Origin of the sequence: Kineobactrum sediminis, from assembly GCF_002868715.1 — a bacterium.
GTDB classification, from domain to species: domain Bacteria; phylum Pseudomonadota; class Gammaproteobacteria; order Pseudomonadales; family Halieaceae; genus Kineobactrum; species Kineobactrum sediminis.
In genome coordinates this window covers 115,344-171,464 of sequence record NZ_PKLZ01000007.1, presented here as the reverse complement: position 1 = coordinate 171,464, position 56,121 = coordinate 115,344, and the positions used below count along the sequence as shown (strand labels likewise).

Below are 56,121 nucleotides of genomic sequence, written 5' to 3'. Positions count from 1 at the left end.
CAACCGTCTGCGCTATTGCCTCGCGCAGTGCCTGCATGCGCTCTTCGCGAGTGTCCGTAACACCCTCCAGGGGATCGTGTACTTCCACATACAATACGCCACCGGAAAAACCTGCCTTAACCGGCTGGTGTACGATTTGTACTTTAGTGCCAACCGGTACCCGAGCGAAAATATAGTCGATGTCTTCCGGGTACATGCGGACGCAGCCGGCCGTCACCTGCATCCCGATACCCATTGGGCGATTGGTGCCGTGAATAAGATAGCTGGGCAAATTCAGGTAGAGTGCTCTTGTGCCCAGCGGATTGTCGGGCCCTGGAGGCACGACCTGCGGTAGCACCTGGCCTTGTTGGGACCGTTCACGGCGAATTGATTCCGGCGGGTACCAGGTGGGATCTCTGGCCTTACGCGTGACCTCGGCAGTGGCGAGCGGCGTTTCACGGCCATCGCGACCAATACTGATCGCATAGACGCCGACCGTGGCCACCCTATCGGCGGACGCCGGTTCAAAATGGTACAAACGCAATTCCGCGGTGTTAATCACGATCCCTTCGCGATTCGCCTGCGGCAGGATATGCCAGGTGGGCAACACGACGCTCGTCCCCTCCCCCGGCAGCCAGGAGTCAACGGCAGGATTGGCTTCGCGGATCACCCCGTAGCCCGTTCGGTGGCGGCGCGCGATCCGCACCAGGGTATCCTCCTCAGCCGCGACAACCACTCGCGGACGGCCTACCAGGTCATCACCCTCAACCGGCATTTGATACAAGGCCACGGGATTTTCCAGGGCATCCGCCTGAACTGCTATTGGCGCCAATGCCAATAGCAGATAACACCACAACACCTTCCCGCCAACCGGAAAGCTGCTGGATATCATTGTGCGGACATACGAATACAACATACGAAAACCATTCAGCAACAACCAACGCCGTGACATATCATGCAGGCGCAGCCGGACTGCGCCTGTCCCACAATTACTCGAACAGTTCGCCGGCGGCCAGCTTTTCCCGGGCAATTGCCGGTGGCGCGAAACGCTCACCATAAGTGGCGGCCAGTGCCTCGCAACGCCTGACAAACCGTTCCACACCATAGGTATTGACGAACTGTATCAGGCCACCTGTCCATACTGGTGCCCCAATGCCCATGATTGAGCCGATATTGCCGTCATCCACGGTCCGCAGAACGCCGGTTTCCAGGCAGCGCAAAGCCTCGATCACCTGCCGGAACAGCAGCCTGTCGCGCATATCGCCTTCACTGACTGTGACATCCGCATTGTAGTAAAGATCCATCAGGCCCGGCCAGATGTGTTTGCTGCCATCCTCTGCATATTCATAAAAACCGCCACCATGGTAGCGACCGCCGCGACCGTGCTGCTCGACCATAGTATTGATGACCTCGCGCGTCACAGTGGAGTCACTGAACTTGTCCAGCACCCCCATTTCGCGCCAGGTCTCCTGGGCCTTGCGGGTAAGCTCAAGGCTGACCTCGTCATATACCGCGAGTGGGCCGACCGGCATGCCGACCGCTCTGCCCATGGCCTCAATTTGCACCGGGTGCAGACCTTCCCTCAGCATACGTACGCCCTCATCGAGATAGGTACCGAAGGTGCGGGAAGTGAAGAACCCGAGCGAGTCATTGACGACAATAGGCGTCTTGCGGATCTGCCGCGCGTAGTCGTAGGCCCTGGCCAGGGTTTCCTCGCTGGTTTTGTCACCGCAGATGATTTCCACCAGTGGCATTTTGTCTACCGGTGAGAAAAAATGAATACCAATGAACTTTTCCGGCGCCGCGCTGGCAGTCGCCAGTTCGCTGATCGGTAGTGTTGACGTATTTGACCCCCAGATACCGTCAGCTGCCAACTGTGGCTCTGTCTCTCGGGTAATACTCTGCTTGAGCGCGAGGTTTTCAAATACGGCCTCCACAATCAGGTCACAGCCGGCGAGGTCGTCATTACTGTCGGTCGGGAGAATCAGCTCCAGTATTTGCTGCTTCTTTTCTTCCGTCATCTTGCCGCGCTGGACACGCTTGGCCAGCAGCTGTTCACTGTACGCCTTGCCCCTCGCAGCGGCCTCAACCGACATATCCTTCAATACCACCTTGATACCCGCCAGGGCAGAGACATAAGCGATGCCCTGGCCCATCATGCCGGCGCCCAGGATCCCGACTTTTTCAACGCTCCGGGAAGGCACGTCCGCGGGACGACTGCCGCCACGATTGATCCGGTTCATGGCAAAAAAGAAGGTGGAAATCATGTTCTTGGCCTGGGGCGTCATCGCCAGCCAGGTCAGGCCACGGGATTCAATCCGCAGCGCCGTATCCAGGTCAAGACGCGCCGCCTCCACCGCACAATCGAGGATAACTTCGGGGGCCGGCAACAAACCGCGGGTTTTCTTGCGCAGCAACGCCGGTGCAACCGTAATCAACTGGGCAATATGCGGGCTTGAAGCATTGCCGCCGGGCAGCCGGAAGCCCTTGCGATCCCAGGGCTGCAATGCCGCTTCGGAAACACCCTGCTGGGCCAGAATCCAGGCTTTCGCCGCGGGCAACAGCTGGTCCCGGGTTTCAACCACCTCATGTACAAGCCCCGCTGCCAACGCGTGAGCCGCATCAACCCGAGTACCTTCCAGCAAATACGGCAGGGCCTTTTCCAGACCCAGCAGATTGACCATGCGCACCACGCCACCGCCGCCCGGCAACAGGCCCAGGGATACCTCAGGCAGGCCCAGCTGCACCGCCGGGTCATTGACCGCAACGCGATAGTTACAGGACAGGCAGATCTCAAAGCCACCACCCAGGGCCGCGCCATTAATCGCAGCCACCACCGGCACCGGCAATTTTTCCAATCGCCGCAGGCCCGCCTTAACCCGTTCACCCTCGGCCATAAAGGTCGCTTCCGCGCCAGGTGCGGCGGCCAGCAGGTCGTTCAGGTCGCCTCCCGCGAAAAAGACTTTCTTGGCCGAGGCCAGTATCACCCCGGTAAGCCCCTGCTCCTGCTCCAGCTTCTCCAGCGTCGCGTCCATGGCGACCCTGTATTCATCATTCATGGCATTGACCGGCCCGGTCATATCCATGGTCACGGTCACAATGCCGTCGGAATCTTTGTCATAGTCGAATACATTCATTTTTTTACCGTGTCCTTAAATCAGCTTCGCAAACGCGTCAGATACGCTCGATAATCGTTGAAATACCCATACCACCGCCCACGCACAGGGATAGCATTGCGCGCTTCAGCCCCCGGCGTTCCAGCTCGTCCAGCATGGTGCTGACCAGCATCGCCCCGGTCGCACCCAGCGGATGCCCCATGGCAATGGCACCGCCGTTGACGTTGGTCACCGCATGGTCGATACCCAGATCCTTCATGTAACGCAGGGCGACGGAGGCAAAGGCCTCGTTGATTTCCCACAGGTCGATATCGGCAACCGTCAGGCCAGCGCGCTGCAGGCACTTTTTGGCGGCGGGACCCGGCCCCGTGAGCATGATGATGGGGTCTGTAGAAAGCACAGCGGTCGCTACAATCCGACCGCGGGGGGTAAGGCCGAGGTCCTTGCCGGCGCGCTCGCTGCCGATCAGGACGGCACTGCTGCCATCGACGATACCCGAGGAATTGCCCGGCGTATGCACATGGTCGATACGTTCAAGCGTGGTGTATTTGGCCAGGATAACGTCATCGAAACCCATTTGCCCGGGCATCACGAACGAGGCCTTGAGCCCGGCGAGACCCTCCATTGTGGTATTGGGTTTGATGAAATCATCCCGCTCCAGAATCAACAGGCCATTGCGGTCACGCACGGGCACAACCGACTTGTCGAAGTAACCATTGTCACGTGCATGAGTGGCGCGACGCTGTGACTCCAGTGCAAAGGCGTCCACGTCTGTGCGACTCCAGCCTTCCAGCGTGGCAATGGTATCGGCGCCGATACCCTGGGGCACAAATCCACTTTTCATGCTGAAGGCGGGGTCTCCGCCCATGGGGCCGCCATTGGAACCCATTGGCACCCGGGACATGCACTCGACACCCCCCGCCACCACCAGATCTTCCCAACCGGAGGCGATCTTCTGCGCCGCAATATTGACGGCTTCCAGTCCGGAAGCACAAAAACGGTCGAGCTGGACACCGGCAACGGATTCGTCCCAGTCCGCGTTCTGTACGATCATTTTCGCAATGTCAGAGCCCTGCTCTCCCACAGGTGTGACGCAGCCCATGACCACGTCATCCACATAGGCCGTATCGAGGTCATGGCGGGACTGCAGCTCCCGTAACAGGCCAGCGCCGAGGTCGACCGGCTTCACTTCGTGCAGGCTACCATCGGCCTTGCCCTTACTGCGCGGCGTGCGCACCGCATCAAATATGTAGGCAGCGTTTGTCATGCGAATCCTCTTTTACAGGTGATATAAAATAACAGCGCACATAGTGGGAGCAGCAGGCGGCGCTGGCAATGATGTCAGAGTTGAAAAAAATTGACTTGAAATGACATTGCCCCGCGCCGAACGGACGGGGCACGCGATGAAATCAACGCTACCCGGAGCGACCGATAAACCCGAAAAGATGCCCGGCTATCTTGCGCAGCTGGATTTCATCCGAGCCTTCGGTAATCCGGTAGCGGCGATGATGACGATAGTGGTGTTCAAACTGCTTGTAACGCGAATAACCCATGGCACCGTGAACCTGGATAGCGGCATCCGCCGCTTCGCAAGCCAACCGATTGGCGCGGTAATTACAGATCGCCACCTTGTCCGAGAGCTTGAGTGCCACTTCGCGTTTGGACATCTGGTCCATTTCCGCGGCCACCTGGAAGGTCAGCGCCTTAACCAACTCATAATCGGCGTGCAATTCCGCCAGCCGGAACTGGATGGCCTGGTTCGTCGCCAGGGGTTTACCAAAGGTATGGCGCTCCAGCGCATAGGCAACCGATTCGGTGATGCAATAACGCGCCGTACCCAGGCTCGAAGCCGCCTGCCGGATCCGGTTTTCGTGCACAAAATGCTGCGCTACCGCCAGTCCGAGACCGTGCTCGCCAAGAATGGCGGAGTCCGGCACCCATACCTGATTAACACTCACTCGTGGGTGGTCGGTGGGCATATTGAAGGTCCACAGCCATTCCTCAATGACCAGGCCAGCGCTGGGGTTGGGCACTACAAAGCAGGTAATCCCCCGCGCGCTGCCCGCTTCGCCTTCGGTACGGGCGAACACAAGTACGTGGGTGGCAAGGTGCATGCCTGTGGTCCACATTTTGCTGCCATTAATTTCCCAGCCGCTCACCCCATCACGCACCGATGGCACCGCGGTGGTCTCGAGCCAGGTGGCGTCGGAGCCATGATCCGGTTCGGTGAGACCGAAAGCCACCCCGATGCTGCCGTTGATACTGCCGGGGATGAAGGCATCGCGCTGCTCGGCGCTGCCGAAGTCGCGAAACGCCAGAGTGGTGGGAAAATTACCGACGATGCTGTGCTCATTCTGCAGGTCACAGTGTAAGCCGATACCCCTGGCCGCAAGATGCTCGCGCACTACCGCCATTTCCAGATTACTGGCGTCGCCGCCGCCATACTCACCCGGCAGGGCAAAGCCCAGAAAACCGGCTTCCCGCGCCATCCCCCGGGCCTGGGCCAACAGCGCTTCCCACTCGGCCGTTGGCAGGCCGTGATTTTCCCAGTCGGTGCGGGCGTACTCCCGCCGGTGATCAAAAAAGCGATTGTTATCATCCTCGGCCTGCAGAGGCTCCAGACGTTGTTCGATAAAGGTGTCCAGCTCGGCCAGGAAAGCGGGCAAGTGCTCGGGAATCAGGGCGTCCACAGTGAGGGTAACTCCTTGGATATCATATTATATTTTAAGGGGCCAGACCGGGCCAGCGCTCACAACCCTGCTGGAAACCCGAGTAACGGGGGTTGTCGATGGCGAGCTGGTGCAAACTGCGTGCGCGCAGATAATCCAGTAGCGGCTGGTCGACTGCAATGCTGCGGTTCTTCAGCGCAAGGCTCAGGTTTTTAGTCGCGGCGGCAGTCTCCCCCAGGTCCCATCGTTTGGCTGCGGCCTGATCAAGCCGGTTCAATTCGTCCCGACCGGCATAGTCACGTGCAACAATCGCCAGGCTATTGGCGGCAACGCGCGTAGTATAAGCGTCAAAACCCTCAAGCTGCGGCAGCACCTGTTGCCGTAAAAAAGATTGCACCGCCTGCAGCAGTTCCGTCGCCTCAGTCTGGCTCATGGTTTTTTTCTCCTTGCGGCCGCTGCACCTGCGTCATTCACAGCCTGCCATCCAGCAGCAACAGTAAATCCATTTCCGATTCAGAGTTGCGTCGCCCTACGGCGGCGCGCTCCAGGGTTGTGTCCGCGCCACTCCGGTAAAGGTCCACCATGGTCAGGCATACCAGCCCCCAGCCGAGGGCACAATAGACTTCCCAGTAATGGATCTCATCGAGATCAGGCGCCCACCCCGCTACTGCCCGGTAACCCGCCAACAGCGATGCATAATCGCCGAAACCGCCTACCGGCTTGTCACTGCGACCGAAGCGCCACACATTACCACACAGGTAGCCGAGATCCTCCGCCGGATCACCGCAGTGGGCCAGCTCCCAGTCCAGTACGGCGACCAGGCCATTTTCATCCACCAGCAGGTTACCATTGCGAAAATCACCGTGAAGCAGGCAGTGCCGGCTCGCCTCCGGAGCGTTATCCAGCAGCCAGTTAAGCGCCAGCTGGTGAACCGGGGAGGCGTTACCGTAACGATCCAGCAGCGCCTGTTGCGCTGCCAGCCGCTCCGGCAATGGCTGGTTCGGCACCGCCGCCGGTACCGTATCGGCGGCCACCCGGTGAATACGGGCCAGGGTTTCCCCGCACTGGTATGCCAGCTGCTCACGCGCCCCGGCATAGCGCTCATCGGCCAGGATACGGCCCGGCAAGGCTTCGCCGGGCTCCCGGCTCATGATATAGCCCGGCCCGAGATCGGTGTCCTCCCCCAGCACCCGCAGCACTGTGGGCACGGGTACGCCCTGGGCCGCGGCCAGTGGTAACAGGGCCGCTTCACTGGTGAGCGGCAACTGGGCAAGCGGCGAATCGGAATCGACAGCATCAATCGGCGAACGGCGCAGAATCAGCGGCCGGGTCTCACCATCGACCTCCCAGTCAAAGGCCCAGGTCTCCATATTGGCGCCGCCGGAGAGGCGCTTTAAGGTATGAATAACACCCTTACCCGAGTCGTCATTGTCGGTGAGGGCCGCGGCGAGAGCCGCGGCGGTCACTACTGTTCGCGATGGTTCACAGCTCAAAAGAATTTACCTTGTCACCTGCCGTAACGCGCCCCTGTAAACCCACGGGATCCATCTCCACCAGCCTGGCCAGAAGATCCGGGTCACCGGGTGTATTGGCGACAAAACGGCGACCGTCTTCCATGCGGCCGAGCACGATGCCGCGCTTGGGTCCCTCTTTGCCAAACACCACGGCACAGGCATCCAGGGTGCCACTGCCACTGGCTGTGGGATCCACCACCAGCCGCGGCCCGGCATCCAGCAGGATCTGGAGATCCGGTCGCGCCAGCGGCCAGGGCGCGCTGCCCGGATCCACCGAGTAGACGCCCACCGCATGTTTGGTCAGGTAGTTGCCATTTGCCGTCACCAGGCCGTGGCGGCCCTGGCCATTTTGTAACCGGGATACCATCTCTGCAATCGCGTGCAGGGAGTAATTGTTACCCGGGCCACCGAACAGGGTCAGGCCGCCGGTGACCGTCACACCGCGCGGATCATCGGGGTCAAGGCCGATAGCATTGCAGGCGACCTGCACCGCCGAGGGGAAACAGCTGTACAGGTCAAACAGGTCCAGCTCCGCCAGCTCGAGTCCCGCCATGTCCAGTGCCGAGCGCGAACAGGCCGCCAGTGCCGGTGACTCGTGCAGATGTTCGCGCTCGCTGACATTCCAGATATCGTGTGCCTCCGCACCACCGCGCAAATAGACCCAGCGAGAGGGGTCTATACCGAGTTCACGCGCAGTACCCACCGTCGTCATTACCACGGCAGCGGCCATGTCGACCGCAAGGATCGCGTTCATGACCTTGGTATAAGGCCAGGTGATCATCCGATTGCCCTGGGCCGGGTCCAGCACCTGCGCCGGGGTCAGCGATTCCTGGCGCCATGCGTAGGGGTTGGCTGCCGCCACGTCGCTCATCCTGCTGACCAGGCGACCCAGGCGGGCCAGATGGGTTTGCTGATCCCAGCCGGCTGCGTGGCGCAGGGCACTCTCGAACAGGGGGTAGGTATGAATAGGCTCAAACATACCGTGGGCACGCTCCAGTTCAGTACAGGGCGGCTTCGGTTCATCCAGCTGGATGGGAGAACGGGCACCGGTTTGTTGCCAGTGGCTGAGATCCTGGCCCGAGGACAGGGCCGAAAACAGCGTGGCGAACAATTCCGCACCCGTCACCAGAACCGCCCGGGATTCGCCTGCAGCCAGTCGATCGGCAAAATAGTTGACCATTAGTTGTGGGGTATTCCCCCCGACGTCAGAGGTAAACGTCGCGGCCCGCAGGCCCAGGCGCTGGCACAGGGCATCACCGGAATTCTTCGGCATCATACCGGCCAGGTCCGGCACCTGGCTGGCCAGAAAAGGGACCGTCGCCACGGTATCGACAGCGGCTGTCAGCCGTGCACTGCCGATATCCTGCAGCGCCGCAAGCGACACTTCCTCCAGCGCATCCAGCAGGCTGCGGTCGGGGTTGCGGTCGCGCCAGGTTTGTTGTGCCTGGGAAATAATAATGGGCTGGCTATCGAGCATACTGCCTCACTTCTACAATGTCCGGCGGCCCGTTGGCTGCCGGGGGCTATGAAACTCAAGGGGTGCTTCAGGCCGGCGCAACTGCAGCCGGTGCGGCATTGGTAAAGGCCGGCTGTTGCTCCAGCGCGGCGCTTATGGCCTGTAACCGCGGATACGGCTGCATATCAACGGCGAAACGCCGGGCATTGTAAACCTGGGGCACCAGACACACATCCGCAAGACTTACGGTGTTACCGAAACAGAACTCCGGGCCCTCTACCTGCTGTTCCAGCGCCGCAAAACCGAGCGCAATCCAGTGCCGGTACCAGGACAGCTTGTTTTCCTCATCCACCCCCAGCGGACCTGTCAGGTAGTTTAGTACCCGCAGGTTATTGAGCGGATGAATGTCACAGGCAACGGTCTGCACCATTGCCCGTACGCGCGCCCGGGCAAGCGCCTCGCGAGGCAGCAACGGTACCTCAGGATGCGCCTCTTCAAGCCATTCCAGAATGGCGATCGACTGAGTCAGCACCGAGCCTTCTTCCGTGACAATCGCCGGCACCAGGCCCTGCGGATTAAGCGCCAGGTAATCCTCGTCACGCTGCTGCGCGGCGACCAGGTTAACCGGTACGCGATCGTATTCCAGCTCTTTCAGGTTAAGCGCAATGCGCACCCGGAACGCCGCCGACGAGCGAAAATAATCATAGAGCTGCATGGTTTTCCACCTCCGCTGGCGGGCAACAGGCCGGCCTGTGGATCAGGCCAGGGTTTCCTCGAGAAAATTGAGCAGTGACCGCCATGAGCGTCGATCCGCATCGGCGTTGTAAACCGCGCCGAAGTCCGGGTCGTTCGCATCCGGGTTAGTGAAAGCGTGGAGGGTATTGCCATAGGCGTGTACCTGCCAGTCAGCCCCGGCCGCAGTGAGCTCATCGGCGAGCGCCAGCAAGCTGTCAGGCTGGGCCATCGGGTCATCGTAGCCATGCAGGCACAAGACCTTCGCTTTGATGGCGGTGCCCGCGGTATTGTCCGGGGCATTGAATAAGCCGTGGAAGCTCACGACGCCGCTGACGGAACTGCCCGAGCGCGCCAGGTCCAGCACGGTGAGACCGCCAAAACAATAACCTATTGCCGCCACTCGACCGGCATCCACTTCCGCTTGCTCGCTCATCACCGACACCGCAAGGCCTACCAGCGCCTGCAATTTCTCCCGGTCTTCAAGCAGCGGTGCAATCAGGGCATTGCATTCCTCCTTACCCTCGCCGTGTACGCCCTGGCCAAACACATCCAGAGCGAAACCAACATAACCCTGTCGGGCCAGCTCCATTGCCTTGTTTTCTTCAAACTCCGAACGTCCCGACCAGGTATGTGCAATCGCCACCCCCGGCCTGGGTGAGGCGTGGGCATCATCCCATGCCAGCTGCCCTTCATAGGTCGTGCCTGCGTGCTCGTAGGTGATCAAGCGTGTCTGGATAGCCATAGTCATGTCCTCCTGTCTGTGTTGCCAGTGATTCAGGCGAGCGCATCAACCCGTTCGATGATCGTACCATTGGCTGTGCCGCCACCCTCACAAATGGCCAGCAAACCGTAGCGCTGGCCGGTTCGGTGCAGTTCGTGTATCAAAGTTGTCATGAGCTTGGCACCGGTGCCACCCAGGGGATGACCCAGGGCCTGGGCGCCGCCGTTAACATTCAGTTTGTCGATGTCGGCGCCCAGCGCTCTCACCCATGCCAGCGGTACCGACCCAAAAGCTTCGTTAACCTCGAACAGATCTATATCATCAAGGGTCATACCCGCGCGCTCGAGTACCTTGCGAGTGGCGGGAATAGGCCCCTCAAGCATGATCACCGGATCGGAACCAATCACACTCATTGCCACAATGCGGGCCAGGGGTTGCAGGCCCAAACGCTCACAGGCCTCGCGACTGGCGACCATCACCGCCGAAGCGCCATCGCAGATCTGCGACGCGTTGGCGGCTGTCAGTACGCCGCCTTCGCGCATGGGTTGAAGGCCGGAGATCGCGTCCAGGGTCGCGTCCTGGCGGATACCCTCATCCTGCACATGCTGAACCCTGCTGCCATCTTCAAGTTCGATATCAATGGGTATGATTTCCCGATCAAAACGACCTTCCGCGACCGCACGGGTCGCTTTCTGGTGACTGGACAAGGCAAACCGATTGAGTTCGTCGCTGCTCAGGTCATACTTCTGCACCAGCATCTCGGCACCGTCAAACTGGCTGAACTGTACCCCGGGGTAACGCTCACCGATACGCTCACCATAAGGCGTACCGTGACCCGCCTTGAAACCGTCGACAATGCTGGCGCCGATCGGCACCTGGCTCATGCTTTCAACACCGCCGGCGATAACCAGATCCTGGGTGCCGGACATTACGCCCTGCGCCGCGAAATGAATGGCCTGCTGGCCCGAACCACACTGGCGATCAACCGTGGTTCCCGGAACGGCTTCGCCCAGTACCGAGGACAGGCATACATTGCGGCCAAGATTGCCTGACTGTGCCCCCACCTGGGATACGCAGCCAAAAATGAGATCGTCGATTTCAGTCACCGGCACACCGGTACGTGCGACCAGGGCATCCACTACCGCCGCGCCCAGATCAATGGGGTGCACCTTTGACAGGCGCCCGTTCTTGCGGCCACCGGCGCTGCGCACGGCGCCTACGATATATGCTTCAGTCATGGTCACTTGTTCCTTTTAGTGTGGCGGGCCAATAGCAGCCTGTGCGAAAAAGCCCATAGCCTAGTACATGAAGGCCTCACAGGCCAGCCCCGCCGGGTTACTCCTCGAGAAGCCGGAGGCAGGCCTGGTCGCTGTCATTAACCAGGCCATGGATTTCAATGCCGGTATTACTGTGATAGAGATCGAACAGAAAATCCGCAATCTCGGCGGTAACAATCTGCCCCGGGATCAACACCGGGATCCCGGGTGGGTACGGTACGATCTGGTCGGCACTGATGGCGCCGATCAGGTCGCTGTTGACACCGCGACCACCGGATGCGAGTGGTACTACCCGGCAGTTGCCAAAGTAGGCATCGCGCGGGAGACAGGCAAACTCGCTCAGTGCAGGCAACGGTGTGACACTGCGCCGGGGGGGAGTCGCACTCCGGTTGGCGGGCGCCTTCAGGGCCAGCTTGCTGAGCGCATTGAGCAGCCGCAACACCTTGCTGTCAGTGGCACCCAGGGTGACCAGGATACTGAGCGTGTTGTGGGTCACCTTTTCCACCTGGATACCGTAATCCTCGAACAGCGCCAGTTGAATCTGCCGTGCGGAAAAGCCCGACCCGGACACATCCACACTGAGCTTGCAGGGATCCAGCAGGACATCGTCATCAACGAGCTCCGCGGGCAGCATGTCGGCAAGCGTCAACACGCGGAATACACCCGTGCGGTTGATGCCTTCGCGAAGCTGTGTGGCGATATCGAAGCAGGCCTGCAGGCGCTGAAAGCCCTCCATGCTCATTTGTTTGCGGGCTACATCCAGGCTCGCGATCATCGCGTACTGGGGGCTGGTGGACGTATGCATGTTGAGATTTTCGCGAAACCTGTGCTCGTCAAAATCCGGGTCGGCTACGTGAATCATGCTGGCCTGGGAAAAGGCGGAGAGCATCTTGTGGGTGCTCTGGGTCACGTAATCGGCACCGCTTTCCAGCGCACAGGGACGCAGCTGCGGATGAAACCGGCCATGGGCATACCAGGCCTCATCGATCAGCACCTTGATGCCGGCGGCGTGGGCATGGGCGATGATCGGCGCCAGGTCGTAGCGAAAGCCGTCATAGGTGCAACTGGTCAATACCAGCAGGCGAGAATCGGGGTGCGCATCAATCGCGGCCAGTACCCGCTGCCGGGGCACCGGGCCGTAGAATCCGAAATGGGGATTCAGCGAGGCCTGGAGATACACCGGCTCGGCGCCAAATAACACCACTGCATGATGCACCGACTTGTGGCACGCCTGATCGAGGATTACCTTGCCACCGGCACCCAGCAGTTGCTGCATGATCACCTTGTTGGCGGTTGAGGTGCCATTGGTGACAAAAAACGTATGGTCGGCGCCAAAGGCCACGGCTGCCAGCTCCTGTGCCTCCTGGATCACACTGTGCGGCTCCAGCAGGGAGTCCAGCGACTGTACCGATACCGACAGATCGGTATTGAAAACATGCTCTCCCATCATCTGGTAAAAATCGCTCACCCAGGGGCTGTCGCGGAGACTGTCACCGCCAGAGTGACCCGGGGTATGCCAGGGATCCTTGGCGCTGTAAACATAGTCGCGCAGGGTATCGGCAAATGGCGTGCGGGCGCGACGCTGGATCGCCGTGCGCACCTGGCGGTACAAGTGCGCCGGCTTGCCGTCCTGGCGATCCAGCAACTCTATCGGCAGCGGACCGTAATCAACCTCCGCAACCGGCATCAAAAACAGGTCCAGTTCCGGCCGCAGGCGGTTCAGTTCGGCGATCACCGCGGCGGCGTCCGGGAGTGCTGCAGCGTCGATGAGCACCGCCTGCAGCAGTCCGTCTTCCGCGGCCAGCCGACGCGCCTGTTCCGCGCTCCCGGCATAGACAAACTGCAATGCGCAATGGTGTTGCGGCCGCTGTTCCACGGCGGCGCAACGGTTGAGCTCAGCCACCAGCCCGGTGGCAAAACCCTCGTCGCCACTGACCATGACCACACGACCTTGCTGTTCACGCATGAGTTGCGACACCTCGGTTATTCATTGGGCAACGCACTATCGCGCTTGATCGCATAGGCCTCGGGATCCAGACGCTTCATTTCAGACTCGATCCAGCGTTCGACCTCATCCATCAGTTCGCCGGGTTTGCGGCCCAGCGCCGACACCGGTGTACCGATGGATACATCAATGACACCGGGAATAAACGTGAAAGTACGCCGTGGCCAGCAACGCCCGGAGGTGACCGCTATCGGGATCACACTGGCGCCCGTCGCTACCGCCAGGCGCGTGGCACCGGACTTGTAGTCACCCTTTTTGCCACGCTCCGTGCGCGTCCCTTCGGGAAACATGATCACCCACTTGCCACGATCCATGAGCTCGCGGCCCTGGGCAGCGACTTTGGTCCAGGCCTGGGAGCGCTTCCTGCGGTCAATATTGACCATTTTCAGGCGTGCCAGGCACCAGCCAAAAATGGGGATATAGAGCAATTCACGCTTGAATACGTAGGCCAGCGGATGTGGTGTCATGCTCGGGAAAAAAAACGTTTCCCAGGTCGACTGGTGCTTCGGGCACAGCACCACCCGCCGCATATCCTCGGCATCGGGCAGGTTCTCCATACCGTGAACCCGGTACTTTACCCCACCGACCAGATGCGCGGCGATGATGACACCGCGCAGCCAGGGTACGGCGAAGGTCCACCACAGGCGCGTATCACTCAAAAACAGGGAGCACACAACCAGGCCAAGACCGAACGGAATGACCGAGACGACCATCCACATAAATACCAGCGCTGAACGAACTGCATTCACGCTTGGGTCCCCCCTGGCAAGGGCAGTCCGGACTTGGCCAGGAACTCCGCTATGCCGGCATAGGCCTCCTCGGCCTCGGGCAACTCGGGTGTAAAAATCTGCCAGACATGCACCATGTGCGGCCAGGTCTGGAGCTCCACCGGCGAGCCCGCCAGTTGTGCCTTGATCACGTAACGGCGAGCATCATCCAACAGCATTTCCTGCTCGCTGGCCTGCACCAGCACCGGCGGCAACCCCGCCAGTTCACCGCGCAGAGGCGACACATCGGGGTGCGAAGGGCGAATCCGGTTGTTGAACCAGGTCAACCACAGCAGCACCAGCGATGGGATTTTCGCCAGTTTACCGAACATGGGCCCCAGCATGGGGTCTGTAGCCAGGTTACTGCGCATGCTCGGCGCATTCATGGTGATGTCCGTGGATGGCGAAAACACTACTGCGGCATCGGCCTGACGCACGCCTTCATCCCGCGCCCACGCCAGCAGGGCCAGGGAGAGGCTGCCGCCGGCTGAGTCTCCGGCCACCATCAGGTAATCGAGCGGCTCAGGGCCGTGTGGCCCGTTTTTCACAATCCACCGCCAGGCATTGCGGCAATCTTCTATACCATCAGCGCGCCGGTATTCGGGCATCAACCGATAGTCCAGGGAAAATACCGCTGCGCCGGTCAGGCGGGCCAGCCGATCAGTAATCGCCCGGTGACTTTTGGGACTGCCCGCAATCCAGGCGCCGCCATGAATATACAGCAGACGCCGGCGGCAATCAGCGCCGGGCGCCAGCACCCACTCGCCTCGAAGCTGGCCCTCCGCTACGGGCTGAAAGCTGCTGCTGAAGTCGCGGCCATCACTCATTGAATCCATATAATCGCGAATTGCCCGCAACTGTGCCTTGCCCCGCAGGGCTCGACCGGCGCCAGCAAACTCGCCGAGTTTCGCCACCACCGCATAATGCGACTCGCTTGGCGTGTCCTGGGGGGCCGCCAATGGCGGCTCATCAAGCCAGCTGAGGTTCTCGCCACGCAGGTATAACAGGCTGAATGCAAACAGCACCAGTAAAGCGAGGATGAACCAGACCATAAAGTAACTCCGGAGGAAATACGGGGTTGCATTAAACCAGAATGCCAATGCACAGCACAACGCGGACACTTCCCACCTGGGCGGCCCGACCTGGGCGGCCCCACCTACGCGGCCCGACCTGCGCGGCCCGACCTGGGCGGCCCCACCTACGCGGCCCGACCTATGAATATCCGTCGGGAGCGCTATACTGGTGGGTTAAGTAAGTAGACAAGGGGCCCTCGGGCGGACCAGACAGTGAAAAAGCCGGTAACCAAAGCAGATCTCAGAGCAGCGCTGGAGCAGGAAACGAAACAGTTCCTCAACACCGGCGGCACTGTAGACGCGGTTCCCCTGGGCACCAGTGGCAAAGACCCACTGGCAGCACCACTGCATCTTACCCAGCGACTTTTCCTGGAGCCCCGGGCCGAGCGTACCCCGGTACCCGAAGTGGTGGCCACCATTGAGGCGCGTCGCCGAGCGCTGCGCAAACGCAGCGCCCGCCAGACACGAACGGTCCGCTCACAGCCAAAGCGTAAAACGATCTACGACGACTTCGGTGAACCCCTGCGGAAAATATGGGTAGAGGATTAACCCTCTTTTATTGTTCGACTGCCGACTGCTCCGCGGCGTCACCACCAGCATTTTTTCCGGCAACACCTTCCCGGGCAAAAACAAAGCGATCTTCGGGCACATAAACTGTAAGAATCTGGCCGCCCACCAGCTCCCCAACCGGGTACTGCCTGCCTTCAATAGTGACTCGCCAGTTGCTGCTGGTACGAACACTGGCCTGGTGGCCGGTGCTGCCATCACGGTGCACCGTGCGAATGGTCAGGCGATTACCGACCACCCGGATAACTTCCACCTGAACCTGCGCATAGAGCACCCCGTCTTTCTCATAAACCCCCTGGCATACTTCGTCGATATCGGGGTAGCTTTGGTGTACCGCATCGGACCAGTCAAGGGTTGCGCAGGTGGCAAGCCGGGTCTCGATATCATATTGGGCCCCGGCGTTGGTGGTGGCACCCAGCACAAAGAGCAGTAACGCATTTCCCAGTCGCTTTCCCATCGGCTTGCTCTCCCAGACCATTTTTCCACCTCTAGCCTACTTTGAAACCTGACCGCGCACCGAACCCGCAGGACATCCACTGCTGGCAACCCTCTGCCAGAATACGGCCTGGTTACCCGGGTGGAAGCGCCTGTTTTAATCCTTAGCACCTGTTTCAGCGTATTACCTGATACTACTTTATACTACTGTACAGAGGTTAACTGCACATGATTGTCCTGCATGAAAAAATAGACGTACCACGCCCCGTCCACGAGGCCTTCGCCTATGTGCAGGATTTTTGCACCACGACGGAATGGGATGCGACAGCGATAACAGCCACCCGACTAACTCCCGGGCCAATAGCCGTTGGAACGCGCTTCGAGGTGGTCTGCGACATGCCTGTCGGCAGTGTCACCCTGTGCTACACCATTACCCGTCTCGAACCAGACAAAGTACTGGAATTGCACGGCACCTGTCGGCTCTTTGAGGTAACTGATGTTATCCATTTCAGCGAGACCGCATCCGGCACTCATATCGACTATCGGGCCAGCTTTGAGTTGAAGGTTCCCCTCGGCCCCGCGCACGGGCCAGTGAAACGCGGCATGCAGCGCATGGGCCGTAAGTCAGTGGAGGGTCTGAGGCTTGCGCTCGAAGATGATTTTCCGGTACCGGAAATCTCCCCGGCAAATGCCCGGGCAGATCATTGGGTGCTGCCCGGCCTGGCCCTGTTCAGTCGCCTCGGCTACAAAAAGGGTCGAAAGCACTGGTATCCCATGTCGGCCTGGATGGGCGACAAGCATGTGGTAATCACCGGTGCCAGCTCGGGCCTGGGTCTTGCTACCGCCACCGCACTGGCAGAGCGCGGTGCCACCCTGACGCTGGTGCTACGCAACCCGGACAAGGCCAAGAAGCTACTTGACCAGCTGCGCCGCGACACCGGTAACCATAATATTTCAATAGAACTGGCGGACCTGAGCCTGATGGCCGAGGTAGAGGCGCTGGTCAAGCGACTCCAGGCAAAGGCCAGGCCGATCGATGTGCTGATAAACAATGCCGGCGCCCTGTTTAACTCCAGAACCGAAACTGCAGAGGGTATAGAGAAGTCTTTTGCACTGCTGCTGCTCAGCCCCTATCGACTCACCGAGGGGCTCAGGCCACTGCTGGCAGCGGCACCCCGGGCACGGGTAATCAACGTGGTTTCCGGTGGTATGTATTCGCAACCGCTGGCGATCGACAAACTCGTTGCAAAGGAATCCGATTATTCGGGCAGCGTGGCCTACGCACGTGCCAAGCGCGGGCTTATGGTTCTCACCGAGCAATGGGCGGATGATTGGGCCGCGGACGGTATCGTTGTCAATGCCATGCACCCGGGCTGGGCCGATACCCCGGGGGTGGAGTCCGCTCTACCCGGTTTTCATAAACTGACCCGAAGGATCCTGCGCAGCCCGGAAGAAGGGGCCGATACCATTATCTGGCTGGCCGTAGCCACTGAGGCAGGCAAGGTCAGCGGCAAACTGTTTCTTGACCGCGAGCCACGCACCACTCATCTTCTTGGCAAAACCGCCGACAGGCCCGAAGAGCGGAAACGCCTGCAGCCTTTCCTGGACTCTTTCCCGGCGCCTGCAGGGTAGTTTTCGTTCAATCACTCCCTGTGCCGGCGGGCTGAGCAGCTGAACCAGCGCCATACAGCGCACGCATCAACTTGCATCTGTAACCGGCTATGGCTAGGGTTGGCTTCCGCAATAAGGAAAGCAGCCATGAGCACAGCGGTCACACCCTTTACTATCGAGATTCCGGAAGCCAGCCTCACTGACCTTCAGCAGCGCCTTGCCATGACCCGATGGCCCGATGCGCAAACCTGTGGTGACTGGAGCCAGGGGATTCCCCTGGACTACACCCGGGAACTCGCGCATTACTGGCAGCAGCGCTATGACTGGCGGCGCTGTGAACGGGCACTGAACCAGCGCCCCCAGTTCACAACCCGGATCAACGACATTGATATTCACTTTATTCACTGTCGCTCGCCTCACCCTGGTGCCCTGCCCATGGTGATGTCACACGGCTGGCCGGGATCGATCCTGGAATTTTCTAAGGTCATTGATGCCCTCACCGACCCGGTCGCTCACGGCGGTGCCGCCGCAGACGCATTTGATGTCGTTATCCCGTCCCTCCCCGGCTATGGTTTTTCAGGCAAACCCACTTCCAGCGGCACGTCGGTGGAAGTGATAGGACGCATGTGGGGCGAGCTGATGGGCCGTCTTGGCTACGATCGCTATGTTGCCCAGGGCGGAGACTGGGGCAGCGTTATCACCCAGAGCATGGGCCAGACTGAAACCGACCATTGCGCCGGGATCCATATCACCATGCCTATCGTCGCTCCGGACCCCGCTACCATGGACAATCTCAGCCCACAGGAACAGGGCGCACTGGATGCCATGACCTTCTACCAGCAATGGGATTCAGGCTATTCCAAACAGCAATCCAGTCGGCCCCAGACCCTGGGGTATGGGTTGGCGGACTCGCCCGTGGGCCAGATGGCGTGGATTATTGAAAAGTTTTATGCCTGGACAGACTGCGATCGCGACGGTGTGAAACATCCTGAAAATGCCGTCAGTCGCGATGAATTGCTGGATAATGTCATGCTTTACTGGCTCAACAATACCGCCGCCAGTTCCGCAAGGCTGTACTGGGAAAGTTTCAACACGCCTAATCTTGACCCCATCAGCATGCCTGTGGGCTGCTCAATTTTCCCGAAAGAAATTTTTCGCAGCAGCAAACGCTGGGCAGAAAAACGCTTTCATAACATTATCCACTGGAATGAGCTTGAAGCGGGCGGCCACTTTGCCGCGCTTGAACAGCCCGAGCTGTTGATCAGAGAACTCCGCGACTGTTTCCGCGCGCTGCGCTGAACAACGCGCTTCACTTTACAGGACCCGTTCGATGATACCCGATTTTGATTACGACGCACCCATCTTCAATCCCTTCACTTCCGAGGAAATCGCGCCGCCCTTCTCCGCACACTGGGAAGCAAAACGCCGTGCGGCACAGGCGGTGCGTGAACTTACCGAAGTACTGGTGACCAGTAACGCCGATATCGCCACGCTCAACGCCTTCACCGACAGCATTACCGCAAGCAGGCAGCATTTGGCAGAGCAGCCGCGGCTTTACGGAGTGACAGCCTTCATTCGCGAAGGTGGTCATGGCCACCACGGTGAGGTCAACCACGAACTGAACGCAGTGGGCGGATTCAGTAACCCGCTGGCCCCGCAGCTGAACATGTGGCTGGAGAAAGAATCTGCCTTTGGCACCGTCACTTGTGGCTACGCTTACGAGGGCCCGCCAGGTTACATTCATGGTGGCTATATTGCCGCCATATTCGACCAGTTTCTGGGTATGGCTCAACTGATGGGTAAAAATCCCGGCATGACCGGCTGCCTGACGGTCCGTTACCACCGGCCAACCCCCCTCAATACCCCCCTGGACCTCAGCGCGAGTCTGCGCGGCAGTGAGGGCCGCAAAACCGTCGTTACCGGGGAAATGCATGCGGCAGGCGAACTCACCGCGAGTTGCGAAGGCCTGTTTATACGGCCGAGGGCCCCGCTGAAGGTACGTTAGGCAGGTCGGGATACGGCACTAGCGCTCGAAAGCCGCACTGGTGTTGAGGCTGCTGGAAAAAGGCACCGGGCTGAATTCGTCAGCACGGTCATCATCCTGATCTACTACAGGCCGCCTTGTGGCAATCGCCTCAGGCTGGCTAACCGCCTGCTGCCGGACGGCGACATTAAACCCCGGTGAATCCAGGGGATGTGGCCCGGGAACATCAATTGGCGCCGACGAGCCCGGTGCGGGGAAATAATGATCATCCAGGCCAGGTGGAGACGACCGATGCCGCCTGCGCTCTGCCAGCTCGGCCACAGGCTCCCGGGGATCTTCGTTGACCAGCGGCGCGAGGTCACTGGCAAGCGTTTCGGGGGGCTGGGCCAGCGCGCGTTGCCTGAGCACCTGATTGGCGCAGTCCGACCAGCGGCCAAAATGTGCCGACACCGAAGGGTCCGGCATACGGTGCTTTCGAAACTGGCGCTGGGCATCCATGAAACGGTGTTTAACCGCCAGGTAATGGTAGATGTGGTCTTCGGTTTGCAGTGGCACCAGATCTGCGCCACCCCGGACAATCAGCATCCTGGGTGACAGGACACCCTGCAAGCTGTGCAGCAGGTCCGCCAGGAAGCACAGTCGAAATGCCGAGTGCAGATTGGTCTTGCCCTGGGTATCGCAGGGCACGTATAAATAGTCGCCCAACTCGGAGAAGCCACTGGTTCTCATCAGCAGGTTGGCCGAACCAGACAGGGGGCCAACAGCCAACTGGCCGTTAATGATGAAATCGATTCCTTCGCGCATCGCCTCCATCGTGGCCCCACGCCGCTCGGACTCGGTTTCCTCCCACTCTATCAGCCGAACCTGTCGGCCCTCGGCGCGCAGAATCTCGGCAACGTCATCCTGCCGCTGCATGCTGTTGCCGGGAGGCTGGCTACCAGCATCCGGGGCAATGCCATGCCCGGGATTTTCAACCGTCAGCCGCTCCATCCAGGAAGCAAATGGGGACTCCTTGAACAGAACCAGATCTTCGGACGTGTAGGTAACCGCACTGTCGACACTATAGCGATACATGACTGGCTGTTGTCTCCGCTGAAATCAAATTCCGCAACAATCGGAAGCTGCAGTAGCAAGTCCCTTTATAGCGGATTGAACCGGCACTGTCCACGACGGCACCGCCCATCACCACGGCGGGGCCGGCGGTCAGCTATCGGTAAAAATCAGTGCGCCGCCGACATAGGTCTGTTTGACCCGCAGGTCCCGCATCGCCGAAGGCTCGGCCAGCGGGCTTCCGGACAGCACGACCAGGTCGGCATATTTACCCGGCTCGAGGGATCCCCGATTATCCTCCTGGAAAATCTGCCAGGCGGCATCAATTGTCACCGCTCGCAGCGCGGTCATCGCATCCACGCGCTGCTCCGGCCCCAACACCCTGCCAGCGTATGTCTCGCGCTGAACCAGGCTCCAGGCTGCCTGCAATGGCCGCATGGGGGTGACGGGGGTGTCCATGTGGGAACTGAAGCGCAGGCCTGCAGCCTCTGCCCATGCCGCCGGGCTGATGGTTGCGGCGCGTTCGGGGCCCAGGAAAATATCATGATGCCGGTCGCCCCAGTACCATGTATGGGCGGCAAAGAAACTGGGGGTCACCCCAAGCTCACGCATGCGCTCAATCTGGTCCTTGCGCGCCATCTGCGAGTGAATCAGGATAAAACGTGGATCGGACACCGGGTACGCAGCCTGCGCTGCCGCAAAAGCATCCAGGATATCGTCAATAGCGGCATCGCCATTGCCATGAACCGCCAATTGAAACCCGGCGCTGTGCAAACGCAGTACCTGCTCGAATAATCGTTCGCGCAATACCGCGGGATAACCGCGATATTCGGCATCACCGTGAAATGGCTGGTGATAGGGGCGGGTCAGGTAGCCGGTGTAGCCCTGAATGCTGCCGTCGGCGATGATTTTGACCGCACCCATTTGCAGTCGATCGCGCTCGTACTCCTCGGGCTCGTAGTCTCCCGCCAGCACCAGCTCGCGAAAATCAGCCTCCAGGGGAAACACCATCAACCGCAGCGGGATGGTACCCAGGCGATTGGCCAGGACAAAACCCCTGACCATTTCCGGGCCGGCGCCCCCGGCCTGGGCGGTGGTCACTCCGTGCGCCGCATACTCGCGTACTGCAGACCCGATCATCCTGAACAGGTCGACAACGCCCAGGTCCAGCATCTTTTCCACGACTGGCAGGCGAGCGGTCTCCTCCAGCAAACCGGTAAGCTCGCCGGTATCGTTGCTTCGCACAATAACCCCGCCCTCGGGGTTCGGTGTCGTCTCGTCAATGCCAACCTCAGCCAGGGCCCTGCTATTGGCCACCGCCATGTGGCCCGAAATGTGCAATACCGCGACGGGATGCTCATCCGACACCGAGTCAAGCTCTTCGCGGGTAGGATGGCGGCTCTCCGCCAGTGCCGTATCGTCGTACCCGAAACCGGATACCCAGTCACCGGCGGGCGTGATCGCGGCACGCTCAGCCAGTGCTGCCAGCAACTGCGCCATAGTGCCGACATTACCGATGGGCGGACTGTTGAGGTCCACCGCCACGGTATTGAGGCCGGAACCCGGAAAATGTCCGTGAGCGTCGATAAAACCGGGCAGCAGGGTACCGCCATGGAGGTCGACAATATCGGTACTGGAGGTCACCAGTGCCATTATGTCCGCCGTACTGCCAACGGCTTCAATGCGATCGTTGCGCACGGAAAGCGCCTGCACCACGCGGTTGCTGGCGTCCATGGTGATAACCTCACCATTAATGAACACCTGGTGCTCTGGTGGTGCCGGCAACCGTGTCGCGATACTGAACAATGTCGCCAACCCGACAATCAGCGCGACGAGTACCGCAAGCCCCGTTTTCCAGTTCATAGTGATCCCTCGCCGTGCGCCGCGGACTGCCGGTGGTTACTCAGGCGGCGGCTCCGATAAGGATGTCCGCCAGCCTTGCACGATGCCAGCTGCCATCACCCCACAATACCTGCGAGTGCTTCTGGCGTTTGAAATAAAGGTGCACATGACATTCCCAGGTAAACCCGATACCACCGTGCGTCTGCACCGAACGGCTACTGGCGTAGGCGGCCATGTCACTGGCCGAAGCCTTTGCCATGTGGGCATACTGCGCCGCCTTTCCCACTTCCGTATCACACGCACAGGCGGCGTTGTAGACCAGCGACTTGGCCTCATCGATGAGCAGCATCACTTCCACCAGCGGATGCTTGATCGCCTGGAAATAGCCCAGGGTGTGGTCGAATTGCTTACGCGTTGCGGCGTAATCCACCGAAGTCTGCAACTGCCACTCGGCTGCTCCCACCATATCTGCGGCGAGCAGGGTCCAGACCGCGGGCATTGCATTATTGATGGCAGCGAGTGCATTAGCGCTGACCTGAACCGCCGGGCTGCCATCGAACCGGATGTGTGCCTGGTCCCGGGTAAGATCGACAATACCGTCGGCGACCCGGCTAACGCCGGGGGCATTCATCGGCAGCCAGAAAAGGCCAAGGCCGTTTTCCGTATGCGCACAGACCAGAAGCCGGTCGGATTTGGCCGCATCCTGGACAAACCAGGCGCTGCCGTGGAGTCCGTCCGCGTCATGGCGCACTTCGGTGGCACCGGGGTCCCAGCTGCCGTGACGATTGCTGAATGCCAGTGTGGCCGACTCACCGGACGCGATATCCGCCAGAGCCGCCTCGCCGTCGGCACCGCAGCCGATCAGCACATAGGTTGCGTTTAGTGTGCCCAGCAGGGGGCAGGGAAAGGCAGCCCGGCCCAACTCTTCTACCAGGCCTGCAACCGCAGCCACCGGCATGCCGACACCGCCGGCGCTTTCCGGTACAGCCAGCATGGTCCAGCCAAGGTCAACCAGTTTTTGCCAGAGAGATTGATCCCAGTCGCAGGTTGGGGCGCGGTCCGGATTGTGGTCCGCCGCGACCAGTGCGTGGAGTTTGTCGGTGGTAAAATGTTCACGAAAAAACTTGCGCGCGGATTCCTTCAGCAACGCAGCCTCTTCACCGAAGCCGTAATTATTGGGTTGTGCCATGGGTGGTGCTCCTGTTGTCCGGACGTCGGCTTATTTGGATTTGGCCAGGCCGAGCACGCGCTCGCCAAGGATATTGCGCTGCACTTCACTGGTTCCCGCGGCAATCGTCATGCCGTAGGAATTCATGTAGGCCAGCGGCCACTGCCCGCCGGCAGGAGCATTCTCATCCGCGAGATACAGCGATGAACGCATACCTTCCACTTCAAGTGCCAGTGCCGCAGTCTGCTGGGCAATTTCACTGGCCAGCAGTTTGTTCTGCAGCGGCAGGCGCATGGGGTGATCAAGCAACGCCTGCACCCGTGTGCGGCGCTGGTTCTGTTTCAGCCCCTCTTCCCTGATCAGCTGGCGCATGATCTTGTCGCGCAGCAGGGGATCGTCGGCAGCACTGTTTTCCTCACCGCGCTTGCAGGCCTTTGCCAGTTCGATGACGTTCCCGGCAGTGATGGCGTGGGTAGACTTGTTCTTCATGCCACCAGCACGGGGGGTTTGCAGTTCGCCGGCGCCGCGCTCGTGCAGCAATGTGGTCATGGCCACCTGCCAGCCCTTGCCGAGCTCGTCCAGGCGGAAACGATCATCGACTTCAAGGTTGTCAAAAATCACTTCGTTGAAACCGGTTTCCCCGGTGATCTTGATTAGCGGCCGCACGGTGACACCCTTGCCCAGTGCCGAACGAATCGGCACCACAAAATAAGACAGGCCGTCGTATTTGTGCGACTTGTCGGTACGCAGCAGGATGATCATCCACTCGGCAAAATGCGCCAGGGAGGTCCATACCTTGTGGCCGTTAATCACCCATTTGTCGCCCTTGCGTTCGGCAAATGTCTGTACGCTGGCCAGGTCGGACCCGGCACCCGGTTCACTAAAGCCCTGGCACCAGATATCCTCACCGGAAAACAGGCGCGGCAGCAACTCCGATTTGACGTCCTCCCGAGCGTGGTAGAACACGGTCGGTGCCGCCATGCCCAGGCCGATGACATTGGGAAAAAACGGGGTCCGCGCGGCCATCATTTCTTCATTGGCAACGGTCTGGCAGTTGCTGCGGCCACCGCCGCCCACCTCAACCGGATAGTCACAACCCACCAGGCCGGCGTCATAGGCAGATTTTTGCCAGGCCTGCAGGTAGGAGAGCTGGTCTTCAGTCATGATTTCCAGTGGTGATTGCGGCAATCGCACCGATGGTTCTCCGGGCTTGTTTGCAGCCAGCCACTCACGGCAATAGGCTCTGAATTCCGCCTGCTCAGGCGTATCTTTACGGGCACTCTCGGACATTATTCACTTCCTGTAGACGGTTAAATCCAGTTATTCGAGTTTTGAACAGCCCCGGAATTGTGGTGGATTCCGGCAGCCATCGCAAGCGAGCTCGCCCGGCTAGTAGTGTGGCGGTAGCTCCGGGCCGGTATCCCCGGGCCGCTCATCCAGCTGTGAGCCCTGCTCGTCCTGACGCTGCTTGAGCAACTCCAGCTGGCGCCTGAACAGCAGCAATTCCCGCTGTTGCGCGGCCACAGCATCCTGCAGCGCCTGTACCACGTCCTCCTGAAAGGCAAACTGACTCTGCAAATCGTCCAGCGCCAGCTTCAAGTGCTTTTTCTTCATGTCCAGGCTCGCGCTCCGGCGCGGTTCAAATGCAGACCGGAGGCTAATATACTCTGCTCCCCGCCACAATCACCAGGACCTGATATGGCCAAACATGACTCGACAAACTCCCGGCTGGTTTATTCCACTGCCAGCGGGCGGCTGTGCCCTCAGTGCCAGCGCCCTGTTGCCGGCTGCGTATGTGGCAAAGATCGCCCGGTGACCGTTGGCGATGGCATTGTCCGCCTGCACCGGGAAACAAAGGGCCGCGGGGGCAAGGCTGTGACAATCGTCAAGGGGCTACCTCTGGCGCCCACTGAACTACGGGCGCTGGCCAAGGTACTGAAACAGAAATGCGGGGTCGGCGGGGCCGTCAAGGACCAGGACATTGAAATCCAGGGGGACCAGCGTTCGCTATTGCAAAAGGAACTGGAAAGTCGCGGCTACCAGGTTAAAATTTCCGGAGGATGATTTGATCTTTTAAAAGAATTTATCAACTGATCGACGATTTTAAGCCCATTAATGACTATAATTTTACCGCTGAAGAGCATGCAAATTCGCGCAGTTACGCCCGACTTCCATAATATAATTAAATAAACCCTCGCAAACCGTTATTTTTATTGGATTTATTATTTTCTTGTGGTAAAAAAGAAGCGTGCAAGACCATTACATCCTTTCGAGGGACAGGCGCATGTATGTAACTGCAGAGCATCTCCGGGAACAGGTTATCCGTCCCACTCTCAGATATCTTGATGTCTGGACTGTCGAATACGAAGATTTTTTGCTGCAATCGGCCATCACGGCGCCAGACCTGGGCCTGTTTTCGGCGCGAAACAGCGGCCTGGGGCTCTTCCACATCACCGCCGCCCAACACCGCGATATCTGGGATCGTTATCTCGCATTCAAACCCGAACTGGCCAGCCGGGTACGGGGTCTTGCCAGCCAGAGAGCATTCCTCAGCGACCCGGACAGCGAACTGCAAACCAACCTGAGCTACTGCACCGCCATAGCCTGGTTGCTGCACCAGCGTGCAGGTGGAACTACCGCGGCGGCCCCGAGGCGCAAGGTCGCAGCCACCGCCTGAAGCGCAGGATCGGATAACACCCCTGCATTGCAAAATAACCGCCGATGCGCCAGCATCCTGCATCTCCTGTCTTGTCGGTCGTGGTATAGGCACATTTCGTGAATCCCGGTAAAAATGCCCTCTCATTTTCCCTCAGACCCGCATGCGAGTCGGACCTGGACGCTCTCGATCACCTGGAAACCGCCAGCTTTGCCTCCGACCGGTTGAGCCGCCGCCGGCTGAAACACTGGATTCAGGCCCCAAACAGTATTTTGATTGTCGCCGAAACCAGTGACGGCATTCTCGGCTATGGCCTGGTACTGCTCCACCGGGGGACTCGCCTGGCACGCCTGTACTCCATTGCCGTTTCGGATCTTGCCCGGGGGTATGGCCTGGGTCGGGCGCTGATGAAGGAGCTGGAGACCGGCGCCGCCGCAAGAGGCAGGCTGTTCATGCGCCTGGAAGTTGCCCAGGATAACAGCACTGCGATCAGGCTTTATGAGTCATTGGGCTATCTCGCATTCGGCACCTACCACGCCTATTACGAAGACCAGCGAGACGCCTTGCGGATGCAAAAACAGATTCGCTATGCGCCGGAAAATCTCAAATCGAAACGGATACCCTGGTACAGGCAAACCACCGAGTTCACCTGTGGACCCGCCGCCGCGATGATGGCAATGGCCGCGCTGGATCCCGGGTTCAAGCCCAACCAGGAGCAGGAGCTGGACATCTGGCGGGAAGCCACAACCATTTTCATGACGTCCGGCCATGGTGGCAGCCACCCGGTAGGTCTGGCGCTGGCGGCATCGCGGCGCGGCTTCAACACCGAGGTGGTGATCAACCGCAAGGGGCCGCTGTTCGTGGAAAGCGTACGCAACCCGGAAAAAAAGCAGGTAATTACCGCCGTACACGAACACTTCCTGAACCGCGCCAGCGACGCTCATATCCGCGTACGCTACCGGGACCTGACCCAGAAGGCCATTGAGCAATGGCTGTCGGAAGGCGCCATGGTACTGGTACTGATCAGCACCTACCGGATGGACTATAAAAAGTCACCCCACTGGGTGGTTATCAGCGCGGTGGACGACCAGTGTCTCTATCTGCATGACCCGGACCCCACCGAGGGCGAACAAAGTGGCCTGGATTGCCAGTATCTACCCATTGCCCGGACGGACTTCGATAAAATGTCCCTGTTCGGTCGGGAACGCTTGCGAACTGCCGTGGTTATTCGCAAAGCCTCTCCCGCCTGAGCCCCCGGCTATCGCCCCCGGTTTTCCAGTCTCCGCGCAAACTCACTCATGATCTGCATGTAGAGCTCGTCACCGATAAACTTGTCTTCAACTCCCTGCTCCAGGCTCGGGTTGTCGTTTATTTCAATAACATAGACCTTGCTACCCTGCTGTTTGATATCCACGCCATAGAGGCCATCCCCAATAATGCGCGCCGCTTTCAGGGCGGCATTGAGCACGCTCCTGGGCACTTCGTAGGTAGGAAGTGTTTCAAAACCACCGCTGCCTATCCGGTCATCGCCATGGTCGTATATCTGCCAGTGATCTTTGGCCATGAAGTAACGGCAGGCGTACAAGGGCCGATTGTTGAGCACCCCGATGCGCCAATCGTAATCGGTATAAAGAAACTCCTGGGCTATCACCAGGGCGGACTTCGCCAACAGGTCGCCAAGCACGCTCGCCAGTTGCTGCCTGTTCTCCGCGCGGGATACGCCCACCGAAAATGAACCATTGGGGATTTTCAATACCAGGGGGTAGCCGAAACAGGCCTCGAGCGCATCCAGGTCGTCAGGCGCATTATTCGAGACGATTCGGGTTTTGGGGGTGGGCACCCCGCTATACGTAAACGCGTCCTGCAGGAACACCTTGTTACAACACCGGAGAATGGAGGTCGGGTCGTCCATCACCACCAGGCCCTCGATCTCCGCCTTCCGGGAAAAATGGTAGGTGTGGTGGTCTATACCGGTAGTTTCGCGGATAAACAGCGCATCAAATTCACTCAGCCGGGCGTAGTCGGCCGGGCCGATGAACTCGACATGAAAACCGACCTTGGTTGCGGCTTTCTCCATTCGCCTGAGCGCTTTTTCATCACTGGGCGGTAGTTTTTCCGTGGGATTGACCAGTATCGCCATATCCCAGCGACTGGCTTTGTGCTGGCGGGGTTTACGCCACAAACTCTGGGTGAATTTCTCCAGTGCATCGAGGAAATGACCGGACTCCGCCTCGTTCAGCTCCTCGAAACCGGAAGGGTCGACGGACTGCACTTGCCAGGAACCCTGCCACAGTAGTGCTACCTCGAGGATGGGACAGGGGAAGCGCTCGAACAGCTTGCGGGCCAGCAACTTCAGCTCAGGATTTTCGGTTTTGCCAAAATAAATCTTGAAACGGATATCAGCACAATCACCCTCCCCCGACAGTTTTTTCAACTGCACCGGCAATCCATCCACCTGCAGCAGGTAAAGTTGCTGGCTCCCGAGGTCATTCAGGGTATTCACTGAAGGCAATACCTTGTGGCCGCGGGCTTCGGCCAGAAGTGAACAATAATAACCCTTGCTCAGATAGCGATCCGTATTACACAGGTTAATGATTCGGGTCTTTTTCTGTCCCTTGATCGGGTGTTCTTTCAGATAGGTATCAAAGCTGATAACCGCGTCGGCAGGGAGGCCAGGGTGAGAAATGGAAAGGTCGTCTAGAATCAGATAAATGCTGGACATTGGCGGTTTGTCTACTCACGGAAAGAATCTGGGGCCAGCCTTACCTGCGGGCTGTCATCCGGTGAATATAAGCACTGAAGACCCGGAAAAGCCAATGATTATCTATAGTAAAAATGAGCTGTTTTCGCTGCAAAGGTGTTTCGTGCGTGAGGGTTTGCCGCTTTATGCGCAATACTATTAATTCAGTCGTGTTTGTCTGTGCCGTTATCGGTACCCTTCCGGTCTCCGTAGGGGCCAGTCCACCCGAGCCCGGGCGTATGTTGAACCTGAGTGTGGGCCAGCTGGGTATTGATCGCCGGCTTAACAATCGGGGGCTGTACGGCGCCGAATTACGCCTGCAACCCATTGACTGGTACCAGCTGGTGCCTTCAATCGGCCTTGCGGCCAGTGAAACCGATGCCGGTTTTGTTTACGTGGATGTGAAAAAGGACTTTTTCCTGTCGCCACACTGGTATGTGACTCCCGCTTTTGGTGTGGGTATATTTAATGAGACTCGCGAGTTTCGACTGGGTCACTCGCTGGAATTCCGTTCTGGAATGGAAGCGGGATACCGCTTTGATAACCATTATCGCCTTGGCCTGGCGGTCTTCCACTTGTCCAATGGCGGTCTCTCCGAGGAAAATCCCGGCACCGAAATTGTCGTGTTGTCGCTTTCTATTCCGTTGTAGACACGCCCTGCTATCCGCAGGGCGTGGCCATTTTCCGACCCGGTTTACGGCAGGATCACACTGTCAATGACATGAATAACACCGTTGGACGCTTTGATATCGGTGGTGACAACGTTGGCATTATCGATCATTACGCCGGCTGCTGACGCCGAGATGTCGACTGTGCCGCCCTGCACGGTCGTCGCTTCGGAGAGCTCGACCACGTCCTTCGCGTAAACCGCCCCAGGGACTACGTGATAGGTCAATATATCAACCAGCTTCTGCTTGTTTTCAGGCGCCAACAGGCTTTCCACAGTGCCTGCAGGTAACTTGGCAAAGGCCGCGTTGGTGGGCGCGAAGACAGTGAATGGCCCCTCCCCGGAGAGTACATCCACCAGCCCCGCTGCCTTCAGTGCGGCAACCAGGGTGGAGAAATCGGCATTCCCAGCGGCAGTCTCAACGATAGTGGGCATACTATGCATTTCGCCCTTCTCGTGGTGCCCGGCGTGAGCACCGGTTGCAACCAGGGCAGTCATCAGTGTCAGTGAGGTTATCAGGCTTTTTACAATGTTCATGAGCAATCCTCTCATTAATCAATTGGGCCGGCTCAGAACCTGGCCGCCCCGCGTGTGGTTAACGCATGGTAAATACGAGCGCGGCAAAAGAACCAGACCTCCACTGTCCGCCTTATGACCAGGTCATTAAGCAATGTCTTTTCGCGTCTGGCGCACTACACTGAAGTAGTGCATCATCAGGCATCGGGGGCGGCCATTGTGGGCTCCTGATCCAATAACATTGCGTATGAGAGTACGGCATAAACAGGGAGTATCATTATGGGTATCGAAGTCGGCGGTCTGCTCGGCCTGATCTGGCTGGTTCTCGTTATCTGGGCGATTATCAAGGTTGCCCAAAGTCCGGCCGGGGGCCTGGCGAAAGTACTGTGGATCCTCATCCTGCTATTTTTGCCCGTGATCGGGCTTATTGTCTGGTTCCTGCTGGGGCCCAAAGGCTAGCACAGGCGGGCGACCCTGGAGCGCAGGTAGGGAACCACCTCCTGTTCAAACCATTCATTATTCCTCAGCCAGCGCCGGTTTCTGGGAGAGGGATGCACCAGGGGCACCACCTCTGGAGCAAACTTCCGCCAATCCATTACCCGCCGGGCCAGTGAAGGGTATCGTCCCTCGGTGTAGTGTGCCTGCGCGTAACTGCCCACCAGCAAGGTCAGCTCGATATTAGGCAGGGCGGCAAGCAGGCGCTGATGCCATAGCGGCGCGCACTCCTTGCGCGGCGGAAGATCGCCGGATTTCCCCCGCCCGGGGTAGCAAAAACCCATGGGCATGATCGCTATCCTGCTTTCATCGTAAAACGCTTCCCGCGACAGGTCCATCCAGCCTCGCAAGCGATCACCGGAAGGATCATTCCAGGGCACCCCGGTGGCATGCACTCTGGTACCCGGAGCCTGGCCAATCACCATGATCCTGGCACTGGCCTGTCCTCGCACAATGGGATTTGCGCCCAGCGGCAGCACCGTATCGCACGCGCGGCAGGCCCGCACTTCCTGCAACAGGTCTTTCAGTATCATCGTGTTCATTCAGGCATCATCATAACGGTGGGCTTGCTGGTACAAGCCAGGAGGCGACGAGGGTTTCGACTTCGACTTCGATTGCCGCCAGCCGGTCCCACTTCTGAGTCTTGATTCGCGGCAAAGTTCACCCCTGACCGGCTTGACCATAAGCCAATGTCCACGCGTACATCGGACGTGCGGGCCGGGTTACACCCCCATCTGCACCGTCTCACCGGCGGAATTCGAACGGTGTTCAGCAAGCAACGCCTGAATCTCTCCCGGCCCAAGAGTCTCTTTTTGCAACAGGGCCTCTGCCAGCGCTTCAAGCTGTGGACGATGATCATTCAGTAAAACCATCATTTCCTGTTCAATACCTTTAACCAGCGCGCCGATCTCCTCATCAATAACCTGCGCCGTGTGCTCGCTGAAATCCTGTTGTTGCGCCATTTCACGGCCCAGAAAAACATGCTCCTCGCCTTGATGAAAGGCGATCGGGCCCAGTTTCTCGCTCATCCCCCAGCGAGCCACCATGTGCCGGGCCAGACGGGTAGCCTGCAGGAGGTCCTGCTCTGCGCCGTTACTGAACTCGCCGAAAACCAGTTTTTCCGATATCCGTCCACCCAGCATTACACCAATTCGATCGTGCAGGTACCGTTGCGACAGGTTATGGCGCTCCTCTTCGGGAATCTGTTCAGTGGCACCGAGCGCGTGACCGCGGGGGATAATGGTGACCTTGTCCGGAGGGTCCGCATTGGGCAACAGCCCGGCCAGCAGCGCATGGCCTGACTCATGATAGGCAATCCAGCGTTTCTCCTCATCGGTGACAACCATCTCGCGCTTTCCGCCGAGCACAATCTTGTCCCTGGCGCCAAGGAGGGCCGCCATATCAACCTGTTCCTTATTTTCCCGCCCAGCCAGCAATGCGGACTCATTCACCATGTTTTCGAGGTCCGCGCCGGAAAACCCCACGGTGAGAGCGGCCAGGCGCTCCAGATCCGCATCGTCCGCCAGGGGCACCTCGCGACTGTGGATCCTGAGCATTTCAATACGCGCCTTTTTATCCGGCAAATCCAGTGTCACCTTGCGGTCGAATCGTCCGGGGCGCAACAGCGCAGAATCCAGCACATCGGGACGATTGGTCGCCGCTATCACCACCACCGCCACATGCGGATCAAAACCGTCCATCTCACCCAGAATCTGATTCAGTGTCTGCTCCCGCTCATCGTGCCCACCCCCCAGGCCCGCACCCCGTGCCCGCCCAACCGAATCTATTTCATCAATGAAAATAATGCTGGGGGCCTCTTTTTTGGCACTTTCAAACATATCCCTGACCCGGGAAGCACCCACGCCGACAAACATCTCAATAAACTCCGAACCACTGATACTGAAGAACGGCACGTTGGCCTCGCCGGCTACCGCTCTGGCCAATAGTGTCTTGCCGGTGCCGGGAGCACCCATCAACAAAATGCCCCTGGGAATCTTCGCACCCAGTTTCTTATAGCGCTCGGTATTCTTGAGATAGCTGGTGATTTCCCGCAAATCGGCCTTGGCATTCTCGAGCCCGGCAACATGGTCAAAGGTGACCTGGGAATCCTCGACACGAAACTTTTTGGCTTTTGATTTGGCGAAGTCAAACATGCCACCGGCGCCACCAGCCAGGCCCTTAGACATCTTACTGCTGGCATACCAGAGAAGACCAATCAACAGTAACCAGGGCAACATGCCGATCATCAGCGTGGTCCAGAGGTTGGCCTGCTCCGATTCGGCATGCATTTCCACGTCGTGTTGCTGTAACAGGGTAATCAGTTCCGGGTCGTCAATTGGCGGCAGTGTTGTTTTAAAAGTCCGCGGACCAGCCTCGTCACCCCCCGCAGGGCCTGCGGGCTTCAATTGACCGCTTACCTCATCACCCTGGAAGGTGACACTGACGACCTCGTCACTGCGAATCCGTTCCTTGAACTGGTTATAGGACAGCGTTCTCTGTTCGGGACCCAACCACAGGGAGGCAAACATTAACGCCAGTACAAACCAGATAAGGTAATTCCACCAGGGCAGGGCCTGCGGCTGCTTTATGTCCGGTTTCCGATCGGCTGGATTATCTTTGTCCATGGGCTCCCTGTAATTCGCGTACCCGATAGCAGGTGCCAACAGAGAGCGCAGATCACTTTAGCAACGCCTCTCTCCTGGAGCCGCTGTCAGTCGCATCAAGAAAACGGCGTTCCGGCTTCGCCAAAGCAAAACCCAGACTATGTTTTTAACACGCCAGGTCTGCCGGATCATTGCGAATTCTCAATCAGCCATTTCGGGACAAAGCGGCCTTTCCGGGGGCAGGTCAGATATCCGGAAATACGGGCTCCGGCAGGCTCTCAAAACCCGGCCGGGCAAACAGGTATCCCTGAAACAGACTAACACCCCGGCTCTTCAGCCAGGCATACTCGGCAACCGTTTCAACACCTTCTGCAACGATCCGGCCGCCCAGCTGGCTCATCATGGTGATGATACCGTTGACCACGGCCTGCTTGTTCGGCTCCTGATGGATGTTGCGCACCAGGGCCATGTCCAGTTTCAGAAGGTCCGGGGGGCTCGCGGTCAGGATATTGTAGCGGGAAAAACCGGCACCGAAGTCATCAATGGCCGTACTGAAGCCCATACCCTGGTAGGCCTTGATGATCGAGACCAGGTGATCAGTGGAAGTCACATCCTCGCCTTCAACCAGTTCAAAGATGATCTTGCGGGTATCAAAGTTGTAAGTCTGGGCTGCTGCCAGTGTCGTGCGAATACAATATTCCGCCTGGTACACGGCGTTGGGCATGAAATTGATACTAAGCCTGCTTTGCATCCCCAGCCGGGAAGCAAGCTTTACCGCCTTGACCCGGCAAATCTGGTCAAAGGAATAGCGGTTCTTTTCATTGACCCGGGACAGTATGCTCCAGGCACTTTGCTGCTCCACGCCCCGTACCAGTGCCTCATAGGCAAAGACCGACTGATCGAGTACATCCACGATAGGCTGGAATGCAAAAGTGAACTTGAAATCCAGCCCCTCACCGCAGGCGCACTGGTGGCAATGGGTTTCGTCAAATAGTACTTCTGGTTGCTGCACGGCGCCTCCACGGCTGTTGTTATCAGAGTCCGATTTTATAGATTACCTTTGTTTTATGCCACGGATAACCGGCAACTTCTGTACTCGCTGCAACGAACTCCCGCAATTTGTTCACAGTGGTTGGCTTGGGGCGCCAGATGCTCTAGGGTAAGACTGCGGCCATGCCTGGAGCTATTTCATGAACCGAGCTTTTCACCTCACCAGCAACCTCGCCGACACCAGCGTAATGGCTGCCGATGCCGTGCGCGGGCAGATGGCCGTCCACCCCCAGATACCCAGCGACAACATCAATCCCCAAGCCCTGGCTACCGCCGCGCATTACATCCAGTGAGAGACAAATTTATGCAACAGGCTATTCCCGGCATGACCGCCCAACAATTGCTCACCCAATATCGCGATGGTTCACTTTCACCTCTGGAGGTGACACGAGCCATGCTCGATCAGATAAAACGCCTGGACGGAGACGTTAACGCGTGGTGCCTGGTAGATGAGGAAACCACCCTGCGCCATGCGCGGGAATCAGAACAGCGCTATATATCGGGAACCGCCACGGGGCTACTGGACGGCGTGCCGGTAGCCGTGAAGGATGTCTTTCTCACTCCCATGTGGCCCACACTCAAGGGTTCGAAAACGATTGATCCGAAATCCACCCTCGACAAGGAAGCCCCCTCAGTGGCCGCGCTTGCGCGGCACGGCTATGTCCCCCTGGGTAAGACCACCACGCCCGAGTTCGGCTGGAAGGGAGTGACGGACAATCCGGTCGATGGTATCAGTCGCAACCCCTGGGATCCCGATCTGACCCCCGGTGGCTCCAGCGGCGGCAGCGGCGCCGCGGTGGCTCTGGGAATGGGGCCGCTGGCACTGGGCACCGATGCGGGTGGCTCCATCCGCATACCCGCGAGTTTTTGCGGTATTGTCGGACTCAAGCCAACTTTTGGCGAGGTCCCCCACTGGCCGTCGAGCCCCTTCGGGACCCTTGCCCACGCCGGTCCCATGACCTGGACCGTAGAGGACTGTGCATTGATGATGAACGTGCTTACCGAGCCCGATCATCGCGACATCAATGCCCTGCCAAGGCGCAATATTGATTATCTCGACGCCATTTCCAATGTCGACCTGAGCGACCTCAGAATCGCTTATAGCGCCAATCTTGGCTATGTTGACGTGGACCCCGATATCGGCCGGGCGCTGGCCGAGGCGGTAGCGGTGCTGCGTTCCCTGGGTGCCACTGTCGTAGAGGCTGACCCGGGGTTTGTCGATCCGCTCGCCGCCTTTGGGCACTTGTTTTACAGCGGCGCAGCGAATGCCATGCGCGACCTCGGCAAGCAAAAGCGCGAGCTGATGGATCCGCAACTGGTAGCAGTGGCCGAGAAAGCCGGCAAACTGTCCATGCTCGACTATCTGGGAGCGGTCAATGTACGCAATGCCCTCACCGAGCGTATGGCGGGTTTTCACCGTAAATATGACCTGCTGCTGACACCCACACTGCCCATCACCGCCTTCAGGGCCGGCCGGGAAGTACCCGAAGACTGGCCAAGCACGCGCTGGCCCTCGTGGACGCCTTTTACCTACCCCTTCAACATGACCGGCCAGCCCGCACTGTCGGTGCCCTGCGGTTTTGACGGCAAGGGGCTCCCCATAGGCCTGCAACTGGTGGGCCGGCGTTACGACGACGCTACCGTATTGCGGGCTGGCGCCGCTTACCAGCAGGCGGCCCCCCTTACCCACCGACGGCCCGCCCTGTTTGGAGAAAATGCATGAGCAAACTTGATCTGGAAGTCGACTTCTATGAGTCCGCAAACCCGGTATGGAATCCGGCCCTGCTGACCATCCCGGTACCGGGCATTCGCAAGATGGTCAACCTGGCTGCCACAATGGAAGACGTTATCCACCTCTCCATTGGCCAGCCGGATATTCCGGCACCGCCACATGTCATAGAGGCCGTGGTGGAGGCGCTGCGTGCGGGCCAGACGGGCTACACCATGGATGCCGGCCTGCCGGAGTTACTCGAAGCCCTGGCAGACTATTATGGTGAGCGCAGCGGTCGCAGTATCACCGCGGAGAACATACTCATTACCACCGGCGCCACCGAAGCGCTGTACCTGGCTATTACCGCGGTATCCGCTCCGGGACGCGAGTTTATCGTGGTGGATCCCTCTTTCATGCTCTACGCCCCGCTGATTCGGATGAACGGGGGAGAAGTGCGGGAAGTTCCCACCCGGGTGGAGAATAATCATCAGCTGGATCCGCAGGACGTGTTTGATGCCATTACGCCCAATACCCACGCTATCGTACTTAATTCCCCCAGCAATCCCACCGGTACCGTTTACCCGCGCGAAACCATTGAACAGATTGTCCAGGAAGCGGCCTACCGCGGCATTTATATCATCAGTGACGAGGTATACGATCACCTGATCTATGACGATATCGACTATGCCAGCGTGCTGTCCTGCTGCAGTGACCTCGATCACGTCATGGTGATCAGCAGTTTCTCCAAGACCTTCAGTATGGCTGGTATGCGTATTGGCTGGATGATCGCAAGCCAGGGGGCGATCAAGAAACTGCGGCGCTATCACATGTTTACAACGACCGTTGCCAATACGCCCTGCCAGTGGGGTGGCGTCGCTGCCCTGCGGGGCGACAATAGTTTCATCGATGAGATGGTCGCCACCTACCAGAAGCGCCGCGATCGACTGATTGAACTGGTAGCGCTGACACCCCAGCTTAGCGGCTACAAGCCCGAGGGCGCCTTTTACATGTTCCCGTCCCTACCCGAGGGCGTTAATGGCAGTAACGTGGCGTTGCGCCTGTTGCGGGAAACCGGGGTCTGCACTATCGCCGGCGATACCTTCGGGGACAGTTGCAGTAATGCACTGCGCATCAGTTATGCCACTTCCATCACCCAGATCGAGCGCGCCTTCGAACGCATCATTCCGTGGATGGAAAAACAGGACTTCAACTAGGAGCCTGTCGGACTTAAGGCTGTTCTGCTGCGGAAAAGCCTTAAGTCCGACAGGCTCCTAGCGGTTTACCGAAACGATCAGTTTTCCTGATTGCCGCGGGTAGCACGGTCGGCAGGCGGCCGCTCTTTGCGGCCTCTTTCGCGAAAGGCCTTGCTGGCTACCAACCCGGCGATAAACGCCGACAGAGCCAGGTCGACCGGTCTCACATTGCGGCGGAGTTCCTCACCTGCGCGGGTGCCACGTTCCTTCACTTCTTCAATTTCTCTGGCAACATCGTCAGCTTCATCTCCAGACGCTGACGACGATTGCGAGCTCCCCGGATTCGCGAGCCGTCGTTGTGCCAGCAGCAGGATCACAAGACACACCATTATTGCCGTGAAGGCCACTGCAGCGCCCGCCATCCAGGGCTCCATAACCGGCAACAACGACTGATAACCGCCGTACAACAGGAGTGCCAGCCCAAGCGTACCTATGAGCGCTGCCACTACCAGCAAGACCAGGGCACTGATAGCGTCGGCAAGGCTGCGACGCAACTTTGCGATGCCGGGATCAATAAGCTCGCGGGCCAGCTTTAAAATGTTGAACATAACGCGGAATCAGTGGTGTCGCCGGTCCAGTAACATGCCGATCAGAAACCCCAAACCGAACGACGACAGCACACTGGTCAACGGATGATCGCCGATTTGCTTTTCGGCACGCCTGGGTATCTCACCCACCCCTTCAGTAAGCGATTCGCCAGTCCGCTGGGCTCTTTCCAGGGTTTCGCGGGTCTGGCGAACGCCAGAATCTTTCACTGCCTGCATCAGCGACTGCATGTCCCCGCGCACTTGATCCAGGTCGCTCCGTAATTTGGCCATTTCATCATCCACATTCGCCATTGTTCACTCTCCATCATTGGGTAGCCGACGTGATTACGCCGTGTGATGACAGAGCATGTGCGTTCCTCAAGTGGGAAACATTGAAGAACATCAATAACGCGCGGTATCAACGAGTGGATGTTGCAACGATTGCCAGTACTGCAGGTCCTCCGGTCGATCGATATCCCGCAGGGGTTCCAGGACTGCCACATGCCAACCGGCCTTTCGGGCCCGAGCCAGGGTCAACGCGAAAACCTGGTCAGTACCCCAGGGCATATCGGCAAACAATGCATCCACCGGACGACGCGCGCCCAGCAGTACATAACCCCCATCGCACGCTGGGCCAAGCACCAGGTCGTGATCTCGCAGGGCACTTGCAGCCGCGCGTAAATATACGGTGTCCAGCGCCGGACAGTCACTGCCTACCAGCAATACGTACTTGTAACGGGCCAGACCACTCGCGAGAGCATCCTGCATGCGCGCACCGAGATCCGTTCCCAGTTGACGGCACACCGATGCCACACCGGACGTCTCGCAGGCTTTGAACAATGGATGTTGCGGAGCGTCACTGACCCACAGTTCAACCGGCCCAAGCGCTGCATTCAGCAATGTTTTACACGTCCACTGCACCAGTTCGCAGTGCAATTCACATGCCTGCTCCGGTGACAGCAGCGGTTGCATACGCGTTTTAACACGACCCGGCTGTGGCGCTTTTGCAAATTGTTGCAATACGAGACTGTCAGGCTTGTCGGCCATAATAAACCTGCCATAAACGGGCTGCGGGAACCCCCAGCGCAAACGCCAGCCGCAGCGACCACATCTGCAGAATGGTACGCCACACGCCCCGCTGCTCCCAGCGCCGGGAAGAGGTGATAATGATTAGCGGAGCCACTGACGGGACACTCATCCGGCGCAGGCGCCGGCACAACTCCACGTCCTCCATCAGCGGTAATGGCGCAAATTCGTGGTCGGTCGCAAAAATACTCCGGGTCACAAACAACATCTGGTCACCGGTACCAATGCCGCTAAGCCGTGAACGCAGGTTTATCGCTCTCTCAAGCAACCGGAATATGCGCCTGCCACCACTGAGCCGTAGCTGAAAAAAACCCCATGCAGGGCCATTCGCCAGCCAGGCCCCCAACGCGGGAGCATCAAAATCAGGTTCACTGTCAGCGTGCAGAAACAGCAGATAATCACCACTGGCGATACTCGCCCCCAGGTTCATTTGTGCTGCACGTCCGCGCTCGCCAATCAGTAAATGGGTGCAGCCAACCAGTGCCCGCGCTACCGTATCGTCGTTACTGTTACCATCGACCACGATACGTTCGGCATCGGGGAATTTTCTTGCGAGCAACTGCAATAACCGTTCAATATGTGTCGATTCATTGAGTACCGGGATAACAAAACTGTAGCTTGGCGAGGCCACTAATCCAGGGCACCACCGCAGCTGCTGCCCTGGCCCGCGGTGCAGCCATAGCAGTGCTCACCCGTCACGATCGCCTGTCCTGCCATATCCGGCGCTTGCAGAAGTTCCCCGATATGACGACCACGGCCGCCGCCCAGTGGCAGCGCCAGCATTTGATTGAAATCACAGTCATACAGAAACCCCTGCCAGTCGACACTGAGCAGGGACTTGCACATCACCGTTTCCAGATTCGCTGCACTGAAATTGTCCCGCAACAGGGTCATGTAATCCGTGTAGTTGCCCTGCGCCAGCAAAACCGCGCCGAACCGGCTGATCGGCATATTGGTGATCGTGAACAGCTGGTTAAATACAATACCAAAGCGCTGCCCCAGTTCACGTTTGTAATCAGCCTCCAGGTCCACCTGTGATGGCGGCAATATCGCACCTACGGGGTTATAGACCAGGTTGAGTTCCAGCGCCGGGTCGCGGCCATAACCGAGTGCGTTCAATTGCTGGAGGGCATGAATACTGTCGGCGTAAACACCCTTGCCACGCTGTTCCTGAACGTTCTGCTCCATATAGCAGGGCAGCGACGCGGTAATCACTACCCGCTCCGCGGCCAGGTAATCAGCCAGGGTTTCCTGCCCTGGCTCCAGCAGCACGGTAAGGTTACTGCGATCGATCACCCGTACACCCAACGTGCGGGCAGCGCTGACCAGGTAGCGAAAATCCGGGTTGAGTTCCGGAGCGCCGCCGGTGAGATCCAGGGTGCCGATGCCGCGGCTCTCCAGCAGCGTCAGCACCTGGTCAATCGTTGTACGATCCATGAGTTCGGTACGCGTCGGCCCCGCGTTGACGTGGCAATGGACACAGCTCAGGTTACACAGATACCCGAGGTTCACCTGCAAAGTGTCGAGCTCACCACGCCGCAGGGGCGGAAAATCAGTGCTGATCAGCAGCGACCGGGTATCCTGCATGAAACCTCCTCAAGTGTATTGCCACGTTAATAGGCAAGCTGCTGTTCTTGTGTGGTCAGCAAGTTGCCGGATTCACCCCCAAGATATTTGAATATCAGGTTATAGGCCAGCACCGCTTTCACGTAGCCGCGGGTTTCGCGGTAAGGAATGGTTTCAATCCAGATATCCACGGGCACCGTCTTGCCCGGCTTGTTGCGCCACAGATCAACCCGATGAGGCCCCGCATTGTAGGCTGCCATGGCCAGCACCCGGTTATTGCCATAACGGTCCAGTAGCTGGCGGTAATACGCACTGCCCAGCAGCACGTTATGTTCAACCTGGAATAGTGCCTGGCTACTATGCGCCGTACCCAGCCCTGAGGCCACCTGCTTCCCGGTAGCCGGCATTATCTGCATCAGCCCGCGGGCTCCAACAGGAGAGCGCGCGCCGGGATAAAAGGCGCTTTCCCGGCGAGCAATTGCCATCAGCTCGCTACTGGGCACCTGCCGGAGATCCGCATAGTGATTGAATACATCGCCGTAGGGCATCGGAAACCGCAAATCAAGGGCATCCCAGAATTGTGCCCGATTGGCAGCATCAATCGCCATACGGTGCCAGCCCCTGCCTGCCGCGAGTGTGGCAAGCTGCTGCTGTTGCCCGGGCTCGCTGTCATTGAGTACCTGGAACCACTCGGAGTGAGCCAGATTTTCCTCATCATGGTGGTATAGCTCTTCAATCCGCTGCACCACAGGTAACCGGTTCTCCGGTGTATCGCCGGGGTCCGCCAACACCACGCTCTGGTGATTGAAGTCGGGGGGTACTCCAAGTCGCGCCGCAGCAAGAAAGCCGTAATACTCGCGCTCACGTGCAACCTGTTGTAATAATTCACGGGCGGCTTCCGGCTCACTGTTACGCTCGTGAACCACCGCCCGCCAGTAACGCCAGACTGGTTGTGCCCGGGCGTCAGCAGATAATTTGCCAATATTTGAGGCCACGGCGGTCCAATCCTGCTCCCGCAGCGCCCAGCGCAAACGGACCTCAACCAGGGTGTCATCACCCAGCTGCGCCAATGTATCTTCAACCCACGGCTTGTTGACTTCGGATTTGGCGAACAGGCTGCGCAATACCAGTGCGCGTTCGGCCTGGTTGACCTGTTGATCGCTGAATGTCAGATGCTCCCGGTAATAATGCCAGTGCGCCAATGCCGCTTCCGGTTTGTAGCGCGCAAAGTAGGCAACCGCGTGGGTAATGATATCCGCCATCCGGGCGTCGTCCACTGGCGGCGCGATCCTGCGCATGCGATCGGGCTGGCTGTAAATGGCCAGCAGCTTGTCGGACCATGGGCGCAGTTCCTCACTGCCTTTGCGGGCAACATAACTCATCAGGGAACGTTCGCGGGCATCAAAGGCCTTCAACAGGCGCGCCCAGACCACCTCATCGTTGAGCTCACCCGCCTTCAACCAGGCATCGAACAGGGGATCGCAGGCTTTCGGCCTCGACTCACCATGGACCCAGAGGCGCTCTGCGCCCTCCCAGGCAACCAGCGTATCTCCAGTGGCCAGCCGTGCGCGAAAGAAGTAGCACTTGAGCTCAATCGCGTTGGGCTCCCTCGGCATCACTGCCAGAAAATCTGACCAGCGCCGGTCTTTACCGGCCTGGCGCAGATATATGGCCAGAAAGCGGTTGGGCAGCGGCGAGCCGGCACTACGCTGCAGAAACAGCCGGGCATCGCCGGCACGTACCTGTCGGGGTTTACGGCTCAGTTCAAAGTAATCGAGATACATCGCCAGAGGGTAACTTTCAAGGCCCGGGCGAAGTTGCTGGTACTCCGTCCAGCGTCCGCGGTCGATAGCCACAACCGCATCGCCGTAGACTTCACGGTCTCTCTCCAGGGGCTCCCCGGCAGCAACAGAAAGAGCCGGCAGCCACTGGAATAAAAGGATCAAACACATTACCCGATACCGCAACTGGGTAGTACCTCGATTGCCGCGACCTTAAAGCGAATGCCACATTATGCCGCATTCCTGTCGTGCGCTAGACTGATACGGGAACGCTGAATTTGCAAGTACTCGCGGCTAGAAATTGGTCCCTGCGCCCGATCATTAACGCTTCAGGACAAGGGCCGCAGGTGCAGTGGCAGATCATCCCGGAGTTTGGGCAGTGGTACGGTCTGAAAGCTCGCTTTATGGCCCGGCGGCAAACTGATTTCGTAACGCTGAAGAAACAGGTGAGTAAACAGGCGAGCCTGCATGCTGCCAAAGTGCATACCAATGCACTTGTGGGCGCCACCACCAAAGGGCATAAAGGCAAAGGGATGCGATTTCTGCTCCTGGCGTGGAGCCAAAAAGCGCGCCGGATCAAAACTGTCGGGATCCTGCCACCAGTTATCCATTCGATTGGTGAACATTGGAAACTGGAAAACCAGGGTATTGGCCAGGACATCCAGGCCACCCAACTTACAATCGCGCAACGTCCGACGGGCCATGACGCCCACCGAGGGGTGCAGCCGCTGGGACTCGAAGAATGTCGCCTCCAGCAATGGCAGGGAGGCGAGGTCATCGTAGCCCAACTCGCCGCCGTCGTTAACGGCGCTGCCCTCCTCCCTGATACGCTGCTGCCACTCGGGATAGCGCGCCAGGTAGTACATCATGTGGGTCAGGGTGCTGGTGGTGGTGTCATGAGCCGCAAACAACAGAAAATTGGCATGGTCTACCAGCTCCTGGTCAGAAAACAGGTTGCCATCGGGACGCACTTCCTTGGCCATGTACGCCAGCATATCCTGACGCTCCTCCCGCCGTGCCGCCGGCAACAAGCCAGACAGGTAGGCCTCCACCCGGCGCTTGCCACGTTGGCCCCGACGGTAGCGAAACCCGGGCAGGTCAACATGAAAAAGGCCCAGCATGCCCTCGGTAATATCAATAAACGCGCCCGAGAGATCACCGGCCACACTGCTGCCACCGTCGACGCCATAGAAAACCTTGAGCGCCATGGCCAGCAGTAACTCTTTTATTGCCGGGTAGAAATGAAAATCTTCGGTGTGACCCCAATCCGCAATACCCCGGGCCAGAATCGGGTTCATCATGTCCACATAACCACGCATCGCTGCCGTTTTGAACCCGGTTTGCATTACCCGCCGCTGAAACTTGTGCTCGTCAAAGTCCTTGCCAAGCAGGTAATACTCCCCAAAATAAGGTGACAGCGACCATTTGTAGCCCATCTGGGAAGAAAAATTCTGCTCCTTATCCAGCAGAATCGTTTGCGCGAGATCCGGCCCCAACGCCAGCACGCCTTTCTGCCGGGCCATCTGGATTCGGGAGACAGCGCCGTAACGCTCATAAAAACGCCTCGCTAGCCCTAACTGGTCCCGCAATAGCTCGGGGGTAATACCGAGCAATGGCAAGCCAAATTCACCGGGCAAGTGCTGCAGGCGCTCGCAGTCGGGGGCAAGGGTATAATCGGCAGGGGTGGGTATTGCCATGGCGCGATCCTCAATAAGAGACCCGCTCATTCTTGCACAAGGTCGCCTCCGCGCCTACCTGAGCGCCGCACTGCCCGCTGAGTGGGCTCAGTTAATGGTAATGCGATGCTGTTCTGAGGTTGTCTTTTTCGCCTTGGGTGCCTGCAAGGTCAGGATACCATCCTTGAAGGAAGCCTTGATATCTGACTCCTTGACGTCGCCGCCCAGGTTGAAAGTGCGCATGAATTTGCCATAGCGCCGCTCCTGGCGAATCATCCGCCCCTCTTTTTCCTCTTTCTCCTCGTGGCTGGACTCCGCCTCAAGGGTCAGGACGCCATCTTTGACGTAGAGGTTAACGTCCTTTTTCTTGACGCCGGGCAGCTCGGCCGTGATCTCGTAATGATCGCCCTGGTCCGCAATATCAACACGGGGTGAAAAGAAGGAGCTCATTTCATTATCAACTACTGCAGGCGCCCAGAAATCATCAAAAAAACGATCTATGCCTAACAGGTTGCTGCGTGGAATCAAAGACATGGTGTATACCTCCATTGGCAGTTACGGTTTGTTCTGCGTGCAATTGAGTATAAGGTCCATCCCTCTTCCTGCAAGTGCACCGCCCTACATGAACGCCTCGAATTTGATCGGCATCAAGCACCCGCGGCAGAGGCCCATGTCAAACCCCCGGGGTCAGGTCTCGCTTTGTAGCATTCGAATCCCCGGGGTCAGGTCTCGCTTTGTAGCATTCGCAAATGGGAGCCCGTCAGTACCACGGAAAATCAGCAACCGCTCCAGGCTGCGCCAGCAGGTCGCCATAGGTCCGTTATACTCAGATCATTACGTCCAGGAGGCGCCGGGTTATGGCAAAAATCACTTTTCGACTGTCACTACTAGGCCTGATTGGCAGCTTCAGCCTGATGCTGGGGGCCGCTGGCATTGCAGCGGAACCTCCTCGTTGCCCCGATCGGGCGCGAATCGTCATGCAGGTACTGGGATCAGGTGGTCCGGAGCTCGCGTCCGGCCGGGCAGGCTCTTCGTATCTAGTTTGGGTGGATGGTCGGGCGCGCGTTCTTGTGGATTCGGGCAGCGGGTCCCTGCTGCGTTTCGTGGAATCCGGCGCAAGGGAAGCTGATCTCCGACTCCTTGCCCTAACCCACCTGCACACCGATCATGCGGGAGATATCGTGGCACTCGCCAAGCGAAGTTTTTTCAACGGTCGCTCTCGCGCCCTGCCTGTGAGTGGACCTACCGGCAGCGGAGCATTTCCGGCCGTCGACATTTTTCTGGAGCGTCTGCTGGGCCGGGAAGGCGCTTTCGGCTATCTTGCCGGTGCACTTGACGGTACCGGTGGCCTGTTGGAACTTGAACCCATCGTGGTGCCCGCAAAAATCAATGCTGAAAGTAGCGCTATCCAGGTATTCGATTCAGGCGGCCTTTCAGTACAGGCAGTTGCTGTTCGGCACGGTTCCGTGCCAGCGCTGGGTTACCGGGTAAACATTGCCGATAAAGTCATCGTGTTCAGTGGCGACCAGGATGGCGGGGAAGCGGGGTTTTGGGAACTGGCAAACGATGCCGATCTGCTGGTGATCCACCTTGCCATTCCCGAGCAGGCTGGACCTGCCGCAAAGCGGCTACATGCGACGCCGAGTCGCTGGGCAGAGGGAATTCGGCAAGCAAACGTAAACCGCGTGGTTGTGTCTCACCTCATGAAACGCAGCGAGCGTAATCTTGAGGACAGCCTGGACATTCTCGCCGACGGGTTCGACGGCACCATAGATGTGGCCGAGGACCTTGGCTGCTTCCCGCTGTAGCCAACAGCTGGAGGGATGGGGTCAGGTCTCGCATTGTAGCATTTTTGCCCTTCAGGCGGATGCTACAATGCGAGACCTGACCCCATCTGTTTTTACAGTGGTGCCCCTGGCATGCACCATTATAATCTTGAAACTCGACGCTTCCCATAGCATTGCGCCGCATTAAACCCCTATATTTATAGGGTATATCGCACACGCCCTACTCTAAACCCTCACCCCTTGTATCACGCGGCAGCATGCCATAATATGCAATAACTGTACTTTATGTAGGGTAGGTGTAAGGGATGAATAAAATAAGTGTTAAGGGTGGTCAAGATGCCTAAACTCGGAATCGAACTTTCCGATATACAGGTCCGCCGCCTGAAGTGGGGTATTACGAAGACTGGCCCGAACGCCGGGAAGCCTCGCCCGATACTGCACGCTGTCGGTGGCGTTGGTGGCCTTTACCTGCAGTGCTCACCACCAGTGGCCGGGAATAAAACCTTTGCGCGCTCTTGGCTCCTGAAGACGCCTGTAGGCAATGCGCGACCGGAGCTAGGCTTGGGGCCATATCCCGAGGTCACGCTCGCCAGCGCCCGAGACAAGGCCCGAGAGATCAAGGAACAGATCAGGCAGGGTATCGACCCTAGAGCCACCCGCCGCGCCGCGAGATCCGCTGTTATCCGCGAGCAGGCCAAAGCAGTGATGTTTCGCGATGTTGCCAAAACTTGGGTGATGAAGAAAAGCAAAGAATTGAAAAGCGCCCAGCAAGTGCAAAAGCTGAACACCCATTTAACAAAATACATATTCCCCCATATCGGCAACATGCTGGTAGGTGACATTCAGCGGGCACATATTCTAGCCATGCTGACCCCCATCTGGGAGACGAAGACAGAAACCGCCACCAGGGTACGCGGCACCGTTGAGCGCATCCTTGATGTTGCCGGCGCTGAAGGTCTCCGCACTGGCGATAACCCCGCACGCTGGAAAGGAAACCTTGATCTATCCCTACCCCTGCCCAGCAAGGTATCGACCGTTAAGCACCATGCGGCGATGGCAGTACAGGATATACCGGAATTCATGACCCAGCTGGCACAAAAGCAGACCATAGGCGCAATGGGGTTACGATTCGGTATTCTCACCGCCGCCAGATCCGGCGAGGTACGCGGAGCCACTTGGGCAGAGATAGATATGGATACCGCAGTCTGGACGATAGACGCCAACCGGATGAAAGAAGGCAAAAGCCACAAGGTGCCGCTATGTAATGCGGCAATAGATATCCTGAAGGCCCTGCCCCGCGATCATGATCTCATATTCCCCAACCGCAACGGCGACCGCCTGAGTGATGTCACTCTGGTAAAAGTTGCAAAAGATATGGGGCATGCCGTCACCCAGCACGGATTCCGTTCTTCCTTCCGCACTTGGGCACAAGAACATACGACTTATGCGGATGAGGTATGCGAGCTGGCACTGGCACACGTTAACAGTGATGCCAGCCGCGCCGCCTACGCCAGATCCGAGTTGATAGACAAGCGCCGCCTACTGATGAACGACTGGGAGCAATTTTGTAAATATGGATTGCCCGAGGACACCGGCGATAACGTGGTGGCCATGGCTGGAAAACGTCTTTGAGGGGAAGTTCTAGCAAACCGCCACATTGATAGTTCAATAATTTACACCAAGATTGAATTAATTATCGGCTAGAAAATTGCTATCGAATAGCCTTTCTGGGGCCAAAGGGGGCTGTACGGTACTGTGCGGTAGCTGAGGGTATGGCGCCGCTCAAGCGCGCCGCTCTGCGTACAAGTTGTCCACACCATACCCCAGCCTAAACACGGGTCACAAACATTGTGAAGGCTGTGCACCCCCGTTATTCTACTACTGCTGCGGCAATCTATGGGCTGATTCTAGCCCGAAGGTGAAACAGTAAAAGAGAGCGGGGAACCTGTAGACGCCAATCTATAAATCAGGGACCCCGCTAAACCCTCACCATAGGAGATAGGGGTCGGTGATGAAAATAGCACTTTGCATTAAGCCTTACCACCCCTGTCGTAAAGACAGGAAAAAAAAATGCCAAGTAATCACGATGTCGAACAGACCACCCCCGCCAACCTGGCACCCAACCGCATACCCCGCCGCTGGGTATCTGACCGCACACTGGCCGAATACTACGAAGTATCGCGCTGCACCATTTGGCGCTGGGTAAAGAGCGGGAGACTGCCCGAGCCTGAGAAAATCGGCGACAACTGTACACGCTGGGATTTTGACAAGATCCGGGAGGCGTGAATCATGAACACAAACGAAAACGCCCCCGACAGTTACGAGCTGTCAGAGGGCGCAAAGGTATGCACTACCGCGAGAGAGTATACACAAATCCGGGGGAGCAACCAATTACCCGGAGGTGAAGCATGAACGCCGAGCAGATAGCCCTGGCACTGGATGCAAAGGCCAGTCCGGTATCAGGCCGGACGCAGTACAAGGTTCGCTGCCCGCTGCACAATGGGGGGTCACAGAACCTTTACCTGAAGGATGGCGACGATAGATTGCTGGTGCACTGCTTTGCTGGCTGCAATGGTGCCGATATTATCGACTACCTCAAAAGCCAGAGCCTGCTGCCCAGCGCATCAAAAGATATCCCGGTTAAGAAAATCAGCCCGAAGGAAGTGCAGGCGTTTATCGTCGCGCATGAAACCATGCTGAAGGCTGGCGCGCCCACCAGCACCAAAAGCCAGCGCACATACCGTGCGTATCAGCGGATGCACTACAAGCCATTCGAGCCGGGCGAGGTTGCCGAGATGCAATATTATTGTCTCGCCTTCAAGGCCATGCTGCACCGTGGCGAAACCCCTACACCTGCAGATTGCCGGACATTTACTGCTTACCGCAAGATCCTGCAAGACAAGGGGGTTCCTTATGCATGGTAGAAGTTCGGATGCATTAAGACTTGCTGCGCAGGAGTATACCGAGACCGAAGCCCCTGATGTTGTTACCAGTAGGCTGCAAGACCCGCCAGCAATCGGCGCGTTGATGCAGAGACCTACCGAGGATAGCGTCGCACTGGCCTTCGCCGAACGCCATAAGGGTCAATACGTCTATCTTCATGGTAGGGGTAAGTGGGCAAAATGGGACGGCACCCGCTGGCGCGAGGATATGCTCGACAGTGTTCGGCATGACATGCGCAACCTTGCCCGCGCCTATAATATCGAGGGCAAAGCACAAACAGCACGCCTCAACTTCATAAACGGCATTGAAGGATTTTGCCGCAGCGACCCTGCTTTCGCACGCGAGGTGACGGACTTCGATCAGGACAACTACCTACTTAATACACCGGCAGGCACGTTTGATCTGCGCAGCATGGTATGCCATCCACATAACCCGGATGACAATATCACCCTGATTACCAGCGTGGCTCCCGTAGAGGGCCGTGGGGCCGTTTTCAGCCAGTTCCTGAGTGAGATCACACAAGGCGACGTTGAGCTACAAGGCTTCCTGCAACGGGCACTGGGGGCGTGCCTGTCGGGGGCAGTGGAGGAACACTGGTTTATGTTTTTTACTGGCCTGGGGCGCAATGGAAAAAACACCCTGGGCGATGCTGTCAAACGTGTACTCAACGACTATTCGAGATCCATTCCGAGTGCGACCTTGATGAACCAAAAACACCAGCAACACGCCACCGAGATTATGAATCTGAAGGGTATGCGGCTGGTGGTATCCGGCGAGATCGAGGAAGGCTCACACTGGGCGGAGGCCAAGTTAAAAGAGCTGACCGGAGATGACACCCTAAACGGGCACTACATGCACCGCGACTGGATGACCTTCAAGCGCACGCACAAGCACTTGATCTTCGGCAACTACCGTCCGCAGCTGCGCAATGTTGATGCGGGTATCCGTTCGCGTATGAAGATTGTTCCTTTCAGGGCGTCTTTCCTGGGCCGCGAGGATGCCGACCTTCCCCGCAAGCTGGATGACGAGGCCGGGTATATTCTCGCGTGGCTGATGGAAGGCCACCGTGATTGGATGGATGCGGGAAAGCGTATCGGTTCATGCGCTGCCGTTGACGAGGAAACCCGCGATTACTACGACTCGCAATCAACAATCGAAATGTGGATATCCGAAAGGTGCCGCGTCGTTAACCCGCAGGATTGCAGCGCCAAGCACTGGAGCAAGGCAGGCGACCTGTACAGCGACTATCGGCAGTGGAAGCTTGATCGGGGCGAGTACCCTGTTACGCATACCCGTTTCGGAGAACAACTGGCCAGCCGATACCGCAAGGTGAATTCTAACGGGAAGCGATATGAAGGTCTGTTATTGCAAAATGCTAACTTTCATTAATGGAACCCCTAAACATGCCTAAAGCCAGTGTCTATGCGGGATTGGAACCCTTTGGAACCCCTATCCGTATTACCTTGTTTGCAAAGCATAAATAAGAGACCTACCCGGAAGGGGGTTCCAAGGGGTTCCAAAATTCACAACACAAGGGTGTCACCATGAACTTATCGCTAACTGAAGACCATTTGAAACTATGGGGTAGCAAGCTGTACCGCAACCGTTCTAGTGGCCTGGGTTATTCACGTTCACCGTTGGGCAGGACTGGACCCGGTAGTGGCATTCCCGACGAGCTGTATCAGGTAGACGCGGCTGTATCACTCCTGGCTAACGTGGACCCGTTGCGCCATAAAATATTGATCGACCATTATGGCCGTGGCTTCAACTGGCCCGAGGTGGGAGAGCGCAACCCGGATGAATCCACCGGCAAGCCTCGGACCCGCGATACTGTCGCCAGACTGGCCGCTTTCGGCCTCGGTTTTATTGCTGGACAAATGACAAATAACCCGTAATTCCTTGACTTATGCGCCGCACTACTGTATATATAAACAGTAGAATAGAGCCGCCCAACACACAAGCCTCGTCATTAATTTGCCGGGGCTTTTTTTATGGAAAAAATATCATGCAACCACAAAGAAAACCCGGACGCCCGAAAGGCTCCACCGATGCCGCTGTACAGATGCGCCGTGCCCTCGACGCTGCCGTTGACTCACTATTGAACCGGGCCATAGCAGGCGAGGCAGACGCCACGCAGGCAGTGATCGACATAGTGTTAACCCGGCCTGAATTACTGGCTGACCGATTGGGGGCGCGCCGCTAATGCGTATCATAACGGCACAGGTTCAAAAGTTTGCCGCAGGCGAGGCAGGCCAGTTCAGCGGATTGGCCGCAACCTATGGCGGCGATCCCGACCGGCATGGCGACACCATCGCGCCTGGTGCGTTTACCGCCTCACTGGCTCGGCATGACGCCGAAGGCACACGGCCTGCAATGCTATGGCAGCACGACCACACAGCACCCGTTGGTGCCTGGTTAAAGTTCACGGATTCCGCTGAAGGGCTGGCCGCTGATGGCAAGCTGACCCTCGACGTGCCCGTTGCCAAATCTGCTCATGCGCTGATGAAGGATCAAGTGCTGGCCCTCAGTATCGGCGCAAACATTCCCGCAGGTGGCAGGCAGTCCGGCGACACTGGCGACGTGCTGACCGAGATAGACCTTATTGAAGTATCACTGGTGGCTGTGCCTGCAAACACGCGGGCAAGGATAACCAGCGTAAAAAGTTTCGACCCAACCAACCCCCGAGAATTCGAAAGATCCGTGCGTGACGCATTGGGGCTTTCCGTCCGCGAGACCAAAAGGTTATTGGCGGGCGGCTGGACCGGGCTTGTTCGTGAAGAACAATCCGACGACAGCGCAGAGCTTGCGGCAATCGCTGCCAAGCTAACAGCAATCAATGCGTCATTGAGACGATAGGAATATTTATGGAACAGTTCGAGATTGTACAGAAAGCGTTGGCCGATCATGGCGACGTGGTAAAAGGCTTTGCCGGTGACCTGGCAGAGACTCAAAAATCCATGGGCGAGCTGCAAGCCCAACTGGTAGACCTGGCACAGCAACAGACTAGCGCCTTCGGCATGGTCGATGCAGGTGGCCCAGTGTCTGCCCTTGATTCGGTATTGAAGTCTACCGAGCTTTCAGCATTGCGCGCCCGTACCACCAAAAGCGCCTTGATGCCCTTCACCGCGAGCGTAACAGAGTTGCGGAAATCAGTAGTCGGTGATGCTGGTGGCGTTGGTGATTCTCCCGTGAGCGTCCAGGCACAGCGCGCTACTGGCTTCTTTAACGATGCCCGCCGCAACATTAGCCTGCTGGACGTTATCCCCCGCGTACAGGTTGATAGTAACTCTTTCGAGTTTATCCAGCTGGACGGATTCGTTAACGGCGCTGATTACCAACTGGCTGAAGGTGACGCCAAGGCAGAGCAAACTTTGCCGACCGCCGTTATCACTGCCCCGATTGTGACCGTGGCTATCACGATTCCGGCCAGCGAGCAGGTGATTGCTGATTCCCCCATGTTGGGGCAGTTCCTGAACAGCAAGCTGACGTTTGGTGTGCTGGAAAAAATGGAACGCGAGGTGATTGCAGGGCCTGGCACGACTGGCAGCATGACCGGCCTGTATGTCCAGGCAACCGCGTTTACTCAGACCCTGGACATTGCCCCCGCTGATGCGATTGGCGAGGCACTGGCCCAACTGGAAATCAGCGGCTGGCAGGGTAACGCGATTGTGTTGCACCCTACCGACTGGCAGGCGATCCGCTCCGAGCGCAACGCAGGTGACGAGTATGTTGCAACCGGCTGGAATTCACCGTCCGCGCCTAACATCTGGGGCGTTCCTGTTGTGACTTCCAGCGCCATGACTGTCGGCACCGCCCTGGTTATGGATGGGTCACAGGTTGCGTTGTTGGATCGTATGTCACCGCGTTTCGAGATTGGCCGGGTTAATACCCAGTTCAACGAGAACATGTTGACCATGCGGGCAGAGGTACGTGGTGGTGTGGCTGTCTTCTCTGCGAGTGCAGTGTTGAAACTGACCTTGTAATCCCCGTACCCGGCACGGGCCTTGTGGCATAAGCCGGGTAAGGAATAGCAGCGCCTTACTTCGCAAAAGACTGCTAACCCTCCCGTTCCCAGCGCGGGCCGAAAGGCGAATGTTGGGCGAGGAATGGTAGCGCCTCGGGTGAAAAAGGCTACCAACCCCCGGAATAATCTGAGTGATTCAGAGCCGGGTATCAACTGTCGTCTGAGCAGGCCCCCGCATAGGGCATTCAGTCTGCGGAAGCCAGCGCCGTACTCCAAGAAAGACTGGCACTAATTCAGGCTTGCAGTGTGATGACCCCCCCAGGGGTACGTTCAGACTCTAGGCTTTTACCGCTGGAAACCGCATCCGAAGGTCACTTACTTCAACATGCGGTTATTATCTGGAAAACGACTATGGCACAACGTGGCAAGCAATCCGCTGCAGCACTGGCTGTGGCGACGACCGAAGGCCGCAGGCCCTCACCCCCGCAAACCCTTAACGACGCTCAGGCGGCTGTGTGGCGCCGTGTGGTGGGTGTATATCCACCCGAGTACTTCCGGCCCGATTCCTTTGATCTGCTGGAGGCATATTGTCGGCATGTCGTATCTGCTGGATTCCTGAATGCTGAGATTGACCGCTATCAACCGGCTTGGCTGCTGGAGGACGACGGCCTCAAGCGATACAAGACGTTGCTCGAGTGTCGTGACCGCGAATCCCGTACCTCTATGGCGTTGGCCCGGTCCATGCGGATAACGAATCAATCCCGCTTCGACGAGCGCAAGGCAGCATCCACACAACGCACAACCAGTGCGCGGGCACCGTGGGAAACAGACGAGTGACCCCTATCATCTGGCGTTGCAGCTGTGCCGCCCTGCCCTGGCTCAATCATCCGCTGGTGATCCTGGCCGTGTGCGCCTATCGACCGTGGGTAAACTAGCTGTGCCGCCGTGGGTCCTTCCTGAGCCTTTACCATGCGGGGGCGCAGAGTCGCGGTTTTTAGCTAGACACTACCCGCCCGATTCTCGGTTGTTGTTTATGTTTGCAAAGTGCAAATTTGCACCTTGAATCGTCGAGCCAGCGGGGCGCGTATGTTGACATTTGATGACATTCTTTCGCTGTCCCAACTACCCGAGCCACCGCAGGCAACCTAACAAAACTTGACATTGAATAGCTGACCGGGAGGGGCGCCCCGATTATCAAAGCAACCCCCGATCTGGAAATCTCGCCTACCCCCATTCACAGACTTTTTCCCCGTTCAGCGGAAAGTTAATCCAGGTTAACGCCAGCCATCGAGTTATTAAGTAACCGTAAGGTCGTGGCAGCCTTGAGGGACAACCTTATAAAACCATACTTCGAGTATTGAATTTACCGCTCTTAAAAGATGTATCCGCGATGGCGATCAACGCCGGGACAAGATTGGGCCAAGATGGGCTACCTGATAAAACCTGAATCTCTGCACCGTCCTGGCCGCATTTGATGTGGTAACGCTCACTGGCACCCGATTACTCTAGATGCTAGCGCAAGGAGGCGTATATGCTCACACTCACAAGGAAGGCCGCAGAGGCGATTATCATTAACACCGATCAAGGTGAGATCCGGCTAGTGGTGGTCGCCATAAGCGGCAACAGCGTAAAGCTGGCGATAGACGCACCTGAAGATGTGTTGGTGTTGAGGGAGGAAGTAATGCCCGAGCACAAGCGGAGCATCATATAAAAGATGCCCCTCTTATGTAGGGTTTTTTGTAGGGTAAATCAAAGAACTTCTGTAAGCCATTGATTCATATGGCGTAGTGGTGCCCCTGGCAGGACTCAAACCTGCGACATCACCCTTAGGAGGGGTGCGCTCTATTCAACTGAGCTACAGAGGCGAAGCGGCACGATTATAGCAGCCCTCCCCCGTAATGGCAGCAACCCGGATACTCAGTCGGCGATATCCAGGCAAATTTTGCCAAAGTGCTGCTGGGATTCCTGGTGCCTGAAGGCGTCTGCCAACCGCTCCAGGGGGAAACTGCTGTCGATGACCGGCTTGATGCCGCCAGCCTCAACAGCCGCGATCATGTCCAGCTGCTGGGCACGGCTACCCACGGTAATACCGCTGATTCGGGCGTTTTTCTGAAAAAGCTCGGCGGTGGGCACTTCGCCTGATATGCCGGTAAGCACACCAATCATGCTGATGCAGCCGTCAAAGGCAACCGCACGAATGGACTGTCCCACTGTGCCCGGGCCGCCCACTTCCACCACCAGGTCAACACCGCGGCCTCCGGTAAGCTCCATGGCACGATCGCCCCAGGCAGGTGTTTCACGATAGTTGATGAGGTGTTCTGCACCCAGTTCGCCCAGGCGCTGAAGTTTGGCATCCGAGGAGGATGTGGCGATAACCCGGCAGCCCATCTGGCGGGCAAACTGCAGCGCGAATATCGACACGCCGCCGCTGCCCTGCACCAGCACCCAGTCTCCCGGGTTCAGGTGGGTTTCGACCATGAGCGCTCGCCAGGCGGTAAGCCCGGCGCAGGTGAGCGTTGCCGCCTCGCGAAAATCCAGGCCCTCGGGCATTCTGGTAAAGCCCTGGGCCGGCATGGTGACCTGCTCCGCCGCAAAGCCATCGGCGTGATCACCGGGAACCTGGAGCAGTTTTTCAAAGGCGGGGCGCCCGTCCAGCCAGTTCGGGAAAAAACAACTGAGCACGTTATCCCCCACCGAGAACCCGGTGACACCTTCACCTACCGCCGTAACAACACCCGCACCGTCGGACATGGGGACTCGCCCGTCCTCGGTGGGAAGCAGCCCGACAGCGACTACATAATCGTGGAAATTCAGGGAACTGGCCTTGACCGCTACCGATATTTCGCCATGGCCAGGTGCGCGGGACTCCCTCTCAGTAAGCTGTAAATTATCCAGGCCACCCGGCTTTGACAACTGTATCATGCGCATTTCTAGACTCCTGTTATGGTGTTATTAGCGATTATTGCGACACTCAGGGTGTGCCGCGAACCATCAGGCCAGCAATGTAAGCAATGTGCAGCGCGACTACAAGCCATGTTAGCTGGAGTCTCATCGCCGGGTACCAGCCGGAGCGGCTGCCACTACGTCGCTCGTACCAGAGTGTGAACAGGTAACCCAGGGCCAGAAAGCCC

The 56,121-nt window shown here is 58.2% G+C and carries 57 protein-coding genes and 1 tRNA gene (2 of these 58 running past the window's edge); 23 read left to right on the top strand and 35 right to left on the bottom strand.

What is annotated here, in order from left to right:
- From CWI75_RS08975 to CWI75_RS08915, 13 genes are all read right to left on the bottom strand, one after another.
- Positions 1 to 769: the 5' portion of a L,D-transpeptidase family protein gene (locus tag CWI75_RS08975; protein ID WP_162300036.1), read on the bottom strand. The gene continues 143 nt to the left of window position 1, outside the view; 769 of the gene's 912 nt are visible here — the first part of the coding sequence; its start codon is at positions 767 to 769; its stop codon lies beyond the left edge, outside the window.
- Between the two features lie 199 nt (positions 770 to 968).
- Positions 969 to 3,116, bottom strand: a complete 2,148-nt coding sequence (locus CWI75_RS08970) for a 3-hydroxyacyl-CoA dehydrogenase NAD-binding domain-containing protein (RefSeq protein WP_101521173.1) — start codon at positions 3,114 to 3,116, stop codon at positions 969 to 971.
- Positions 3,117 to 3,153: 37 nt separating this feature from the next.
- On the bottom strand, positions 3,154 to 4,362 hold the full coding sequence (locus CWI75_RS08965) for an acetyl-CoA C-acetyltransferase (RefSeq protein WP_101521172.1): 1,209 nt from the start codon (positions 4,360 to 4,362) through the stop codon (positions 3,154 to 3,156).
- A gap of 148 nt (positions 4,363 to 4,510) precedes the next feature.
- Positions 4,511 to 5,785 carry an acyl-CoA dehydrogenase family protein gene (locus CWI75_RS08960; protein ID WP_101521171.1) on the bottom strand — a complete coding sequence of 425 codons (1,275 nt, stop codon included), beginning with the start codon at positions 5,783 to 5,785 and terminating at the stop codon, positions 4,511 to 4,513.
- Positions 5,786 to 5,819: 34 nt separating this feature from the next.
- Entirely contained in the window at positions 5,820 to 6,197 is a 378-nt protein-coding gene (locus CWI75_RS08955) for a DUF6285 domain-containing protein (protein ID WP_101521170.1), read from the bottom strand.
- Between the two features lie 37 nt (positions 6,198 to 6,234).
- The gene (locus CWI75_RS08950; protein WP_146003571.1) at positions 6,235 to 7,257 is read right to left on the bottom strand and encodes a phosphotransferase family protein; all 1,023 of its coding nucleotides are present in this window, start codon (positions 7,255 to 7,257) and stop codon (positions 6,235 to 6,237) included.
- Positions 7,247 to 8,755, bottom strand: a complete 1,509-nt coding sequence (locus tag CWI75_RS08945) for an acetyl-CoA acetyltransferase (RefSeq protein ID WP_101521168.1) — start codon at positions 8,753 to 8,755, stop codon at positions 7,247 to 7,249. Before CWI75_RS08945 ends, CWI75_RS08950 begins: the two co-directional genes overlap by 11 nt.
- A 67-nt stretch (positions 8,756 to 8,822) precedes the next feature.
- Positions 8,823 to 9,449, bottom strand: a complete 627-nt coding sequence (gene maiA / locus CWI75_RS08940) for a maleylacetoacetate isomerase (RefSeq protein ID WP_101521167.1) — start codon at positions 9,447 to 9,449, stop codon at positions 8,823 to 8,825.
- A 42-nt stretch (positions 9,450 to 9,491) separates the two neighbouring features.
- On the bottom strand, positions 9,492 to 10,211 hold the full coding sequence (locus CWI75_RS08935; protein WP_101521166.1) for a dienelactone hydrolase family protein: 720 nt from the start codon (positions 10,209 to 10,211) through the stop codon (positions 9,492 to 9,494).
- A 32-nt stretch (positions 10,212 to 10,243) separates the two neighbouring features.
- Positions 10,244 to 11,428, bottom strand: coding sequence for an acetyl-CoA C-acetyltransferase (locus tag CWI75_RS08930; RefSeq protein ID WP_101521165.1), 1,185 nt, complete (start codon positions 11,426 to 11,428; stop codon positions 10,244 to 10,246).
- 97 nt (positions 11,429 to 11,525) lie between these two features.
- Positions 11,526 to 13,433, bottom strand: a complete 1,908-nt coding sequence (locus CWI75_RS08925; RefSeq protein ID WP_101521164.1) for an aminotransferase class I/II-fold pyridoxal phosphate-dependent enzyme — start codon at positions 13,431 to 13,433, stop codon at positions 11,526 to 11,528.
- A gap of 17 nt (positions 13,434 to 13,450) precedes the next feature.
- Positions 13,451 to 14,221, bottom strand: coding sequence for a lysophospholipid acyltransferase family protein (locus CWI75_RS08920; protein ID WP_101521163.1), 771 nt, complete (start codon positions 14,219 to 14,221; stop codon positions 13,451 to 13,453).
- The gene (locus CWI75_RS08915) at positions 14,218 to 15,291 is read right to left on the bottom strand and encodes an alpha/beta hydrolase (protein WP_101521162.1); all 1,074 of its coding nucleotides are present in this window, start codon (positions 15,289 to 15,291) and stop codon (positions 14,218 to 14,220) included. The genes CWI75_RS08920 and CWI75_RS08915 overlap by 4 nt, the downstream gene beginning before the upstream one ends.
- Before the next feature lie 234 nt (positions 15,292 to 15,525).
- Between CWI75_RS08915 and CWI75_RS08910 the strand changes: the two genes are divergently transcribed.
- On the top strand, positions 15,526 to 15,861 hold the full coding sequence (locus CWI75_RS08910; protein WP_101521161.1) for a hypothetical protein: 336 nt from the start codon (positions 15,526 to 15,528) through the stop codon (positions 15,859 to 15,861).
- A gap of 7 nt (positions 15,862 to 15,868) precedes the next feature.
- On the opposite strand, the gene CWI75_RS08905 is transcribed toward CWI75_RS08910, so the two are convergent.
- Entirely contained in the window at positions 15,869 to 16,336 is a 468-nt protein-coding gene (locus CWI75_RS08905; protein WP_146003570.1) for a hypothetical protein, read from the bottom strand.
- Between the two features lie 206 nt (positions 16,337 to 16,542).
- Here CWI75_RS08905 and CWI75_RS08900 point away from each other — a divergent pair, with 206 nt between their 5' ends.
- The 3 genes from CWI75_RS08900 (at position 16,543) to CWI75_RS08890 (ending at position 19,930) form a co-directional block, all read left to right on the top strand.
- A complete protein-coding gene (locus CWI75_RS08900) occupies positions 16,543 to 17,946 on the top strand; it encodes an SDR family NAD(P)-dependent oxidoreductase (protein ID WP_101521159.1) in 1,404 nt (467 codons plus the stop codon).
- A gap of 126 nt (positions 17,947 to 18,072) precedes the next feature.
- Positions 18,073 to 19,224 carry an epoxide hydrolase family protein gene (locus CWI75_RS08895; RefSeq protein WP_101521158.1) on the top strand — a complete coding sequence of 384 codons (1,152 nt, stop codon included), beginning with the start codon at positions 18,073 to 18,075 and terminating at the stop codon, positions 19,222 to 19,224.
- A gap of 31 nt (positions 19,225 to 19,255) precedes the next feature.
- Entirely contained in the window at positions 19,256 to 19,930 is a 675-nt protein-coding gene (locus CWI75_RS08890) for a PaaI family thioesterase (protein WP_101521157.1), read from the top strand.
- Between the two features lie 18 nt (positions 19,931 to 19,948).
- On the opposite strand, the gene CWI75_RS08885 is transcribed toward CWI75_RS08890, so the two are convergent.
- The 5 genes from CWI75_RS08885 to CWI75_RS08865 form a co-directional block, all read right to left on the bottom strand.
- Entirely contained in the window at positions 19,949 to 20,983 is a 1,035-nt protein-coding gene (locus CWI75_RS08885; RefSeq protein WP_101521156.1) for a hypothetical protein, read from the bottom strand.
- 129 nt (positions 20,984 to 21,112) lie between these two features.
- On the bottom strand, positions 21,113 to 22,822 hold the full coding sequence (locus CWI75_RS08880; RefSeq protein WP_101521155.1) for an amidohydrolase: 1,710 nt from the start codon (positions 22,820 to 22,822) through the stop codon (positions 21,113 to 21,115).
- Between the two features lie 40 nt (positions 22,823 to 22,862).
- Positions 22,863 to 23,990 (bottom strand): acyl-CoA dehydrogenase family protein, encoded by a 1,128-nt coding sequence (locus CWI75_RS08875; RefSeq protein WP_101521154.1) that lies wholly within the window; start codon positions 23,988 to 23,990, stop codon positions 22,863 to 22,865.
- Between the two features lie 30 nt (positions 23,991 to 24,020).
- Entirely contained in the window at positions 24,021 to 25,259 is a 1,239-nt protein-coding gene (locus CWI75_RS08870) for an acyl-CoA dehydrogenase family protein (protein ID WP_101521153.1), read from the bottom strand.
- A gap of 99 nt (positions 25,260 to 25,358) precedes the next feature.
- Positions 25,359 to 25,583: a SlyX family protein gene (locus CWI75_RS08865; protein ID WP_101521152.1), complete on the bottom strand. Its 225-nt coding sequence runs from the start codon at positions 25,581 to 25,583 to the stop codon at positions 25,359 to 25,361.
- 84 nt (positions 25,584 to 25,667) lie between these two features.
- Between CWI75_RS08865 and CWI75_RS08860 the strand changes: the two genes are divergently transcribed.
- The 3 genes from CWI75_RS08860 (at position 25,668) to CWI75_RS08850 (ending at position 27,875) form a co-directional block, all read left to right on the top strand.
- A complete protein-coding gene (locus CWI75_RS08860; protein WP_101521151.1) occupies positions 25,668 to 26,033 on the top strand; it encodes a translation initiation factor Sui1 in 366 nt (121 codons plus the stop codon).
- A gap of 220 nt (positions 26,034 to 26,253) precedes the next feature.
- Positions 26,254 to 26,646, top strand: coding sequence for a hypothetical protein (locus tag CWI75_RS08855; RefSeq protein ID WP_101521150.1), 393 nt, complete (start codon positions 26,254 to 26,256; stop codon positions 26,644 to 26,646).
- Positions 26,647 to 26,744: 98 nt separating this feature from the next.
- Entirely contained in the window at positions 26,745 to 27,875 is a 1,131-nt protein-coding gene (locus tag CWI75_RS08850; protein WP_101521149.1) for a GNAT family N-acetyltransferase/peptidase C39 family protein, read from the top strand.
- A gap of 8 nt (positions 27,876 to 27,883) precedes the next feature.
- On the opposite strand, the gene CWI75_RS08845 is transcribed toward CWI75_RS08850, so the two are convergent.
- A complete protein-coding gene (locus tag CWI75_RS08845; RefSeq protein ID WP_101521148.1) occupies positions 27,884 to 29,347 on the bottom strand; it encodes a RimK family protein in 1,464 nt (487 codons plus the stop codon).
- A 164-nt stretch (positions 29,348 to 29,511) separates the two neighbouring features.
- On the opposite strand from CWI75_RS08845, the gene CWI75_RS08840 reads away from it, so the two are divergent.
- Positions 29,512 to 30,015, top strand: coding sequence for an acyloxyacyl hydrolase (locus tag CWI75_RS08840; RefSeq protein WP_162300035.1), 504 nt, complete (start codon positions 29,512 to 29,514; stop codon positions 30,013 to 30,015).
- Between the two features lie 44 nt (positions 30,016 to 30,059).
- Here CWI75_RS08840 and CWI75_RS08835 read toward each other — a convergent pair whose 3' ends face one another.
- Entirely contained in the window at positions 30,060 to 30,569 is a 510-nt protein-coding gene (locus CWI75_RS08835; protein WP_241521143.1) for a fasciclin domain-containing protein, read from the bottom strand.
- 258 nt (positions 30,570 to 30,827) lie between these two features.
- Between CWI75_RS08835 and CWI75_RS08830 the strand changes: the two genes are divergently transcribed.
- The gene (locus CWI75_RS08830; RefSeq protein WP_101521146.1) at positions 30,828 to 31,007 is read left to right on the top strand and encodes a PLDc N-terminal domain-containing protein; all 180 of its coding nucleotides are present in this window, start codon (positions 30,828 to 30,830) and stop codon (positions 31,005 to 31,007) included.
- Here the strand turns inward: CWI75_RS08830 and CWI75_RS08825 are convergent.
- The 3 genes from CWI75_RS08825 to CWI75_RS08815 all read right to left on the bottom strand — a co-directional run bounded on the left by CWI75_RS08825 (position 31,004) and on the right by CWI75_RS08815 (position 34,658).
- A complete protein-coding gene (locus CWI75_RS08825; RefSeq protein WP_241521142.1) occupies positions 31,004 to 31,585 on the bottom strand; it encodes a uracil-DNA glycosylase family protein in 582 nt (193 codons plus the stop codon). The two genes, CWI75_RS08830 and CWI75_RS08825, sit on opposite strands and share 4 nt — an antisense overlap.
- Positions 31,586 to 31,765: 180 nt before the next feature.
- A complete protein-coding gene (gene ftsH, locus CWI75_RS08820) occupies positions 31,766 to 33,667 on the bottom strand; it encodes an ATP-dependent zinc metalloprotease FtsH (RefSeq protein ID WP_101521144.1) in 1,902 nt (633 codons plus the stop codon).
- 223 nt (positions 33,668 to 33,890) lie between these two features.
- Positions 33,891 to 34,658, bottom strand: a complete 768-nt coding sequence (locus CWI75_RS08815; protein ID WP_175580207.1) for an EAL domain-containing protein — start codon at positions 34,656 to 34,658, stop codon at positions 33,891 to 33,893.
- A gap of 178 nt (positions 34,659 to 34,836) precedes the next feature.
- Between CWI75_RS08815 and CWI75_RS18330 the strand changes: the two genes are divergently transcribed.
- Genes CWI75_RS18330 through CWI75_RS08805 form a run of 3 tightly spaced genes read left to right on the top strand, consistent with a single transcriptional unit; the run spans position 34,837 to position 37,621 of the window.
- Positions 34,837 to 34,989, top strand: coding sequence for a hypothetical protein (locus CWI75_RS18330; protein ID WP_155523010.1), 153 nt, complete (start codon positions 34,837 to 34,839; stop codon positions 34,987 to 34,989).
- The gene (locus CWI75_RS08810) at positions 34,986 to 36,419 is read left to right on the top strand and encodes an amidase (RefSeq protein WP_241521141.1); all 1,434 of its coding nucleotides are present in this window, start codon (positions 34,986 to 34,988) and stop codon (positions 36,417 to 36,419) included. The genes CWI75_RS18330 and CWI75_RS08810 overlap by 4 nt, the downstream gene beginning before the upstream one ends.
- On the top strand, positions 36,416 to 37,621 hold the full coding sequence (locus CWI75_RS08805; RefSeq protein WP_101521142.1) for a pyridoxal phosphate-dependent aminotransferase: 1,206 nt from the start codon (positions 36,416 to 36,418) through the stop codon (positions 37,619 to 37,621). The genes CWI75_RS08810 and CWI75_RS08805 overlap by 4 nt, the downstream gene beginning before the upstream one ends.
- Positions 37,622 to 37,698: 77 nt before the next feature.
- Here the strand turns inward: CWI75_RS08805 and CWI75_RS08800 are convergent, their stop codons facing one another.
- From CWI75_RS08800 to CWI75_RS08765, 8 genes are all read right to left on the bottom strand, one after another.
- Positions 37,699 to 38,208: a hypothetical protein gene (locus tag CWI75_RS08800; protein WP_101521141.1), complete on the bottom strand. Its 510-nt coding sequence runs from the start codon at positions 38,206 to 38,208 to the stop codon at positions 37,699 to 37,701.
- A 9-nt stretch (positions 38,209 to 38,217) separates the two neighbouring features.
- The gene (locus CWI75_RS08795; RefSeq protein ID WP_101521140.1) at positions 38,218 to 38,499 is read right to left on the bottom strand and encodes an ElaB/YgaM/YqjD family protein; all 282 of its coding nucleotides are present in this window, start codon (positions 38,497 to 38,499) and stop codon (positions 38,218 to 38,220) included.
- 90 nt (positions 38,500 to 38,589) lie between these two features.
- Positions 38,590 to 39,234: a TIGR04282 family arsenosugar biosynthesis glycosyltransferase gene (locus tag CWI75_RS08790; protein ID WP_101521139.1), complete on the bottom strand. Its 645-nt coding sequence runs from the start codon at positions 39,232 to 39,234 to the stop codon at positions 38,590 to 38,592.
- Entirely contained in the window at positions 39,218 to 39,904 is a 687-nt protein-coding gene (locus CWI75_RS08785; protein ID WP_101521138.1) for a TIGR04283 family arsenosugar biosynthesis glycosyltransferase, read from the bottom strand. Before CWI75_RS08785 ends, CWI75_RS08790 begins: the two co-directional genes overlap by 17 nt.
- Positions 39,904 to 40,860 carry an arsenosugar biosynthesis radical SAM (seleno)protein ArsS gene (gene arsS, locus CWI75_RS08780; protein ID WP_101521137.1) on the bottom strand — a complete coding sequence of 319 codons (957 nt, stop codon included), beginning with the start codon at positions 40,858 to 40,860 and terminating at the stop codon, positions 39,904 to 39,906. Before arsS ends, CWI75_RS08785 begins: the two co-directional genes overlap by 1 nt.
- 26 nt (positions 40,861 to 40,886) lie before the next feature.
- Entirely contained in the window at positions 40,887 to 42,791 is a 1,905-nt protein-coding gene (locus CWI75_RS08775; RefSeq protein ID WP_101521136.1) for a transglycosylase SLT domain-containing protein, read from the bottom strand.
- Between the two features lie 158 nt (positions 42,792 to 42,949).
- Positions 42,950 to 44,317: a cytochrome P450 gene (locus tag CWI75_RS08770; RefSeq protein WP_162300034.1), complete on the bottom strand. Its 1,368-nt coding sequence runs from the start codon at positions 44,315 to 44,317 to the stop codon at positions 42,950 to 42,952.
- Between the two features lie 87 nt (positions 44,318 to 44,404).
- Entirely contained in the window at positions 44,405 to 44,830 is a 426-nt protein-coding gene (locus tag CWI75_RS08765; RefSeq protein WP_101521134.1) for an Hsp20/alpha crystallin family protein, read from the bottom strand.
- Between the two features lie 323 nt (positions 44,831 to 45,153).
- Between CWI75_RS08765 and CWI75_RS08760 the strand changes: the two genes are divergently transcribed.
- From CWI75_RS08760 to CWI75_RS08710, 11 genes are all read left to right on the top strand, one after another.
- Entirely contained in the window at positions 45,154 to 46,104 is a 951-nt protein-coding gene (locus CWI75_RS08760; RefSeq protein WP_101521133.1) for an MBL fold metallo-hydrolase, read from the top strand.
- Between the two features lie 315 nt (positions 46,105 to 46,419).
- Positions 46,420 to 47,715 (top strand): tyrosine-type recombinase/integrase, encoded by a 1,296-nt coding sequence (locus CWI75_RS08755; protein WP_146003569.1) that lies wholly within the window; start codon positions 46,420 to 46,422, stop codon positions 47,713 to 47,715.
- Positions 47,716 to 48,153: 438 nt separating this feature from the next.
- Positions 48,154 to 48,369 carry a helix-turn-helix transcriptional regulator gene (locus CWI75_RS08750; RefSeq protein WP_241521140.1) on the top strand — a complete coding sequence of 72 codons (216 nt, stop codon included), beginning with the start codon at positions 48,154 to 48,156 and terminating at the stop codon, positions 48,367 to 48,369.
- A gap of 122 nt (positions 48,370 to 48,491) precedes the next feature.
- Entirely contained in the window at positions 48,492 to 49,007 is a 516-nt protein-coding gene (locus tag CWI75_RS08745; protein WP_101521131.1) for a hypothetical protein, read from the top strand.
- The gene (locus CWI75_RS08740) at positions 48,997 to 50,415 is read left to right on the top strand and encodes a phage/plasmid primase, P4 family (RefSeq protein WP_101521130.1); all 1,419 of its coding nucleotides are present in this window, start codon (positions 48,997 to 48,999) and stop codon (positions 50,413 to 50,415) included. Before CWI75_RS08745 ends, CWI75_RS08740 begins: the two co-directional genes overlap by 11 nt.
- A 155-nt stretch (positions 50,416 to 50,570) precedes the next feature.
- Entirely contained in the window at positions 50,571 to 50,921 is a 351-nt protein-coding gene (locus CWI75_RS08735) for a hypothetical protein (RefSeq protein ID WP_101521129.1), read from the top strand.
- Between the two features lie 110 nt (positions 50,922 to 51,031).
- Positions 51,032 to 51,229, top strand: a complete 198-nt coding sequence (locus CWI75_RS08730) for a hypothetical protein (RefSeq protein ID WP_101521128.1) — start codon at positions 51,032 to 51,034, stop codon at positions 51,227 to 51,229.
- Complete coding sequence (locus CWI75_RS08725) at positions 51,229 to 51,882, top strand: HK97 family phage prohead protease (protein ID WP_101521127.1); 654 nt, start codon at positions 51,229 to 51,231, stop codon at positions 51,880 to 51,882. Before CWI75_RS08730 ends, CWI75_RS08725 begins: the two co-directional genes overlap by 1 nt.
- Before the next feature lie 8 nt (positions 51,883 to 51,890).
- Entirely contained in the window at positions 51,891 to 53,009 is a 1,119-nt protein-coding gene (locus CWI75_RS08720; RefSeq protein ID WP_101521126.1) for a phage major capsid protein, read from the top strand.
- A gap of 392 nt (positions 53,010 to 53,401) precedes the next feature.
- Entirely contained in the window at positions 53,402 to 53,827 is a 426-nt protein-coding gene (locus CWI75_RS08715) for a hypothetical protein (protein WP_101521125.1), read from the top strand.
- Positions 53,828 to 54,521: 694 nt separating this feature from the next.
- On the top strand, positions 54,522 to 54,701 hold the full coding sequence (locus CWI75_RS08710) for a carbon storage regulator (protein WP_101521124.1): 180 nt from the start codon (positions 54,522 to 54,524) through the stop codon (positions 54,699 to 54,701).
- A 77-nt stretch (positions 54,702 to 54,778) separates the two neighbouring features.
- Here CWI75_RS08710 and CWI75_RS08705 read toward each other — a convergent pair.
- The 3 genes from CWI75_RS08705 to CWI75_RS08695 form a co-directional block, all read right to left on the bottom strand.
- Positions 54,779 to 54,855, bottom strand: a tRNA-Arg gene (locus tag CWI75_RS08705).
- A gap of 52 nt (positions 54,856 to 54,907) precedes the next feature.
- Complete coding sequence (locus tag CWI75_RS08700; protein ID WP_101521123.1) at positions 54,908 to 55,918, bottom strand: zinc-dependent alcohol dehydrogenase family protein; 1,011 nt, start codon at positions 55,916 to 55,918, stop codon at positions 54,908 to 54,910.
- Between the two features lie 43 nt (positions 55,919 to 55,961).
- Positions 55,962 to 56,121, bottom strand: partial view of a DUF3429 domain-containing protein gene (locus tag CWI75_RS08695; RefSeq protein ID WP_101521122.1) — the final stretch only. The gene runs 275 nt beyond the window's last position; the window shows 160 of its 435 coding nt (coding positions 276-435); its start codon lies off the right edge, out of view; its stop codon occupies positions 55,962 to 55,964.

Coding starts and splice junctions, on each gene's coding strand:
- CWI75_RS08730 (WP_101521128.1), top strand. CDS start 51,032: ATGCAACCACAAAGAAAACCCGGACGCCCGAAAGGCTCCACCGATGCC.
- CWI75_RS08945 (WP_101521168.1), bottom strand. CDS start 8,755: ATGCTCGATAGCCAGCCCATTATTATTTCCCAGGCACAACAAACCTGG.
- CWI75_RS08955 (WP_101521170.1), bottom strand. CDS start 6,197: ATGAGCCAGACTGAGGCGACGGAACTGCTGCAGGCGGTGCAATCTTTT.
- CWI75_RS08715 (WP_101521125.1), top strand. CDS start 53,402: ATGGCACAACGTGGCAAGCAATCCGCTGCAGCACTGGCTGTGGCGACG.
- ftsH (WP_101521144.1), bottom strand. CDS start 33,667: ATGGACAAAGATAATCCAGCCGATCGGAAACCGGACATAAAGCAGCCG.
- CWI75_RS08755 (WP_146003569.1), top strand. CDS start 46,420: ATGCCTAAACTCGGAATCGAACTTTCCGATATACAGGTCCGCCGCCTG.
- maiA (WP_101521167.1), bottom strand. CDS start 9,449: ATGCAGCTCTATGATTATTTTCGCTCGTCGGCGGCGTTCCGGGTGCGC.
- CWI75_RS08765 (WP_101521134.1), bottom strand. CDS start 44,830: ATGTCTTTGATTCCACGCAGCAACCTGTTAGGCATAGATCGTTTTTTT.
- CWI75_RS08770 (WP_162300034.1), bottom strand. CDS start 44,317: ATGGCAATACCCACCCCTGCCGATTATACCCTTGCCCCCGACTGCGAG.
- CWI75_RS08890 (WP_101521157.1), top strand. CDS start 19,256: ATGATACCCGATTTTGATTACGACGCACCCATCTTCAATCCCTTCACT.
- CWI75_RS08805 (WP_101521142.1), top strand. CDS start 36,416: ATGAGCAAACTTGATCTGGAAGTCGACTTCTATGAGTCCGCAAACCCG.
- CWI75_RS08865 (WP_101521152.1), bottom strand. CDS start 25,583: ATGAAGAAAAAGCACTTGAAGCTGGCGCTGGACGATTTGCAGAGTCAG.
- CWI75_RS08965 (WP_101521172.1), bottom strand. CDS start 4,362: ATGACAAACGCTGCCTACATATTTGATGCGGTGCGCACGCCGCGCAGT.
- CWI75_RS08895 (WP_101521158.1), top strand. CDS start 18,073: ATGAGCACAGCGGTCACACCCTTTACTATCGAGATTCCGGAAGCCAGC.
- CWI75_RS08790 (WP_101521139.1), bottom strand. CDS start 39,234: ATGGCCGACAAGCCTGACAGTCTCGTATTGCAACAATTTGCAAAAGCG.
- CWI75_RS08870 (WP_101521153.1), bottom strand. CDS start 25,259: ATGTCCGAGAGTGCCCGTAAAGATACGCCTGAGCAGGCGGAATTCAGA.
- CWI75_RS08860 (WP_101521151.1), top strand. CDS start 25,668: ATGGCCAAACATGACTCGACAAACTCCCGGCTGGTTTATTCCACTGCC.
- CWI75_RS08835 (WP_241521143.1), bottom strand. CDS start 30,569: ATGAACATTGTAAAAAGCCTGATAACCTCACTGACACTGATGACTGCC.
- CWI75_RS08710 (WP_101521124.1), top strand. CDS start 54,522: ATGCTCACACTCACAAGGAAGGCCGCAGAGGCGATTATCATTAACACC.
- CWI75_RS08775 (WP_101521136.1), bottom strand. CDS start 42,791: ATGTGTTTGATCCTTTTATTCCAGTGGCTGCCGGCTCTTTCTGTTGCT.
- CWI75_RS08905 (WP_146003570.1), bottom strand. CDS start 16,336: ATGGGAAAGCGACTGGGAAATGCGTTACTGCTCTTTGTGCTGGGTGCC.
- CWI75_RS08840 (WP_162300035.1), top strand. CDS start 29,512: ATGCGCAATACTATTAATTCAGTCGTGTTTGTCTGTGCCGTTATCGGT.
- CWI75_RS08825 (WP_241521142.1), bottom strand. CDS start 31,585: ATGAACACGATGATACTGAAAGACCTGTTGCAGGAAGTGCGGGCCTGC.
- CWI75_RS08725 (WP_101521127.1), top strand. CDS start 51,229: ATGCGTATCATAACGGCACAGGTTCAAAAGTTTGCCGCAGGCGAGGCA.
- CWI75_RS08970 (WP_101521173.1), bottom strand. CDS start 3,116: ATGAATGTATTCGACTATGACAAAGATTCCGACGGCATTGTGACCGTG.
- CWI75_RS08830 (WP_101521146.1), top strand. CDS start 30,828: ATGGGTATCGAAGTCGGCGGTCTGCTCGGCCTGATCTGGCTGGTTCTC.
- CWI75_RS08760 (WP_101521133.1), top strand. CDS start 45,154: ATGGCAAAAATCACTTTTCGACTGTCACTACTAGGCCTGATTGGCAGC.
- CWI75_RS08720 (WP_101521126.1), top strand. CDS start 51,891: ATGGAACAGTTCGAGATTGTACAGAAAGCGTTGGCCGATCATGGCGAC.
- CWI75_RS08885 (WP_101521156.1), bottom strand. CDS start 20,983: ATGTATCGCTATAGTGTCGACAGTGCGGTTACCTACACGTCCGAAGAT.
- CWI75_RS08875 (WP_101521154.1), bottom strand. CDS start 23,990: ATGGCACAACCCAATAATTACGGCTTCGGTGAAGAGGCTGCGTTGCTG.
- CWI75_RS08745 (WP_101521131.1), top strand. CDS start 48,492: ATGAACGCCGAGCAGATAGCCCTGGCACTGGATGCAAAGGCCAGTCCG.
- CWI75_RS08845 (WP_101521148.1), bottom strand. CDS start 29,347: ATGTCCAGCATTTATCTGATTCTAGACGACCTTTCCATTTCTCACCCT.
- arsS (WP_101521137.1), bottom strand. CDS start 40,860: ATGCAGGATACCCGGTCGCTGCTGATCAGCACTGATTTTCCGCCCCTG.
- CWI75_RS08880 (WP_101521155.1), bottom strand. CDS start 22,822: ATGAACTGGAAAACGGGGCTTGCGGTACTCGTCGCGCTGATTGTCGGG.
- CWI75_RS08795 (WP_101521140.1), bottom strand. CDS start 38,499: ATGGCGAATGTGGATGATGAAATGGCCAAATTACGGAGCGACCTGGAT.
- CWI75_RS08930 (WP_101521165.1), bottom strand. CDS start 11,428: ATGACTGAAGCATATATCGTAGGCGCCGTGCGCAGCGCCGGTGGCCGC.
- CWI75_RS08935 (WP_101521166.1), bottom strand. CDS start 10,211: ATGGCTATCCAGACACGCTTGATCACCTACGAGCACGCAGGCACGACC.
- CWI75_RS08740 (WP_101521130.1), top strand. CDS start 48,997: ATGCATGGTAGAAGTTCGGATGCATTAAGACTTGCTGCGCAGGAGTAT.
- CWI75_RS08925 (WP_101521164.1), bottom strand. CDS start 13,433: ATGCGTGAACAGCAAGGTCGTGTGGTCATGGTCAGTGGCGACGAGGGT.
- CWI75_RS08700 (WP_101521123.1), bottom strand. CDS start 55,918: ATGCGCATGATACAGTTGTCAAAGCCGGGTGGCCTGGATAATTTACAG.
- CWI75_RS08915 (WP_101521162.1), bottom strand. CDS start 15,291: ATGGTCTGGTTCATCCTCGCTTTACTGGTGCTGTTTGCATTCAGCCTG.
- CWI75_RS08750 (WP_241521140.1), top strand. CDS start 48,154: ATGCCAAGTAATCACGATGTCGAACAGACCACCCCCGCCAACCTGGCA.
- CWI75_RS18330 (WP_155523010.1), top strand. CDS start 34,837: ATGAACCGAGCTTTTCACCTCACCAGCAACCTCGCCGACACCAGCGTA.
- CWI75_RS08900 (WP_101521159.1), top strand. CDS start 16,543: ATGATTGTCCTGCATGAAAAAATAGACGTACCACGCCCCGTCCACGAG.
- CWI75_RS08855 (WP_101521150.1), top strand. CDS start 26,254: ATGTATGTAACTGCAGAGCATCTCCGGGAACAGGTTATCCGTCCCACT.
- CWI75_RS08800 (WP_101521141.1), bottom strand. CDS start 38,208: ATGTTCAACATTTTAAAGCTGGCCCGCGAGCTTATTGATCCCGGCATC.
- CWI75_RS08735 (WP_101521129.1), top strand. CDS start 50,571: ATGAACTTATCGCTAACTGAAGACCATTTGAAACTATGGGGTAGCAAG.